We start from the raw sequence: 57671 nt of genomic DNA on the forward strand, positions 1-57671 counted from the left end.
CAGCGTCCAGGCGTCCTTGCCCTTGGCGTTGACCCACGACGCGAACTTGGCGATCTGGTTCTGGTTGGCGAAGTAGGCCGCGGTCGCCTGCCCGCCCCGCAGGGCACCCGCGAGGGTGCCCTGCATCTCCGTGGTGAGTGCGATCCCCTGGGCCGACGCCGGGATGACGAAGGAGAGCGCCGACGGAGCGCTCGCCTCGTCGACCACGGCGCCGGAGTCTCCGACCGCTGCCTGCGCGTGGCTCACGACGACGTCGGGATCGAGAACACGGCCACCGAGTTGTAGGTGAAGGACTCCTGACCGCTCGGCGTGGCGTGCTTGCCGGAGAGGTAGTCGAACGTGACCGAGAGGTCGATCGCGGAGGCCGTCGCGGTCGCCGCCTGCGAGACCGCCATCTGGGTCACCTCGTTGACGTTCTGGTTGTTGTCGTAGATCGACTGGTAGTCGGTGCCCGGATTGAAGGCCGCGTACAGCGAGTTCTGGCCCGAGAACGGGATGTCCCACATGCCCGCCGCGGTCGCGACCACGTCGCCGGTCTTGGGGTCGGACAGCGTGTAGGCCATCACGTAGCCGAGTCCCTCGTACTGGCTGGTGCTGGCGAAGCTGAAGCTGCCCTCGTACGCGATGTCGACCGGCTTCAAGCCGGGGGGAGCCCCGTTCGACTCGGCGGGGATCAGCGGGTTCAGCGTCGTCGAGCCACTGCCCATCACCGGAGCGGCGTTCATGACCCCTTCGTTCTGGTAGCCGATCGTCCACTTGAGGTCGTACGGCGTGAGGTTGTAGACGGTCAGCGTGTGGAAGCTGGGGTGGGCGATGATGTCGAGGATGATCGGGATCGCGACCAGGATCGCGATCCCGCAGAACGCGGTCGCGCCGGAGACGACGTCGACGGCGACGTTCTCCCCGACCTCCGCCCCCTCGGTGGCCGCTGCGTCGACCGCGTCGCCGGTGGCGGCCTCGACCCCTTCGAGGTCGGTCGCCTCGGATCCGCTGCTGAGCGCCTTCTTGACCCCGCTCCAGAACGAGGTGATCAGCGGCGAGACGAACGCCGACCAGCCGAGCTTGGCGAGGATCCCGATGCCGACCGTATCGGCGAGCCCGACCGGGACCTCGATGTACCAGGTGGGCTGCTGGTTGTAGCTGAAGGTGCCGGTGATCGTGCCGACCATGTTGTAGCTCTGGCCGTCCCAAGTGAACCCGGGCGCCGACTGCGTGCCGCTGATGACGTTCGCGTCGGGGTTGGTCTGGAGGACCACGTAGATCGAGTTCTGCTCGTCGAGCTCCATCAGCTCGCGGTAGCTCGTGACCGGCTTCGCGGGGTCCCGCATCTCGTTGTTCGAGCCCCCGACCTGGACCGCGAAGTAGACGGGATTGCCGTTGTCGTCGGTGTCGGCGATCCAGGCCTGGCTCCCCTGCCCCGCAAGCCAGACCGAGAAGTTGTCGAGGACGACCTGGTCCTGGTAGTAGGTCTGGGTACCCGCGCCGCTGGCGGCGGCGTTCGTGATCGCGCTCAGCTGCGGCGGGTAGAGCGGGGTTCCCGGGGCGCCCGGCCCGAGGCAGGTGGGGAGGGTCGTGGTGGTGGTCGGCGTGCTCATGTCGTATGTCCTTCGGATTGGTGCGGCCAGCGCCGTGCGGGCGCACCCCGTCGCACGGTTCCCCGCCGACCGGACACACCTCATTACGGCGTACGCACCCTCTCACGAGAGACCCGACTTGGCAATGTCTTTTTCATATATTCGTCTAATTTCCTTGACTCCCGACCGAACGTCAGGTTGAGGCCGGTTGCAGCACATGGGTTGGGGTCGGCGGAGACGGCGCGACGGGCGGCGTGGCGGGGGTGCCTGCTCGCGTGTTGCTGGCGTGTTGTCGAGGCCGCGGTGACGGCGGAGGCCGTGGAGACGTCGGTGCGCCGATGAGCGTGGCGGCGGACTGCCGCGACGGTGGTCGCGGGTCGGCGCGGCGGTGATGGCGGGTCGGCGCGGCGGTGGCGGCGGGTCGGCGCGGCGATGGTGGCGGGTCGGCGGCGCGGCGGGCCGGAACGTCACGCTCGGCCGACGGAGGTTGGCGAGCGCACCGTCGTGGGGAATGAGCCAACAGAACGTCACGTTCGCCCGGCGAGCGTTGGCGAGCGCACCGAAACGACGAGACGGCCCTCGCGCCACCCGGCCCGCGCGGCACAACGCCACCAACCGCGCGACCGGCACCACGACCGCGGCCGGCAACTACCGGCCGCGACCCACGCCTCAGCTACGCGATCCCCTCGGCTACTCGATCCGCTCGACGACCAGGTGGGAGGCCACAGGGCGGGCGCCACCAGCCAGCGGGGTGATGGTGAGCGCCGTCGGGCTGCCCGCCGGGTTGCGGACGGTCAGGACGCTGTCGGTCACCGTCGTGGCGACGAGGAACGTCCCGCCGATCGTCGAGGTGCCGGTCGCACGCCCGGTCACCGTGTAGGCCAGATCCGCGCCGTTGAGGGTCAGGATCAGCTGACCCGCTTCGCTGACCGGCACGCAGTACGAGACGCGGTAGGTCCCGACCGCGCCCAGGCCTATCGTGGACGGTCCGCTCCGCGCGATCGCGCCGCCGCTGCTGCTCGGACCGTCCTGCGGGAACGAGACGTCGCTCCCGGGCGCGACGGTCGCGGCGTTGTCCGGCGGCGCGAGCGAGAAGAAGTCGGCGAACGCAAGCACGCTCCCCCGCGGTCCGACGGGACCCTGCGCGCCATCGGCCCCACTCGGCCCGGTCGCCCCCTGGGGCCCCGCCGGCCCCTGCGGCCCCGTGCTGCCGTCCGCGCCCCGCGGACCGGTGGCCCCCTGGGCTCCGGTGGCCCCGTCCTTCCCGGCCGCACCGGCCTTGCCCGCGGATCCGCTCCTGCCGGTCACACCGCGGGGCCCGGCCGCCCCCTGCGGCCCCGCCGGGCCGATCGCTCCCGCGGGCAGCTGGCCGGCGCCGAAGTCCTTCGCCAGCAGCGATCCGTCCCGCACCTTCGCGCTGGTGATCGCGTTGGCCTTGACCTTGTTGCCCGTGACCGCCCGCGAGGCGAGCTTCGAGTTGCCGACCGCCGCCGGCGCGATGTTGCGCCCCTTGACCTCGTGGGTCCCGAGCTGGGTGGCGGCGTAGCTGGTGCCGCCGAGGGCGACGAACATCGCCCCGCTGGCCATGACGTTGGCGTAGGTGAGGCGCGGTCGCGGGCGACGGCGTGGTTCGGAATTCACGCACGAGACCCTCGCACTCGGGTCGGCGTCGACCAAGCCAGCGGACGGACCCACCACGGGAGGGCCACGCCCTCACCCCCAGGTCAGCAGCGCAGCGGCGACCACCATCGCGACCGCCGTCGCTCCGTGGATCCAGATCGCCGCCCTGCGGTTGCCCTTGTTGCCGACGATGATCGCCGCGTCGCCGAACGGGATCAGCGCGAGCACGAGCATCACCAACCCGAGCGCGGAGGACGACGCCAGGCTCACCGCGATCACGAGCAGGCCGGTGGTCACGTCGCGGATCCCCTTCACCTGCCACCAGCCCCGAGCATCCGCGGCGGGTAGGACCGGCAGGCCGAAGCCGGCGGCATTGGCCTCCGACCGCAGCAGGTAGGCGATCCCGATCCCGATGATCCCGAGCGCGCCGATCCAGGCGAGAACGGTTCCGATGGTGTGCAGCATGGCGATCTCCTCGATGCGGTCGATGATCTTCTAGCAACGCTAGCAGAACGATCGACGCTAGATTTCCTAGCACTGTAGAGTCCTCGGCATGGCCACGCAGCAACGTCGGGAGCGCGAGCGCGCCAAGCGCGAGCGGAAGATCGTCAGCGTCGCGCGCCGGATCGCCGAGGCCGACGGCTGGACCGGCGTCACGATGCGCCGGCTCTCCGACGAGATCGAATACAGCCAGCCGGTCCTCTACGGCCACTTCGAGGACGGCCGCAGCGGGATCGTCCGCGCCGTCGCGATGCAGGGCTTCGAGGAGCTCTCCGCCCAGACGGAGGACGCCGCCGCGGCGGCCACGTCAGAGACGGACGCCCTCCGCCGCGTCGTGCTCGCCTACCTGGCGTTCGCGGACGCCAACCCCGCGACCTACGAGGCGATGTTCTCGATGCCGATCGGGGTGCCGTTCGCGGTCGAGGCCACCCCCGCCCTGCTGGTGCGGGGGTTCGTCGCGCTCCAGGCCGCGCTGGAGCGGGCCACCGGACCGGACCCGTCCGGCGTGCGGACCGAGCTGCTGTGGAGCACCCTCCACGGCATGAGCGTCCTCACCCGCGACGGCCGGGTCCCGCGCGAGAACCAGGACGAGCGGGTCGCGGTGCTGCTGGAGACGCTGTTGCCGGACGGTCAGGGCTGATCGGGTCGGGTCGGCGGCGCCGCGAGGCTGGCAGGCGGCCCTCTGCGCGTCCGACGCGAGCGGTGAGGTGGTGCCGAAAATCCCGGGGACCGCTCGCGTCATGTTCTTCCTGCAAACGGACGGGTTCGACGTGAAACCACGTCAGGAGCGCTGTTTGTCGGGCGCCGTTTGCCGCACCTCTCGCGTGAGCCTGCGAATCTCCTGCATATCGTGGCCGTATTCGGCGAGCCATCGAACAGGTCTCGTGGAGACCTCTCCGTAGAAGCATGAAGGCGCTGGAGAAGGAGGGTCGCGTCATTCCCATCGAACAGGTCTCGTGGAGACCTCTCCGTAGAAGCAACATGGAGCAGCCGATCCTTCCGGAGGTCGAGGAGTGCCGAACAGGTCTCGTGGAGACCTCTCCGTAGAAGGCTGCCGGACGACCAGCCAGAATGATCGCGGGCAGTCGAACAGGTCTCGTGGAGACCTCTCCGTAGAAGGCAGCCGCTGGAGTCCCTGCATGTGCTGGCGGGCAACGGTCGAACAGGTCTCGTGGAGACCTCTCCGTAGAAGCTCCAGGTAGGTCTGGCCGGTGGTGATGGTGCGCTGCAGATCGAACAGGTCTCGTGGAGACCTCTCCGTAGAAGCCCGGCCCAGTGATCCGAGACGTTGCCGCTGGACGAATCGAACAGGTCTCGTGGAGACCTCTCCGTAGAAGCCAGATTCCGGGCGTCGTGCCGCTTTGCACCGGAGCCCATCGAACAGGTCTCGCAGAGACCTCTCGCAGAAGCCCAAGAAATCACCCCATCGTCGGCGCGATCCGTGACGAGCCACCAGGTCGAAACACGACCTCGTCGTAAGCACGGCGGTGGCGAGCCACCGCCCGCCACCCGAGGACCTCGTCCCCCAGGCAACGGGCGGCAACCCGCCCACGTCCACCCGCCCCTACGCCACCCGCCGCGGCCCCGCCGGCCGCACCGCTTCCCGCATCCCCGCCGCCTCGGCGTCCCGGCGCGCCGCCCGCAGGGTCCCGGCCGACAGCGCGCGGTGGTAGCCCTCGGCGAGGCGGCCGAGGGCGGCGTCCCAGGTGCGACTCTTGACGCTCTGGAGGCCGCCGTCGGCGAGTCGGCGGCGGCGGGCCGGGTCGGCGGCGAGGGCGACGACCGCGTCGGCGAGCGCGAGCGGGTCGGCGGGGCGCAGCAGGCCGCTGACGTCGTCGACGACGATCGAGCACGGTCCGCCCTCGGCGACGGCGACGACCGGCAGGCCCGAGGCTTGGGCCTCGAGCAGCACCTGGCCGAAGGTGTCGGTCTGGCTCGCGAAGAGGAAGAGGTCGGCGTTGGCGTAGGCGTCAGCCAGCGCGTCGCCGGACAGCCAGCCGAGGAACGTCGCGTGCTCGCCCAGCCGCTCGCGCAGGACGTGCTCCTCGGGCCCACCGCCCGCCAGCAGCAGGTGCAGTCGCGGGTCACGCTCGCGGGCGGCGAGGAAGGCGTCGCAGAGCAGGCCGACGCCCTTCTCCTCGCTCTGCCGGCCCGCGTAGAGGACGTTGACCCGGCCCCGCCGGCCACGCCGGTCGCGCCCGCCGCCCCCGGCCCGGGCGCCGTCACCCCGACCGCTCGTCAACTCTTCGGATGTCCCGAACGATCCGCGATCGCCCCGACCGCTCGTCGACTCTTCGGACGTCCCGAACGGTCCGCAATCGCTCCCGCCGCTCGTCGACTCTTCGGGAACTCCGAACAATCCGCAATCGACGTCTGGAGCGCGGCGGTCGGGACGGAACCGGCCCAGGTCGACGCCGCGGTCCCAGCGGCCGATCCGGTCGGCCGAGATCCCCAGGGCAAGCAGGGCCTCGTCGCTCTGCGGACTCGGCGTCAGGACCACGTCGGCCTGCTGGTAGAAGAGCGAGATCGCCAGGTTGACGTAGCTCTCGAGCCCGGCGTCATCCGCGCGCAGCCCGGTGTAGGCGCCGAGCTCGGTGTGGTAGCTGCCGAGGATCGGCAGGTCGAGCAGCTTCGCCAGCGCCGCCCCGATCACCCCGGACGGCCCGGGCGCGCAGAGGTGGACCACGTCGTAGCGGCCCTCGGCGATCTCCTCGACCAGCGAGAGCAGGCTCGGCACGCCGACCTGGAGCCCCGCGTAGAAGGGGATGTCGACCTCGGCCACCGCCGGCAGCCGGCGATCGACGTTGCGGTCGGTGCCGATCACCTCGACCTCGAACCCCGGCACGCCGCGCTCGCGGATCGTGTCGAGGGTGTGCGTGACCCCGTGCATGCCGCCGATCCCGTCGGCGATCAGTGCGACGCGCGGCAGCTCGCCGTCGCGGCGGCGCTTGAGCTTGCGGCGCTCGCGGCCGAGGAACGCCGCCGAGGGCGCGTAGGGCAGGACCGGGATCAGGGCGTCGAGCAGCTCGCCGCCGAGCGCGCCGAGGTCGGGGGCCGTCCCGTCGCCGATCCGGCCGGCGGCGGCGATCACCCGCTCGATCGCGGCGGCCAGCTTGCGCTCGTGGGCGCGGAGGGCGCGGCGGTGCAGGTCGCGGTGGTCGAAGTGCTCCTCCTGGAGCATCGCCAGCAGCTCCGGTGCGCTGAGCCGTTCCAGCCCGACGCCGTCGAGCCAGGCCCGCAGCAGCGCGCGGGCGTCGTCGGGCGTGATCGACTCGGCCTCCGGCGATCCGTCCTCACCGCGCCGGACCTCGCCCTCGCCCATCACGCGGCAGACGATCTCGACGATCGCTGCAGGACGCGGGCGGGGCGGGACCCCGCGGTCGTCCGCGTCCGTCTTCACGCCGCCGGCCCGGTCCACCCCGCCGGCCCGGTCCACCCCGCCGGCCGCTTCCGGCCCGTCGACCCGGTCCGCGTCCGTCTTCGCTCCGTCGACCCCGTCGACCCCGAGCGAACGGATCGCGATCCCCATCGCCGCGTGCGCCCACTTGGCCGCGCCGCCCTGCGTGCCCTTGGCGACCGCGCGCCCGGCCCGGAGGTGGGCCAGGTACTCCTCCGTCGTGTAGGCGAGCGGCGTCTCCGTGAAGGTCCGGCCGACGTCGACTCCGGCGTGGTCGTCGCTACCACCGACGCCGGTCCCGCCGCTGGTCTCGATGTAGGTCGCCGCCGGCGCGTTCAGCTCCCGCGCCCGCGAGCCGTTGCGGACCTCCCAGATCGGGAACAGCTCGGCGAGCTGCCGGCGGTGGCGCGCCGTCAGCGGCGCCTCGACGTCGTAGAACGGGTGTGCGAGGGCGGTCGCGATCTCGTTCTGGTGCAGGTACTCGGCGCAGCGCACCACGTCGTGGTTGTGGGCCTGCAGCCAGTCGTGGTCGTCCTGGTCGAGGCCGAGGACGAGCACGTGGACGGCCTGCGGCTCGCCGCGGAACCAGGCGGTCAGCTCCTCCCCGACGAAGACGTCGGGACGGTCCGCGATCTGGAGCGCGCCGGCGATCGTGTCGTGGTCGGTGATCGTCACGAAGTCCATCCCGCGGCGCTTGGCCAGCGCGTAGACCTCCTCCGGCGGCGTCGCGCACTCGGGCATGCCGACCGAGCGCTGGATCCCGAGCTTGCTCAGCTCGGAGGCCGTCGAGTGGACGTGTAGGTCGCACCGGGACAGGGCCGGCGGAACGTGGACGGAGCTGCCTGCGATAGGGCTCATGGCCCCGCAAGCGTCCGCCGACCGCGCTTCCGCCAAGTGACGACTTCGTGGCCGACCGGTGACGATGGCGTGAAAAGCCCGGCGGGATCGTGCGCAGGGAAATGTCCCTGCAAGCGAGCCCGAGCCGCCACCCACCCCATCGCACACCGGGACGAGCGTCGGGCGCTTACCATGGAGGGTCGCCCATGGCCGTCCTCATCGCCTCCGACCTGAAGAAAGACATCAACGGCAACCCGTTGTGGAAGGGGCTGTCGTTCAAGCTCGAGCGCAAGGACCGGATGACGCTCTCCGGGCGCAACGGAGCGGGCAAGACGACGCTGCTGCGGATCCTCGCCGGGCAGTCCAACAAGGACGGCGGCGACCTCAGCTTCGAGAAGAACGCGCGCGTCATCCTCCACGACCAGCGACCCCCGCGCGAGCAGGGGATCACGCTCCGTGAGTACGTCACCTCCGGCCGCCAGGACCTGATCGACCTCGAGCTCCGGCTGCGCGGCTACGAGCAGAAGATGGCCGACGGCGACCTCGAGGTCTTCGACGCCTACGCCCGCGCCCAGTCCGAGCTGGAAGCGCTCGGCGGCTACCGCTGGCGTGACGAGGCGGCCGACATCGTCCGCGGCCTCGGCTTCACCGACGAGGACCTCGACCGGCACCTGGAGACCTTCTCCGGCGGTCAGCTGACCCGTGCCTCGCTCGCCCGCGCGCTGAGCGCCAAGCCCGACCTGCTGCTGCTCGACGAGCCGACCAACCACCTCGACCTCGAGTCGCTCGAGTGGCTCGAGAAGACGCTGATCAACTACGAGTCGGCGATCGTGCTGGTCGCCCACGACCGCTGGTTCCTGGAGGCCGTCGGCACCTCGGTGCTGGAGATCGAGGCCGGCCGCGCCCGCTTCTTCGCCGGCACCTGGCACAACTGGCGCAAGGAGCAGGCTGCGCGCGAGATGGCGCTCGGCAAGTCGATCGCCAAGCAGGAGGCGGAGATCGCGCGGATGGAGGACTTCGTCCGCCGCTTCGCCGCCAAGGCGACCAAGGCCAAGCAGGCCCAGTCGCGGGTCAAGGCGCTGGACAAGATCGAGCGGATCACCCGCGATCCGACCGACACCCGCACGATGGGCTTCCAGTTCAAGAAGCCCGAGCGCGCCGGCAAGATCATCTACGAGCTGGAGCACGGCCGGATCGAGGTCCCGCCGCCGACGGTCCACAAGGACATCAACACCGGGGCCACGTCGATGGTCAGCGATCCCGACGCGAGGATCCTCCTGGGCGACGCCGAGCTGTGGCTCGAGCGCGGCGAGCACGTCTGCCTCGTCGGCCCCAACGGCGTCGGCAAGACGACCCTGATCGAGACGCTCGCCGGCCGCCGGCCGCTCGCCGACGGCGTGATCCGGACCGGGCACAACGTGCAGGTCGGCTACCTCAGCCAGCACGGCGAGGAGCTGCACTTCCCGGGCGCCCGCACGATCATCGAGGCGTGCATCAAGGCAACGGGCCTGAAGCCGAACGAGGCGCGGTCGCTGCTGGGCAAGTTCCTGTTCTCCGGCCAGGACGCCGAGAAGGAGCTCGACGGGCTCTCCGGCGGCGAGCACAAGCGCCTCGGGCTCGCGGTCCTGGTGGCGTCCGGCGCGAACGTCCTGATCCTCGACGAGCCGACCAACCACCTCGACATCGAGTCACGCGAGGCGCTCGAGGACGCGTTGAAGGACTTCCCCGGCTCGATGATCATGATCAGCCACGACCGCGCGCTGCTCGAGGTCGTCGGCACCCGCACGGTCGCCGTCGAGGACGGCGAGCTGCACAGCTACCTCGGTGGCTGGCAGGAGTACGTCGAGGTTCGCGAGGACCGGCTCGCCGCCGAGCGGGCCGCGCGCAAGGACGCGCCGGCCGAGCCGAAGTCCAGCAGCGGGCCGCTGTCGGGCAACGGGACCAAGGACTCCGGGAGCAACGGCGCCGCCAGCAGCAGCGGCGGTAGCGGCAAGGCCGCAGGTGGCAAGAGCGGCGGCGGTGGCGGTGGCGGTACGGCCGTCAAGACCAAGCCGGCCGCGCCCGCGCTGTCGAAGAACCGCCAGCGCGAGATCACCAAGCTCGAGGACCGGATCGAGAAGGCCGAGGTCGCGCTCGCCGAGCTCGAGGTGGAGCTGGCCGGCCCCGACGCCTGGTCGACGCCGGAGAACACCGAGCGCAACACGGCCCGTCACGAGCAGGCGAAGGCGAAGGTCGCCGAGCTCTACGACCAGCTCGAGCAGCTGACGGCCTGAGCGGCGACGGGCGCGGCACGTGCCAGCGAGGACGTCGAGCGGACGACGGATCGGCGGCCCCACGCTGCCGGTGCCCCCGTCCCCTGCCCGTCGTGAGCGGACGCCGTTCCGTGGTCGCCCGACCGGGAGGCAGGCGTGACCCGTCCGGCCCAGGCGATCGTCGCCGGGCAGCGGGCGAGCGGCCTGGTCGAGGTCACCGCCGATCCGGCCGTGCTGGACGGCGGCGGCCGCTGGGCGGTCGTGGTCGACTTCGAGGGTCGGATGACCGCGGCCCGGTTCACGGAGTGGGAGGCATTGGAGGCCGAGCCGCCCACCGCCTGGCCCCCGGTTCCCGCCGAGGCCTGGACGAGCAGCCTCGACCGCGACCAGTTCCGCGCGCGGGTGGTCGACATCCGCGAGCGGATCGCGGCCGGCGACGTCTACCAGGTGAACCTGTGCCGGGTGCTTCGCGCGTCGTTGGAGGACGGCGTCACGCTCCACGGCCTCCACGAGCGGCTGGCCGCGCGCCACCCCGCCCACTACGCCGCCCACGTCTTCCTGCCCGAGCACGACGTCGACGTCGCCTGCGCGTCGCCGGAGCTGTTCGTGCGACGCGACGGCGACCGCGTCGTCTCGCAGCCGATCAAGGGCACCGCGCCGACGGTCGACGAGCTGCTGCCGAAGGACCGGGCGGAGAACGTGATGATCGTCGACCTGGTCCGCAACGACCTCGGGCGGGTCTGCCGTCCGGGCTCGGTCCGGGCGACGGCGATCTGCGAGCCGGAGACGTTCCCGGGCCTCGTCCACCTGGTCTCGACCGTCGAGGGCCGGCTGCGCCCCGACGTCGGCTGGACCGACCTGCTCGACGCGACCTTCCCGGCGGGCTCGATCGTCGGCGCCCCCAAGCTGGCCGCCCTCGACGTGATCGCGGAGCTGGAGCCCGTCCCCCGCGGCCCCTACTGCGGCGCGATCGGCTGGGTCGACGCCGACGCCGGCACCGCCGAGCTCGCCGTCGGCATCCGCACCTTCTGGCGCCAGGGCCCGACCCTCCGCTTCGGCACTGGCGGCGGGATCACCTGGGACAGCGACCCCGACGGCGAGTGGCGGGAGACGGAGCTGAAGGCGCGGCGGTTGCTGGCCGTGGCGGCGGCCGGGTAGGTGCGGGGCGAGGGCGACTCACCCATCTCGAGGGTCTCGGTCCGGTGGTCCGGCCGGTTGGCCAGTGGTCGGCCCTGACGTTGAGCACGTGGTGGGCGCCTAGGGTCAACCGGTCATCGTTGTGGCCGCGGAGCAGGCGAACGGCCAGCGAATCGATGAAATCGATGAGCCCCGACGCGAGCGGTGAGGTGGTGCCCGAAATCCCGGGGACCGCTCGCGCCTCGTTCTTCCTGCAAACGGACGGGTTCGAAGAGGAAGCGCCCCGACGAGGCGATCTGACGGCCGCCGTTTGCCGCACCTCTCGCGCGAGCGTGCGAATCTCCTGCATATCGCGGCCGTATCTTGCGAGCCGTCGAACAGGTCTCGTTGAGGCCTCTCCGTAGAAGCCTGCTCGTCGAGGAGGGCTGGAAGATCACCGCTTCGTCGAACAGGTCTCGTTGAGGCCTCTCCGTAGAAGCCAGAAGTGGCGCGGCGTCTTCGCCCGGGAGCAAGAGCGTCGAACAGGTCTCGGTGAGACCTCTCAGTAGAAGCTATCTCGACGCCGTCGGCCAGCCCACCTCAAGCACGGCCGAACAGGTCTCGCTGAGACTTCTCAGTAGAAGCTCTTTGGCGCGTTTGCGGTCGACGTCGGCGCGCGAGATCGAACAGGTCTCTTTGAGGCCTCTCCGTATAAGCGCTCCGCCGGAGGCCACCCGGAGTTCGACCCACGAGTCGAACAGGTCTCGTCGAGACCTCTCCGTAGAAGCGGGCAGAACGCCGCGATCCGCGCGCTGCAGGTCGCCGCGCCGAACAGGTCTCGTCGAGACCTCTCCGTAGAAGCCGCGGCGATGTGCCCAACTTGGGCGCGAGCTCGGCGGCGAGCAGAACAGGTCGCCTAGAGACTTCTCCGTAGAAGCCGGTTGAGGAAGACGCGCTCGGCGCGCGCCGCGTCGTCACGTCGAACAGGTCCCTAGAGACCTCTGCGTAGAAGCCCGTAGTCGTGCGAGCGGTGCGACGCCGGCACGTGGTCGAACAGGTCTCGTTGAGACCTCTCAGTAGAGAAGCCGGATGATGTTCGACACCATGGGAGCCTGTCGGGGCGCCGACCTGCGCGTTCTTCGCAACCTCTCCGTAGAAGCACTTCGCCGTTCACCATGCCCCGACCGCCCGCTACCCAAGCCCTCGACGACTTCCACGATCTTCCCGGCAACGATCTTGTCCTCGCCGGAATCACAGATCTGGCTGCCGAAAACGACACGGTCGAGGCGGCGCTGGTCCTGATGGCTACCACCAAGTTGCGCGCCGCCGGCTTCGACGTTCCCGCCCGCAGCCTCGACGCCCCCGCCGGACACCGGCTCTACGATCTGCTTTCCGACGTGGATCGCGCCACCGCCCACGATCGCTACAACGGGCTCGTCGGCCGCCTGAGCAGCTTCCTCGACGCGGTGGATCATACGTCCGCCCGTTGATCTCGCACAAATTCGGGAGCTCGCGGCCGCCTTCCCGATCTCCCGCTGGCCGGCGATCGACCCGACGCACCTGAGCGGGCCATCGATCGCCTACTCGCCCGGGTGAGTTCCGCTCGGTCGGCGGCAGTCACGGGCCGCAATGGTGAGCCATAGCCCAGGTCGCGAGGTCAAGCCCAGAATCGGATCAGCCAAGCTCAATGGGGAGCGGTGCGGTGGCGGAGCTCCGCCACCACTCGCGCCGGGGTCTCTCTGAATTCGGTAGCGATCGGCGCCGCACAGGCGATCCCGAATCGCCGTTCGCGGCGCCTCCGACGTGAACGTGCAAACCTCCTGCATATCATCGTCGTATCCGGCGAGCCGCCGAACAGGTCTCGTTGAGACCTCTCAGTAGAAGCGGGCCCTCGACGAGGCCCGCCAAACAGCCTGACTCGAACGGGTCCCGTCGGGGCCTCTCCGTAGAAGATTGGCGTCGGCGATCGACCGCTGGACGGGCCCGCCGAACAGGTCTCACTGAGGGCTCTCCCTAGCGCGGGAACGCGCAGTGTCCATCAGGCGAGTACCTGCCTTCTAGGCCTTCACGGCCTCTCCGTAGAAGCGAATTGGACGTCGTCTAGCGGCTGAGACGTTGCGGTCCAGCAGGCCTCAAAGGGCCTCCCCCTATAGCCGTGGTCCGTCTTTGGCACCGCGGTCGCCCTCACAGTCCCCCAATGGTCCCGATCGGACAGCGTGCGCGCAGCCAACTAGCGAGTTCCGGATCAAAGTCTCGCTTCTGGCCCTGGTATAGGCCACTTGGAATTAGGCGTCGTTTACAGCGATTTATAGCCAACGATTTTGAACGGGCCAAGCACCGTTTGCGTTCGTCGACGGCCCCTTGACGGGCCGCTTCGAACATGAGAAAGTCTCCCGGTCGGACACGAGGTCGCCCATCCGACAACGAAGCGGGGCGCCCGCCTCAACAGCAAGAGCGCCCCGCCGCACCAGCCCGCGGCCAGCCTCGAACGAAGGAGCCTAGGCCCCTATGCAAGTCCGAGGCCGCATTTAGCGGCCAGCAGCGCGGAAGATATCGCCTGGACGGCGCGCCCGTCCAGGCGATCCGCAGCTCCCCTTGGCGACGCCGCAAGACGACGTCGTTTGCATTGACGCGCCCAGAGGATCCCCGGACCGCGCGTCACCGCCAGCCCATCCGTACAGGGACATAGATTCATGTCAACGCTCCTCTCCGCCCTCCGCGAAGGCCTTGCCTCCGCCCCAGCACCCAACCGACCCGCGGGTATCGAGATCCGCCTCGATCTTCGCCCGGCCGGAGACCTGACCGCCGCTCCGCCGTCGTACGAAGGCCCCCTCGAGATCCACCCGCGGTTGATCGATGGCGAAACGCGGAACGTCTTGGAGCTCGATTCGGTGGGATCGGCCGCCAACAGAGTCGAGGAGGCGCTGCTAGCGCTGTACCGTGCCGAGAGTTACCCACTGCCGGTCGCCAAAACCACCATCACCACCGGAGACCATTCGTCGATTGCGGTCAGCACCCTAGAAATGCCCCATCGCACCTTCGATGCCTGGCTGCGGTTGTCGGAGAACGAAGCGGGCGTTAAGTTCGAGGACACGCCGCAGGGCCAGGACCTGACGACGGCTCATACCGGCGAGCTCGATGCACTGCTGGAGACCTCGACCCACGACCTGTTGCTGGGCGTCTGGGACTCCCACCGGAAGGGCCCCCACGGACAGCTACGGATCGCTCGGAGCCTGACCACCTCACTGATCGGGATCGACCCGATCGTCCAGCAGCCGATCGCAGCCCGGCGGGATCCCCTCAACCTCGGCTCGGCCAGCGAGCTGCCCAAGGGCGAAAAGCTCTCCGAGCTCGGCCTCAGTTCGATTCCCCCGCAGCGCACCAAGCAAACGGTGTCGATCGAGCGGGCCCGCTACATCGGCTACCTCTCCTTTCCCGCCCTGCGGAGGCTCGACTTCAAGCGCTACGACCCAACCGACGTGCGGGCCTTGCTCGCTCTGCTTGCCCTCTACGGGCTCCTCTTGCGTGACGATCAAGGTTGGGATCTGCGGTCCGGCGCCGTATTCGTTCCCAGCGGACCGATGCGGTTCTCGATCGCTCGCCCCGGCAGCGATCCTCAGCCGTTCGACCTCGACGTCGTCGAAGCACGCCGTTTGCTGGATGAAGCGGTCACGACCGTCGGCATCAAGGACCGCAAGATCGACCTTCAGGCCGGAAGCACCCTCAACGGCCTGGTGGCCGCTTCGATCACCAACGCGAAGAAGCAAGGCTAGCCGTGTTGCGGGTCGAGGTCCGCTTTCCGCTCGGCGTCTACTACGCGCTCTCGGCGCCGTCATTTGGGCGGCCCGAATGGCCGCCGAGCCCCGTCCGACTGGTGGGCGCGCTGCTCGGTGCCGCCCATGAGACGAGCGTCGTCGATATCGACGCGGCGCGGGCTTTGCTCCAGCGTCTCTGCACCGAGGCTCCACCACTGATCATCGCCCCGGAGATGGCCGACGTCTCAGAGATCTCCGCCCTCCCCGATGCAGGGCGAACCATCGTCGCCGGGCTCCGTGGGCCATCGCGTTGGGCCCCACGCAATCCTGGCGACAGCGAGATCAAGAAAGGTGGTCTTTCGACCCGAAATCTGGGCCGCGAACGCACAGAGGTCCACAAGGGTGGGGTCGCAGTCGGTGACCAGTCGATCGAGTTGCGCTGGCCTAGCTTCGTCCTCAGCGACACCGAGCTGGTCCTCCTCCGTTCCCTCGCCGACGAGGTCACGTTCCTCGGGACCTCCCGTTCGCCGGTGGTCGTGTGCGTGGCGACCGATCCGCTGACCGACGACGATGGCGACCTGTGGGAGCCCGCCGGCTCAGGGCATCGGGGCGACCTCGGCGTTCGTGTCCTCGACGAGGACGTCCTCCGTGCGTTCGACGCTCGCCACGAAGCCCGAAATGGCGGCAGGCAGGCAGCCGAGAACGCAGCAATCGCAGTCGCCAAAGCTGACGAGACGCCGTCGATCGCGGTCGGCCGCACCCGATCGTACGTGCGCCTGTCCCGTCGACGGGCGGCACTCGCTCGAACGCCGTTCGACCCCGCCCACTGGGGCGACATGATCGTCGTCGAACTGGACTCGACCGCGAGCGAACTGCGACCGAAGGCCGCCGCCACCTTCCTGTTGGCCCGCGCCTTCCGGGAAGCACTACTCGGCGCCTACGCGCCGATCGGCGCTCCAGGAGAGGCTCCCCCTGTCCTCCGCGGGCACGGCGACGAACCCCACGCGGCGATCGTCCCGTTGCCGTTCGTCGGCACGATCCCAGTCCGCACGAAACGGTCGCGCGACGCCGTCGGAGAGCGCACCGTCGCCGCAGACGGCATCGTTCGCGGGATAGCAGTGCTGCTCCCGCACGAGGCTCGTCTGCCCGACGTCGCCGAGCAGCGACTCCACGTAGAAGCTGGCCTTCGTCGGTTCGTTCTCGGCGACGACCGCCGTTGGGTCGATCTCCCCGGTGCCGGGCGACTCTTTCTGCGGCTCTCGAACCCGAACCGTCCCGTGTTGATGACCCTGCGCGAAGCGCGCTACCGCGAGCCTTCCAGGGTGTGGCAGACGGTCGTGCCGGTAGTTCACGCACGTCGGCGCACGTCGACCGGTGAGCGCGGTGTCTTCCGCCAGGTTGCGGCCGACTGTCGCCACGTCGGACTTCCGGAACCACTCTCCGTGGAGGTCCTGCGCAACGCGCCGCTAGGCGGAGCACCGGATCGCCTTCTCGCCGACACCGCAATTCCGGCCGCCTGGCGTGGGCCGCTCCAAGGCCCGCGCAGCCATCTGCGGATCACCTTCGACCGCCCAGTCGTCGGCCCTTTGATTCTCGGACGGGCTCGCCATTTCGGAGTCGGACTGTGCGTGCCCGATCACGCGGCGGACAGCGCCATCGATGGGCGCCCTAGCGCCCCGGGCGACGACGGTAGTCACTCGCGAGAGGCGGCGGCGTGATCGACTTCGAGCGGTTCGTCGTCACCGCCCGCGAAGGACGGATTCCCTACCCATGGCAGCTCAAGCTCGCCAAGCAGCTCGCGCGAGAGCAGCAGCCTTCAGCCCCTGAACGGACGACGCCGGAGACCAAAGGGCCAGGTCCCGCGGCACCCCTGACGATCGCCGTCCCCACCGGTAGCGGCAAGACGACCGTCGTCGACGCTCTCGTTTGGGCCTTGGCGACCCAGGCCGAGCGGCTCCCCCGAGATCGCACCATCGGTGTACGGATCGTCTGGGCGATCGACCGCCGTCTGCTCGTCGACGAGGTACACGCCCAGGCGACTGTGCTCGCCGACCAGCTCACCGAGGCGCTCGCAAAGCCGACTCATCCGCTGCACGAGCTAGCCGCCCGTCTCCAACGGCTCAAGACGCCAGTAGAGGCCGGTACGTCCAATCTCGACGCCATCGCCGGCCCGCCACTGGCGGTTACCCGCTGGCGCGGCGGCGTCGCGACCCCCGACCTGGCCAAGCATCCGATGCAGGCCGAGATCATCACCAGCACGGTCGCGCAGATCGGATCGCGACTGTTGTTCCGCGGTTTCGGTCTCGGCGAGCGCTCGCTCCCCCTCGGGGCTGCGCTCGCCGCATGCGACACGACGATCTGCCTCGACGAGGCGCACATCGTCGAGCCGTTTCGACAGACCGCGGCGGCGGTGGTCGCTCGCCAACGCCTCGGACACCCTGCGACGGTCCCGCCGGCGCGTCTGATCGTGCTTTCCGCAACGCCCCGTGTCACGCCCGAAGCCGAAGCTCCAATCACCCTGACGAACGCGGACGGCGTCGCGCTCGGGTTGCGCCTGACTGGCCCCAAGACCGCCACTCTGGTCGAACCGACCGGCGCATCCGATGCTGCCCAGGAGACCGCGCTGCTGGCCGCCATCAGCGAGCATCGCGCACAGGGAGCGATGAGCATCGCCTGCGTCGTGAACAGCGTCCGCACGGCACGCCGGGTCTTCGACCGTCTCGAGGCGCAGACCGACGCCGATCGGATGCTGCTGATCGGCCCGCAACGTCCGGCCGACCGTACCGCGTTGATGAATGCGACCGGGCGGGGCGCGGGGCCGACCCATCGCAAGGTGCTGTTCGACGGTGTTGTACCCCACCGCCCGCTGATCGTGGTGGCCACCCAGGCCTTCGAAGTCGGTCTCGATGCCAGCGTCGAAGCACTGGTGACGCAATCCGCGTCGGCCTCCGCCCTCACCCAGCGGTTCGGGAGGCTCAACCGCGGAGGCGATAGACACGGCAGGGCGACGGTCATCCGCCATCAGGACTTTCCGCTGTACCGCGATGAGGAACCAGACGCGTGGAGCTGGCTGCAAGGCCTCGAGCAGACCGAGGCGGGGATCGACGTCTCCGTAGCGGCACTTCTGCGCAGTTCGCCCCCGGCACCGGATCCCGTTCGAGCGTCTCGCGCTCCTGAGCTGACCGACGCCACCATCGACCTGCTCATCCAGACCTCACCGCGTCCTCATCACCTGGCCGACCCCGACGTTGACGTGTTCCTGCGCGGGATCGATGCAGACCCGGTCAGCGATGTGACGCTCTGCTGGCGGAGCGATCTCTGCCCTGAGGACGAGAGCGAAGGTGCCGATATCTACCGTGATGCGTTGCTGCGGCTCGCGCCGCCGACTCCCGAAGAGCAGCTATCGCTGAGCATCTCAGCCGCACGCAACCTCCTCCGAATCCGACTGGGTGACCTTCCTGCTTCAGCGGCGAGCAGGACGAAACTCGTGTTGGGCGGTAGCGATGTCGAAGGCGATGCGCCGCCGGAACCTCAAGCGCGCGACAACCCGATGGCACCACGGTTCGACGGCATTCCGTTCTTCGTGAGGCGTACCGGGGAGGAGGAACTGCTCCGAGCGCCGCACGCCCGGAGCGGAGCGGGGGGAACGATCACGATCGCTCAGATCCGCCCCGGAGACTTGCTCGTACTGCCGACCACCTTGGGCTGCGTCGATTCGTTCGGGTTGGCCCCCGAGTCGTCGGAAGGAAACGACGTCGCCGCAGACCTCCAGGCCGCTCCAGCCGCCGACGGTCTTTCCGGACCCGTACCGGTCCGCCTCACCCGCGAGGCGCTCGACGGCGCCCTGGCGTCCGTTACCCCGATGCCTGGTCCCCGCGCCCAGCGAATCAGCCGCGTACTTCGGCGAGCGGCGGAGAGCGAAAGCCGGATCGAACGGGCCCAGACCGCAAACGGCCGGCGTGCGGCGATCGACGCCCTGCTGACCGCCTTGGACGGTCATCCAGCCGTCGCTTTGCTCGACGCCCGTGCGGTCGAACTGCGCCGGTTGACCCCCCCGCCGCCGCCCGAGCTGGCTGATCCTATCGACGACCTGGCCGGGTATTTCCTCGACACCGAAGACCAGCGTGTCTCCGTCGATGCCTCCCCCGGCCAGTTGGCGCGTGTTCCCCTGATGTCCGGCGAGGACCGGCCGATGGTCAGCGACGGCTGGGTCCTCATACCCGTCAACCGCGACTCTGGTAGCCGCCGCTTCCGCACCTACCGAGACCGAGTTCGACCCCGAGGGGCTTTGCCCCCGAGCCTGACGGCCCACACCCAAGCGGTCGCGGTCCGCGCCGAATCGTTCGCCCGGGCCGCCGGCCTCTCGGAAGAACTGGTCCGAACGGTGGTCCTCGCCGCCCGCGCCCACGACCACGGCAAAGCCAATCCGCTGATGCAGGCGTACTACCACGGCGGGGCGGCACCGCCACTCGCCGAGCCGATCGCCAAGAGCGTGTTCGGCACCGACGATCGCCGTGCCGACCGAACGGCCCGCAAAGCCTCCGGTCTGCCGGTCGGCTGGCGGCACGAACGCTCATCGGCCGCGATTCTCATTCACGCCCTGGAGCATGGGCGCGTGACCGGTCTGCTCGAAGCTCCGGGAGGCGGAATCGACGTGGAGCTGGTGCTGCATCTGGTGACGTCTCATCACGGCTTCGGCCGCCCGTTCCCCCGGGTTCCTCGTGGGGGAGCCCCACCGCGTCCGTTCCATGTCGATATCGCCGGAGTGGCCGGAACCGCCCGCGGCGACGATCAAGAAGCGTGGGATGACGGTGCGTCGATGCGCCGCTTCGCATGCCTGATCGCGCGCTACGGCGCGTGGACACTCGCCTATCTGGAATCCCTTCTGGTGCTTGCCGACCGGACCGTCTCCGCGGAGGGGCACTGATGAGCTTCGACCTGACGTGGATGCGGCCAGAAGCGCCGTATATGCCGATCGCCACCGTTGGCCTGCTTGCCGCATTGGAGGATGCGGGCGTGCCTGGATCGGCTCTCTGGCGCGACACGAAGCATGGAGAGCGGCTTCACTTGGAAACCGATCGGACGCCCGAGCAGATTGCCGAGGCGATCATCACCGCACCGTGGCCTCGCCCAGACCTGATTCCGTGGCGTGGCCCGCTTGGACAGGCGATCAAGCCGATACTCGCAGCGGCGACGAAACGCGCAGAATCCGGCAACCCGGTTGCCGATCTCCAGCAGCTCCGGCGGGACGTCGATGATCCGACCACCACCGACCCCTCCGGCCAACCGATCAACGCTTCCACACGCGTGGCCAACGGCCGGCTGCTGCGTGCTCTGGTGACGGATGCTGCGCTCGACAACGCCGGAGTGCCGAGCCGTAGCCGGCTACTGCGCGGGGTGAAGGCCGATCTTTCCGGTGTAACCGAGAAGGTCCCGCTAAAGGTGCCTGCGCTCGCCACCGAGTTGACGAAGGGACCCGTTTGGCGCAACGGCAAGTCCGGCCGCGGCCTTGGCCTCGTCCCTGAAGTCCAGACCTTCGGTGGGACCACCGGGCGTACCCCCTCCGATGTCGGAAGTCATTCCGTACTGCTCTACCGCCTGCTCTGGCTCGGGATTCTCGCTCTGCCGCCGGTGGCGGTCGTGCGTCGAGGGCACCGGGTCGTCGGCGGGCCGCTGGTCACCGACCTGGAGGTGCTGTCGTGGCCGACGTGGTCATTCCGCGCAGACCTCACGTGCTTGCGGCAGCTGCTCAGCCTGGCTCAGATCCACGCAGAGGAGCCGGACACCGAGACGCTCGCCGCCCGCGGGATCACCGGCGTGTACCGCGCGCCATCGGTTCCGATCAACAACATGGTCGCCGTCTTCCGGTGGGGAGAGCGCGTCGCGTAACCACATGCGCGGAGCAATCGGCGGCGCGCTCCACGACTGTGACTGCCGGCGAGCCGCTGAGCTGGCTGAGCGGATTCGCTTCCTCGTGACCTACGACATCCGGAACCCGCGGCGCTTGAAGCGGGTGCACGATGTCGTGGGCGATCACGGCGAGCGAATCCAGGACTCCGTCTACGTCTGCGATCTGACGCTCCAGGAGTTGGTCCGCCTGCGCGCCGCCCTCCGCAAGGAGATGCAGCTCGACGAGGATCACGTGGCGATCTTCGACCTCGGCCCGCCGCAGGGTCGTGCGAGCCGACGCGTCGAGTATCTGGGGCGTGCGCCCAAGATCCCGGACGCGGACGAGCCCGCGATCTGGTGATCTGGCGCGGCTCGCGAGGTAGCTCGCACGCGAGCGGTGAGGTCGTGCTCGAACCCCCGGGACCGATCGCGTCGTGTTGTCCCTGCCAATAGCCGCCTTACGCGTCGGCGGCCCCGTCACGTGCCTCGGAGAAGCTCTCCGGACGACGACCCCTCGCGTCGGCGTGCGAATCTCCTGCATATCGGGGCCGTTTTTCGCGAGCCGTCGAACAGGTCTCGGAGAGACCTCTACGTAGAAGCCTGGGCTCGATGAACCAGCTGCGCGCGTCGAGTGAGGTCGAACAGGTCTGAGAGACCTCTGCGTAGAAGCATCCACCCGAGGTCCATCGTGATCCACACGGTCTCGTCGAACAGGTCTCTGAGAGACCTCTGCCGGCGCCGGTAGCCGCCAGTCGAACGGGTCTCTGAGAGAGACCTCTGCGTCGAAGCACCGAGCTGATGTCCGGGACCGAGTGCCGGTCGCTGGTCGAACACGTCCCTCTGCGTGGAAGCGACTTCTCGGCCGCGGACGACGAATCGGACGGACGTACCGAACCGGTTTGAGACCTCGACGTAGAAGCTATGCCTGGGGCCGTGTACATCCGTCGGGCGAGCTTCGTAGCCGAAACCCGGGTTCGCCCCGAACGCGGATGTAGGGTCTGACGAAGCAGACGACCGACTGGGCATGGGCTTTCTGGTGACCTCGACGGAGCGTCTCGTCCGGCGCTCAGCTCGCCGACACTGCTTCTTCGGCACCTCCGCCGGGATGGCACCACGCTCGCCACCTCGAACATGACTCCCCGGCGCATCGCAATGCGAGCGGTGAGGTGGTGCCCGAAACCCCGGGGACCGCTCGCATCGCGAACTCCCTGCAAATCATCAAGTTGTTCGCCGACAGGGCCGCCAGACTGCCCCGAAGCGCCTCGTCGGGCGACGACCTCTCGCGTCTGCGTGCAAACTTCCTGCGTACGGCGGCCGTTCCGAGCGAGCCGTCGAACAGGTCCCATCGGGACCTCTCCGTAGAAGGGCGCAGGCAGTACTTGTCGACGAGGTAGGCGAGCTGTCGAACAGGTCCCATCGGGACCTCTCCGTAGAAGGTCGGTCCGTCCAAGGTGCCCAAGTGGCCGGAGACGGCGTCGAACAGGTCCCATCGGGACCTCTCCGTAGAAGGGACTACACCGACAGCGCCGCCGTCCGCCGGATCTGGTCGAACAGGTCCCATCGGAACCTCTCCGTAGAAGGCGCGTGCCTTCCAGTCCATGCGAATCGGCGAGGTGTCGAACAGGTCCCATCGGGACCTCTCCGTAGAAGGTGGTTCGACGCGATCGACTTCAAGGTGCGGCACTTGTCGAACAGGTCCCATCGGGACCTCTCCGTAGAAGGAGCTTGTTGCCGTCCTCGTCGACCGGCGACTGCGAGTCGAACAGGTCCCATCGGGACCTCTCCGTAGAAGGGAGCAGCAGACCACGCCTCAGCGTCGTGGCGCGGACTGTCGAACAGGTCCCATCGGGACCTCTCCGTAGAAGGCGTTCGCTTTGGCTGGGCACGGATGCATCCGCGTGTGTCGAACAGGTCCCATCGGGACCTCTCCGTAGAAGGCGAACCCGGACGAAGGGGGGCGGCCGTGGGTTCTCGTCGAACAGGTCCCATCGGGACCTCTCCGTAGAAGGATCGAGGCAGGTGCCGGCGAGGACCAGATTCGGCGGGTCGAACAGGTCCCATCGGGACCTCTCCGTAGAAGGATCTGGAACTGCGGCACGGGTGCCGTCAGCACAGCGTCGAACAGGTCCCACCGGGACCTCTCCGTAGAAGGCTCGCCAGGCTGACGGCGCTGTCCACCGCCACCCGCGCGTCAAACAGGTCCCATCGGGACCTCTCCGTAGAAGGTGTTGCGCGGGTGGTGCCGCCGCCGGCTATGCCGCCGTCGAACAGGTCCCATCGGGACCTCTCCGTAGAAGGGCGCTCGGCTCCAAGGTGCCGCTCTCGAACCTCGGGCGTCGAACAGGTCCCATCGGGACCTCTCCGTAGAAGGAGCTCGGGTTCGTCGCTCAGGCTGAGCGTGGCGCGGTCGAACAGGTCCCATCGGGACCTCTCCGCAGAAGAAGGACCAATTCCGCGGCAATAGCAACGTCACCCAGTTCCCCGTCCGCGTTCTGTTCGAGGTTGACCACCGCCTAGGTGGCAAACCTCAACGAGAACGCAGTGCCTGGGCCCCGCCCCGGACTTGGCCTGCCCGGCACCGTCTCCCAGCCCGCCCCGCCCAGCTCGTTCCGGCGGCCGCACTAGCCCGCGCCCCGCTGCGTCCACGCCCGACCGCCGGCCCGCCCACCGTTCGACCCCGGCTCGCGACCCCGGTCCTCCTCGCCCAACCGACCCTGCGCCCCGCCTTTCCGGAGTCATTTCGCGTCGCGCCACGATTCTGGGGTCATCTCGCGTCGCCTATCGACGCGAAATGACCCCGGTCGCCGAAGCCCGACGCGAAATGACTCCGCCGCGTACGGCCTTGCCGCCCCCGCCCCTCTCCGCCGCTCCCGGCCCTCTCCGCCGCACCCGCCCCGGCTCCCCGGCCTCGCCCACGTCGAGCCCCCCCCCGCCCGACCACCTGCCCGCCAGACCTCCGGCGCGTACCGCCTTGCCGCCGCACCCGCCCGCCGCACCCGCCCGGGTCGCCCGACCAGCCGCCCGGCCCCCGCACCCCGACCCCTTCGACGCCAGCCCCGACGCCAGCCTGGCCAGCCCGCCGCCCTCCCGACCCGCCCAGCCCGCCCAGCCGCCCGCCGCACCCCGACGCCAGCTCTCCCCGCCACCCCTCCACCCCGACCTGAAATCCTCAACCCATGCCCTCCCCCTCGCCCCGCCTGCTCGCCGTCGCCCGCGGAGCGGCGACGCCGGATCTGGTGATCCGGGGGGCCAAGGTCTTCGGCTCGTTCACGAAGGAGTGGCTCGAGCTGGACGTGGCGGTCGTCGAGGGCGTGATCGCCGGGTTCGAACCGCTGGTCGACGACGCGACGCCGGTGATCGATGGCCGCGGGAAGTTCTTGATCCCCGGGCTGATCGACGCGCACATGCACATCGAATCCTCGAAGCTGCTGCCGGTCGAGCTGGCGCGGGTGGTGGTGCCGCTGGGGACCACCACGATCGTCGTCGACCCCCACGAGATCGCCGGCGTGCTCGGCGCCGACGGGGTCCGCTGGCTGCTCGACGCCTGTGACGGGCTCCCGCTCTCGGTCCACGCGATGGCGCCCTCGACCGTCCCCGCCAGCCCGCTCGAGTCCCCGCGCGAGGCCCTCGACGCCGAGGCCCTCCGCGGGCTGCTCCAGCACCCGCGCGTGCGGGGGATCGGCGAGATGATGAACGCGCCCGGCGTCGCCCACGGCGACGCGCACTCGCTCGCCACGCTCGCGCTGGTCGACGAGGCCGCGAAGGTCGACGGGCACGCTCCGGGCGTCACCGGCGCGATGCTCGACGCCTACCTCGCCGCCGGCGTCTCCACCGACCACGAGGCCACCACCCTTGCCGAGGCCCTGGAGAAGCGCCGCAAGGGCGCGTGGGTCCTGCTGCGCGAGGCGACCAACGCCCGCAACCTCCGTGACCTGCTGCCGCTCGTCCGCGAGCACGGCCCCGAGCACTGCGCCTTCTGCACCGACGACCGCGAGCCGGGCACCCTGCTGGACGAGGGCCACATCGACCAGATGTGCCGGATCGCCGTCGAGGAGGGGATCAGCCCCGAAGACACGATCCTGCTCGCGACCCTCCACGCCGCCCGCTGCCACGGCCTCGACCGGGTCGGCGCGATCGCTCCCGGCTGGGCCGCCGACCTGCTGCTGCTCGACGACCTGACGAGCTTCCGCCCCTCGACCGTGATCCAGGCCGGACGGGTCGTCGCCCGCGACGGCCGCCCGGTCGCGGAGGGCGATCACGCCGCCGCGTCCCCGTCCGCCATCGCCTCCCCCGCCCCGCCGTCGTCAACCGCCACGAGCACGGCCGGCTCTTCGGCCTCCACCGCGCCCCCGTCCACCACGCCTCCCGGGACGCCTACCGGGTCCGGTGCGATCTGGCCCCGCACGCCGTTCGCCACCAACGCCAACCCGACGCCGGCCTGGGTCCGCGACACGGTCAACGTCGCGCCCGTCACCGCAAGCAGCTTCGCGCTCGCCGCGCCGGGCGGCCGGGTCCGCGTGATCCGCGCGATCCCCGACCAGCTGCTGACCTCCGAGGAGGTCGTCGAGCCGCGCGTCGCGGGCGGCCTGGTCCTCGCCGACCCCGACCGCGACCTGGCCAAGATCGCCGTGATCGAGCGCCATCACGCGACCGGCCGGATCGGGCTCGGGCTGGTGACCGGCTTCGGGCTGCGCTCGGGCGCGTTCGCGGGGACGGTCTCCCACGACGCCCACAACGTGATCGCCGTCGGCACCCGCGACGAGGACCTGCTGGCCTGCGTCGAGCGCCTGCGCGAGCTCGGCGGCGGGCTGGTCGTCTGCGACGAGGGCCGCGTGATCGCCGAGCTGCCGCTGCCCGTCGCCGGGCTGCTCTCCGACCGCTCCGCCCGTGACGTCCACATCGAGCAGGAGCGGCTCGACGCGTCGCTGGTCGCCCGCGGCGTCCACCTGCCGTCGCCGTTCATGGCCCTCAGCTTCCTCGGCCTCTCGGTGATCCCGGACCTCAAGATCACCGACCACGGGCTGGTCGACGCCGCGCGGCTCCAGCCGGTCAGCTTCGGCGTCGACGGCTGAGGCGCCGCGGTCCGTGGCAGACTGCTCGCGTGCTCGTCCTACGCCGCGTCGGAATGGTCGTGATCGGTGCCTACTTCGGCGCGTTCCTGGCCGCGACGATCGCCCGCATCGCCGGACTCGACAACCCCTGGGTCCCACTGGTCGCCCTGATCGGCCTCGGGATCGGCGGGATGCTGAGCGTCGACGGCACCCGCGAGTTGCAGGAGTGGGCCCCGGACGACCGGCGCCGGATCACCCTCACCCTCGGCGTCCTCGCCGCGGTGATCCTGATGCTGTTCGGGCTGCTACTGCCCGATCCGTGGCGGACGATCGTCCCGCTGCTGGTGCTCGGCGGCGCGGTCCTCGCGCTCCGCCGGATCTGAGCCGATCGGTCCCACCCCGCCCCTCGCTTGTCTAGGGTCGGCGCCATGGAGCACGGCTTCCGCCCGGCCCCCGGCCGCACCCCGTTCTCGATCGGAATCGAGGAGGAGCTGATGATCGTCGACGCCGAGAGCTACGACCTCGTCAGCGCGATCGAGTCCCTGGTCGGTGATGCGCCCGTCGGGGAGGTGAAGCCGGAGCTGATGGAGTCGGTGCTGGAGATCGCCACCGAGCCGACCCCGAACACCCGGGTCGTCGGCGACCAGCTGCGGCAGTTGCGGGCGCACGTCGCCGCCCGCGCCGCCGAGCACGGGCTGGCGATCGGCTCGGCCGGCACCCACCCGTTCGGGCTCTGGGAGGACCAGCGGATCGCCCCGCACGACCGCTACCGCGATCTCGTCCGCGAGCTGCGGTTCGTCGCCCGCCAGGAGCTGCTGTTCGGCCTCCACGTGCACGTCGGGATCGACGATCCCGACCAGGCGATCCACGTCGCCGACGGACTCCGGGTGCACCTGCCGATCCTGCTCGCGCTGAGCGCCAACTCACCGTTCTGGCGCGGCGACCGCACCGGGCTGATGTCGACCCGGACGTCGATCTTCCGCGCCTTCCCGCGCGTCGGCGTGCCGTTCGCCTACGGCAGCTGGGACCGCTACGAGCGCGAGATCGAGTTCATGATGCGCTCGGGCGTGATGAGCGACCCGACCTACGTCTGGCACGACGTCCGCCCGCAGCCGAAGTTCGGCACCGTCGAGGTCCGCGTCTGCGACGGCCAGACCCGGCTCGACCACACCCTCGCGCTCGCGGCCCTGATCCAGGCGATGGCCCACGAGCTGGCCGCCCACTACGACGCCGGCGAGCCGCTCGGCGACTACCCGTGGCAGATGCTCGACGAGAACAAGTACCTCGCCGCGATCCACGGCCTTGACGGCGAGCTGGTCGACCTGCCCTCCAGCGACCGCGTCAGCACCCGCAAGCTGGCCGAGCGGCTGGTCGAGCGGCTCCGCCCCCACGCCGAGCAGCTCGGCTCCGCGGACGCGCTCGAGGGGATCTCCGACATCCTCGCCCGCGGCACCGGCGGCGACCGTCAGGTGCTGGTCTACGACACCAACCACGACGTCCGCGAGGTCACCGCCGAGATCGTCGCCAACACCACCACCGAGTGACGGTCGGCGGGCCTTCGCCGACGGCCACCGAGGCCGATCGTCCGGTGGGATGGCGCGCCGCCGCTCGATGCGCGATCGTTCAGGCATGAGCACGCAAGAGGGTTCTCGTCGGCGGATCGTCCTCCAGGGTGCGCAACGCGACCAACGGGCCGCCGGCGTGATGCTCGTCGCCGCGATGGTCGCGGTGATGTGGGTCGTCGAGATCATCAACGCGCTGAGCAGCGACAGCCTCGAGCAGTTCGGGATCATCCCGCGGCAGGTCAGCGGGCTCGACGGGGTCGTCTTCAGCCCGTTCCTGCACGCCAACTTCAGCCACCTGCTCTCCAACACCGTCCCGTTCCTGCTCCTCGGAGCGGTGATCGCCCTCAACGGCGCCAAGCGGGTGCTCTGGGTGACGTTGATCGTCGGTCTGATCGGCGGCCTCGGGACCTGGCTGACGGCGCCGAGCCACAGCCTCACCGTCGGTGCCAGCGGCCTCGTCTTCGGCTACGCCGCGTACCTGCTCGCCCGCGGCATCTTCAGCCGGCGCCTGCTCGAGCTGGCCGTCGGGATCGCGGTCGGCGTGATCTGGGGCGGCGCGCTGCTCTGGAGCCTGATCCCGCGCGACGGCGTCTCCTGGCAGGCGCACCTGTTCGGCGCGATCGGCGGCATCGTCGCGGCCTGGCTGCTCACGCCCGACCGCAACAAGCAGGCGGAGAAGACCGCCACCCCCGCCGGCTTCTAGCCGCTGCGGTGGCCGCCCGCCTCGGCGCGGAGGCGGCCACCACCCGGCCCGGGCGCGGCGTCCGGGTCAGCCCGCCTGCTCGTCGCGCGGGTCGGCGGTCAGGGCCGCCTCCAGCGCCTGCTCGAGCGGCGGCCCATCGCCGAGCACGGCCAGGATCCGGCCCGCCGCCCGGTGGTCGTGGAGGACCGCGGCGAGCACCGCCGCGACGTCCCCGCGGGTGACCTCCTCGTGCGGCAGCCGCCGCGCGATCCGGACCCGGCCGGTCGCGGGCGCGTCGGTCAGGAGGCCGGGCCGCACCACCGTCCACTGGCGGTCGCTGTCGACCACCGCGCGGTCGGCGTCGGCCTTGGCCCGCAGGTAGACGCTGAAGTCGTCGTCGCCCGCGGGCGGGTCGTCGGTCCCCATCGAGCTGACGATCACGAAGCCCGGGACCCCCGCCGCGACCGCCGCGTCGAGCAGCAGGATCGCGCCGTCGCGGTCCATCGTCGCCTTGCGGGTCGGGCCGCTGCCCGGCCCCGCCCCGGCCGCGAAGACGACCGCGTCGGCGCCCTCGATCGCGAGTGAGACGTCGGTCAGGGCCGCCTGCTCGAGGTCGCAGAGAACCGGGTCGACCCCGTCGGCGCGCAGGTCCTCGACGTGGTCGGGGTTGCGGACCAGGCCCCGGACGGTGTCCCCGCGGGCGACGAGCAGTCGCGACAGCATCCGGGCGATCTGACCGTGGGCCCCGGCGATGGCGATGTCCATGGCTCCACGCTAGCGCGGGGCCGTACGCGGTCTGGCTCGACTAGCGTCTACGGGGTGCAGCCCGGCGGCCCCCGTAGCGACGAGTGGTGGTGCGAGCTGACCGTCGGCCACGCCGCAGGGGCGGCCCGCAAGCGTGCCACCGAGCACCGCCGGACCGCCTTCGGCTGGATGCTGACGACTCCCGCCGCGGCGCTGGTCTGGGCGGTCAACCGCGCGCAGGTGGTGCCCGGCGCCGGGGGCCTCGACCAGATCGAGGTCGTGACGGCGATCGAGGCCGCCCACGACGCCGCCGGCCTGACCCACCGCGCGGTCGACATCCGCTCGCGCGGGGACGCCAAGCGCCTCGCCCCCGCGCTCCGCGCCGCCGGCTACGCGGTCGCCGAGCTCGAGGTGCTGGCCGTCGATCCGCAGCAGCTGCTCGACCGGACCGCCGACGCGGCCGACACGGGCATCGGCGTGACGACGACCGCGACCGCCAGCGACTGCGTCGCCGTCGAGCGCACCGCGAGCGGCAACGGCCCGCCCGCCGAGCAGGAGCAGATCGCCCACCAGTGGGTGCTCGCACCCGGCGTCGACGTCGCCCACGTGCTCGCGCGTGACGCGGCCGGCACGCCGGTCGGGACCGCCGCCGTCCACCTCGCCAACCTGCACCTGGAGATCGACGACCTGCTGACGGTCGAGGACCGGCGGCGAGCCGGCGTCGGGACCGCGGTCCTGCGGGCCGTCGCCGAGCTGGCCATCGCCCGCGACGTCGGCCGGATCACGCTGCTCACCGACCCGCGCGGTGCCGCGGCCCAGTGGTACCGCCGCCGCGGATTCACGCCGATCGGCCGGACCACCCAGGCGATCCGGCCGCAGGCGCTCTAGGTCCGCGCGGCCCGACGTCGAGGTTCCGCCCCGCCCGGCGCCCGCCGTCTGGGGCGGCTCCCGCACCCGGAGCAGGCTCCGGGCCCGCCTCAGCGCTCGCGCATCCCGCCCTGGGGCAGCCCCTGCCCGTACCGCTGCCAGTCCAGCAGCGTGACGTTCTCGCGCGCCGTGCGGCCCGCCAGGTCCTCGTAGTCCCGGAACATCGACTTCAGCCGCCGCATGCCCTCGCCCGGACGGCCGGCCAGCTCGACGGCCAGCTCGATCGCCGCGGCCTCGGCCTCGTCGGTGCCGACGACCCGCTCGGCGAGCCCGATCCGGCCCGCCTCCTCGGCGCCGACGACCCGGCCGCTGTAGATCAGGTCCTTGGCCCGCGAGAGCCCGACCAGCGGGACCAGCCGCGCCGGCCCGACCGGGACGCCGAGCTTGGCGCCGGCCCAGGCCAGCTTCAGGTTCTCCCCCGCGACCCGCAGGTCGCAGGCCGCCGCCAGCTCGGCCCCGGCGCCGACGACGTTGCCGACGCAGACCGCGATCGTCGGCACCGGCAGGTCGACGACCGCCTGGTACATCCGGGCGAACCGCTCCATCCGCGCGATCCCGCCGGCCGCGTCGAGCTCCTCGGCGACGTCGGCGCCGGCGCACAGCGCGCGGGTCGAGGTGGTCGAGAAGACCACCGTCCGCAGGCCTGGATCGGCGGCTAGCTCGGCCAGCGCGACGAGCAGCTCGTCGAGGGTCGTGGTGTCCATCGCGTTGCGCCGTTCGGGGCGGTCGAGACGCACGACCTCGACCCCTTCGGCGGCGCGCGTTCGTTCGAGTCCGGTCATCGCCGCCAGGTTCTATACGATCCAGGCCTATGCGCCGCCTGTTCGTCCTGCTCGCGACCACGTTCGCGATGCTCTCGGTCACCGCTGCAACCGCCTCGGCCAAGATCGACAGCGGTCAAGGCACCCTCGGGGAGAACAACGACCTCATGGTCACGTTGTTCGGTTTTGCCGTGATCATCTGCATCCCCGCCTTCGCGCTGCTGATGTCGCTGCTCCAGTGGCGCCTCGACAAGCGCAAGTACGCCAAGCAGGCCGCCGTCAAGGCCCGCGCCGCGACGAGCGATCGTCGCCTCGGCTGGTAGCACCCGCCCCGCCCGGGGAACGGCGGCCGGTTCGTCCCGGCCCCTTCCCCCACCCTCCTCCGTCGAGTACGCTCGGCCCGATCGCGTGTGGACACGCACGTTCTTCGATGGAGGAAGCACATGGCCTACCTGGTCACCGGGGCAACGGGGTTCATCGGTCGGCATCTCGTCGCGACGCTGCTCGAAGAGCGCGAGGGCGACATCCACATCATCGTCCGTGACGGTTCGCTGCCAAAGCTCGAGCGACTCATCGCCGGTTGGCCAGACGGTGCCGCCGAACGGGTGAAGGTCGTCGTCGGCGACCTCGAGGCCCCGGCGCTCGGCGTCGACCCCCGTTGGATCGACCAGCAGCGCGGGCAGATCGACCACCTCTTCCACCTCGCGGCGATCTACGACATGACCGCCGACGAGGAGCGCAACCAGACGCTCAACGTCGAGGGCACCCGTCACGCCGTCGAGCTGGCCAACGTGCTCGAGGCCGGCTGCCTCCACCACGTCTCCTCGGTCGCGGTCGCCGGCAACTTCGAGGGCGTCTTCCGCGAGGACATGTTCGACGAGGGCCAGCCGCTGCCGTCCCCGTACCACCGGACCAAGTTCGAGTCGGAGCGGATCGCCCGCGGCGAGACGCTCGTCCCGTGGCGGATCTACCGGCCCTCGATCGTCGTCGGCCACTCCGAGACCGGGGTGATGGACAAGATCGACGGCCCGTACTACACGTTCGGCCTGATCAAGCAGATGCGGAAGCTCCCCTCGTGGATCCCGCTGATGGCCCCCGACCTCGGCTCGACCAACATGGTCCCGGTCGACTACGTCGTCCGGGCGATGGACCACATCGCCCACCAGCCGGACCTCAACCAGCAGGCGTTCCACCTGACCGCGCCGCGCCCGCAGCCGCTGGTCGACGTGATCAACGCCGTCGCCCGCGCCGCCCGCGCCCCGCGGCTGTCGCTGCGCCCGCCGGGGATGCCCGCGGTCAACATCCACAAGGGCCCGCTGGCGAAGCTGCTCAACGCGGACGGGCTCGCGCCGCTGCGCCGGATCCTGCTCTCCCCGACCGGGATCCCGGACGAGGTCCTCCCGCACATGTCGTTCGCGCCGGTCTTCGACGCGCGCCGCGCCGAGCAGGCGCTGGTCGGCAGCCCGATCGTCGTCCCCCGCGTGCGCGACTACGCCGCGACGCTCTGGGACTTCTGGGAGCGCAACCTCGACCCCGCGCTCCACAACGACACCCGTCTGCGCGAGGCGGTCGTCGGCCGCACCGTCCTGATCACCGGCGCCTCGTCGGGGATCGGCGAGGCGACCGCGTTGAAGGTCGCGCTCTCCGGCGGGACCCCGCTGCTGGTCGCCCGGACCCGCTCGAAGCTCGAGGCGCTGAAGCGCCAGATCGAGGCCCACGGCGGGACGGCCTACGTCTACCCGTGCGACCTCAACGACCTCGAGGCGATCGACGAGCTGGCCAAGACGGTCACCCGCGAGCACCGGGTCGACGTCGTGATCAACAACGCCGGCCGCTCGATCCGCCGCTCGCTGAAGCTCAGCCTCAACCGCTTCCACGACTTCGAGCGGACGATGCAGCTCAACTACTACGGCGCGATCCGCCTGGTGATGGGCGTCGTGCCGCACATGGTCGAGCACGGCGGCGGCCACGTCGTGAACATCAGCTCGATCGGGGCCCAGACCTGGCCGCCGCGGTTCAGCGCCTACGTCGCCAGCAAGTCGGCGCTCGACGCCTGGACGCGGATCGTCGCCTCCGAGCTGCTCGGGGCCAAGGTCACGTTCACGACGATCCACATGCCGCTGGTGCGGACGCCGATGATCGCGCCGACCAAGCTCTACGACAAGATGCCGACGATCACCCCGGTCGAGGCCGCGGACCTGATCGCCGACGCGATCGTCGACCACCCGAAGCAGATCAACACCCTGCTCGGCACCAGCGGCGAGGTCCTCTACGCCGTCGCGCCGCGGATCAGCGACGTGATCCTGAACATGGGCTACCGGGTCTTCCCGGACTCGGCCGCGGCCCGCGGAACCGAGAACCCCGACGAGCGCGCCGGGGTCGAGATGCGGGTGCTCGCCGCCCTCACCCGCGGGATGCACTGGTAGCAGCACGGGACGCGGCGTCCGTCGGTCGACGGACGCTGCGGGCACGGCTTCGAGGGACAGGACGCGGGAGCTCGGCTCCGACCGCGTCCTGGTGCGGGCCCGACGTCGCGCGTCAGGGCCCGGGTGCGGGATCCGCCCTCGTCGAGGCCCGGGTCCCGCAGGTTCCGGGGGCCGCTAGCCGACCCCCGAGACCGACCGCCGCTCAGGCCTGGTCGGCGGCGTGGCTCTCGAGGCCGCTGATCAGGAGCTGGATGCTCCCGCGCAGCAGGTCCTCGGCCTCGCGGTCGCCGAGGTCCTCACGGCCGCTGCGCATGCTCGGCGGCGCCTCGTCGCCGTCCGCGGCGACCTCGTCGAGCGCGCGCATCGTCTCGGACCACTCGGCCGACAGCCGGGTCGCGCCGTGCAGCAGCCAGACCACCGACGGGGCGAAGCTGGCGCGCAGGTCGTACTCGATGCCGGCCGCGACCAGCGGCGCGCTGAGCGCGTCGATCCAGCGGGCGATGCCCGGGCGGCTGAGCGCGCGACCGTGGAGGTTGTCGGCCAGGCCGGGAACCTCGAGGAAGATCTGGTAGCTGCGGATCGTCAGGGCTTCGACCTGCTCGCCCCAGGTCTCGCCGACGGTGTCGAGCGGGATCGAGGAGACGACCTCCTCCAGCACGTCGTCGACGAGAGTTTCCTTGCCCGCGACGTGACGGTAGGCCGCCATCGTCGAGACGCCGAGCTCGTCGGCGAGCCGCCGCATCGAGAGCGCGTCGAGGCCATCACGGCGCGCGATAGTCATCGCAGCCTCGACGACGACCGGGCGACTCAGTCGCTCGTCACGAGGCGCGCGCCCGGCCTGCGGACGCTGCGCGGTGGAGGAAGACTGATGTCCCGAAGCGTCGTGCACGACTCCTAGACTAACGATCTAGCGTCGGTATTTCGCCGTGCCCTGAGACAAAGTCGACATTCGTCCTATTGGCAGACAGCTGTCGACCTACTCTTCGAGATCAGCGTCGCGCGCCCGCTGGGCGTGCAGCTCCATCAGACCCCGCTGCAACCCGAAAGGACGATCCGGATTGGCCGGTTCAACGCGGATCCACGCACCATCCGCCGCCAGCTCCCAGGATCCCTCCTCGTCGCGGAAGGCGCGATCCAACGCGTCGAGCAGCTCGTCCTTCGCCGCGGCGTCGTCGACGGGCACCACGAGCTCGACGCGGTTGTCGAGATTCCGTTCCATGATGTCGGCCGAGCCCATCAAGACGGTCGTCTCGATTCCACGCTCGAACGCGTAGATCCGCGAATGTTCTAGGAACCGTCCGAGCACCGAGCGGACACGGATCGTCTCCGACAGCCCGGGAATGCCAGCTCGGAGGCAGCAGATACCACGTACATTGAGGTCGATCGCGACCCCCGCCTGCGACGCCCGGTAGAGCGCCTGGATCGACTGGCGGTCGACCAACGAGTTCATCTTCAGGCGGATCCGGGCCGGTTGGCCGGCGAGGTGGGCCTCGATCGTCCGCTCGATCTGGGCCAGCAGCCCGTCACGGAGCCCGTTCGGGGCGGCCAGCGCCTTGCGGAAGCGACCGGGCTTGGCGAAGCCGGTCAGCTGGTTGAAGAGGTCGGCGACGTCGGCGCCGATCTGCTGGTCGCAGGTGAAGAGGCCGAAGTCGGTGTAGAGGTTGGCCGTCTTCGCGTGGTAGTTGCCGGTCCCGATGTGGAGGTAGTGGCGGACCCGGTCGCCCTCGCGGCGGACCACGAGGATGCACTTGGCGTGGGTCTTCAGGGCCGGGTGGCCGTAGACCACGTGCACGCCGGTGTCCTCCAGCACCTGCGACCAGCGGATGTTGGCCTGCTCGTCGAAGCGCGCCTTCAGCTCGACCAGCGCGACGGTCTGCTTGCCCTGCTCCGACGCGCGGACGAGGGCCGGCAGCAGCGTGCTGTCGGCGTTGGTCCGGTACACGGTCATCTTGATCGCGAGCACGTCGCGATCGGCGACCGCCTGCTCGACGAACCGCTCGACCGAGGTGTGGAAGCTGTCGTAGGGGTGATGGACGAGCACGTCGCCGCGTCGCATCGCCGCGAAGACGTCGGCCTGCTTGTCGTCGCCCTCGCGCAGCCGCGGCCGGGTGACCGGGCGCCACGGCCTGTCGAGCAGGTCGTTGTGGCCGGGGGCCTTGACCAGCTGCCAGAGCGCGGTCAGGTCCAGCAGACCGTGGAGGTCGTAGACCTGGCGCTCCTCCACCCCCAGCTGCTCGACGATCTCCGTCCGCAGCGGGCCGCTGACGTTGGCGTCGATCTCGACCCGTACGATCTCGCCGAAGCGGCGGTTGCGGAGCTCGGCCTCGAGCGCCCGCTTGACGTCGTCGGCCTCGTCGGAGATCTCGAAGTCGGCGTCGCGGGTGACGCGGAACATCCCGCGGTCGAGGATCTCCATGCCGGGGAAGAGCTGGTCGAGGTGGGCCTCGACGACCTCCTCCAGCGGGACGAAGACCTGCTCCGGCTCGTCGTCCGGACCGCCGGCGCCGCGCACCTGCTCGAGCCGGTCGAGGACCTCGGTCGGCAGCTTGATCCGGGCGAAGACCGTCTGGCGGGTGTCCGGGTCGCGGACCAGCACCCCGAGGTTCAGCGAGAGGTTCGAGATGTACGGGAACGGTCGGCCGAGCCCGACGGCCAGCGGCGTCAGGACGGGGTAGATCCGGTTCTCGAAGCGCTCGGCGAGCGTCGCCTTCTGGACCTCGTCGAGGTCCTCGTGGCGGGCCAGCCGGATCCCGAACTCGGTCAGCTTCGGCAGCAGGTCGGCGGCGACGGTCCGCGCGTGGTCGGCGACCAGCGGCTCGACCTTCGCCCGCAGCGCGTCGAGGACCTGGTCGGCGGTCCGCCCGTCCGCGCCGCGGCGGCGGTTCTCCGCCCAGACCTTGGCGTGCAGCCCGGCGACCCGGATCATGAAGAACTCGTCGAGGTTCGAGGCGAAGATCGCCGCGAACTTGACCCGCTCCAGCAGCCGCTGGCGCTCGTCCTGGGCCAGCTCCAGGACCCGCCGGTCGAAGTCGATCCACGACAGCTCGCGGTTGACGAACCAGCGCGGATCGGTCGGGTCGGGCCGCGCCGGGTCGGTGGTCTCCGACGAGGCCAGGGAGGGATCGGAAGCGAGGGCGTCGTCGTGCATCGGGGAGACCGAGCCTACGCCGACGACGTGACCCCGAGGTTGCCATCCGGTGAACGCGACGTGAACGGCTCGGGCCGCTCGCGGAGGGCGAACTCGAGCCGGGCCCGGAAGCCCTCGCGCTGGAGCTGCTCCCAGAGCTCGAGGAAGCGAGCGAACAGCAGCTGCCGGCGGGCCCGGAGGTAGACCTCCAGCGTCACCAGGCCGCGGTGCTCGTCGGCCGAGGGCAGGCCCGCGGTCAGCTCCGGATCGAGGTCGGGCACCTCGCCGGCCCGCGCCAGCAGCGCGTCGACGTCGGCCTGGCGCAGCTGCTCGGCCTCGTGCCGGACCCGCGGGAGCGCGACGTCGCAGTCGTGGATCTCGCCGATCATGTCCTGGAGGTCGCGCGCTCGCTTGCCCGCCGTGCGCGCGTACGGGCCGAAGCAGTCGACGGCGGTCACGTCGAGCACGTAGCGGAGCCGCTTGGCGGCGATCCGCATGTCGTGCAGCGCCTCGACCTGGTCGGGGTCGAGCGCGGACGGGACGAACGCGCAGAGCTCGTCGAGCCGCAGCCGCACGATCCGCTCGGCGTTGTCGGCCAGCGGTGCGGCGACGTCGAGGTCCTTCAGGCGCTTGGCCTTCATGCCGTCGCTCCGTCGGTGGGCACGAGCGTCGCGGCCGCGTCGACGAGCGCGTCGAGCCGTTCCCGCAGGCCGTCGTGGTCGAGGTGCTCGATCCCCTCGGCGAGCCGCTCGTTGGCCTCCTGCTGCCGCTCCCGGATCGTCCCCATGAACCGCTCGAGGCCCGGCTGGTCGGCGGCCGGCAGGACCGCCGCGAACCGCGCCAGGCCCTCGAGCTGGACGTCGGGATCGCGGCGAGCCCCGAGCGCGTCGGCGAGCTGCTTGACCTCGCGCAGGACCCCGCGCAGCTCGCCCCGCGGGAAGCACGGCGCGTAGATCTCGAGCACCGCCCGCAGCCGCCGGGTCGCCACGCGCATCGCGTGGACCCGCTCGATCTCGTCGGTGTCGAGCACCCCCGTGGCGTGCTCGAACAGCTCGTCCGCGCGCACCCGCACGGTCACGGCCGCGGCTTGCGCGAACGGGAGGTCGGCCCGCAGGCCAGGGATCGACTTGGCCTTCGCCACGCCCCCAGCGTAGCCGGCGCGTCCGGCCAGATGCGACCGCCCGGTGAAGATCGGACGGACGCCCCGGCCGGGAACCGGCGGTCTCAGCCGCCGGTCGTCCCGTTCGGCGAGACGGCACCGGGGATCGGCTCGCCGCGGGCGGCGCAGCCGAGCCCCGACTCGACGTCGCCCTCCAGCGGCCGGCCGGCCCAGCGTCCGTCGCCCCGGAGCGCGTCGGCGTAGCCCCAGAGCACCTCCGGGTAGTCGCCCTGCTCGGCCATCTCGCGGAGGATCGGCCAGTCGCGAGAGGTCGCCATCGCCCGCTCCGCCTGCCGCTCGGCGCCGGAATCGTGCTTGGCGCGAGCCTGCGACCACTGCCGGACCCACGCGCAGGCGACCGCTCCGGAGACCTCGGCGGCGAGCTGGTACCGGTCCTTCAGGAGGCGGCCGTCCTCCAACCGAGCGGCGTCGAATCCGGTCGGCAGCGGTATCCCGACCAGCATCCGGCGGACGGTCTCGGGCCGTCCGGAGACCTGCACGACGCTGGCGGGCATCGCCGTCAGCCAGCGGTCGACGTTCACGCGTCGCAGGCTCCCCACCAAGCGCAGGAACTCCTGCTTGTCGTCGGTCGCCGCCGTGCGGAACTCCAGCACCCGGCCGTCCTCGGCCCAGATCGCGGCGAAGTCGTTGACGCCCCGGTACTTGGTGACCTGCGCGCGGGCGCCCAGGATCGTGTGGGTCTCCACCAGCGGCGAGTCGTGCGCGCGGTCCCGCTGCCACAGCGTCAGAGACCCACGACGCCAGTGCAGGTCGGCCGAGGCCTCTCCGCGCCCGAAGCGCATCTCTCCCTCGACCCGGCTCTGCTCGTCGGCGCGGGTGACGATCCAGCCCGGCTCGTCGAGCAGCAGCAGCGGCGAGGACTCGGCGAAGCGGACCAGCGGCGCCGCCCAGGCCGTGCCGGTGGTGGCCGAGCCACCGCCGAGGACCCCGGTCAACGCGACCGCCACCACGGCGACCGCGGTGGTGAGGCCGACGAGGATCGCCACACGACGGCGGGGAGCGCGGCGGCGGCTCCGGCTTCCGCCGGGATCGGGGTCTGCGCCGTTCGGCTCGGGATCGGCAGGGGAACGTTCGACGGACATCAGCGCCTCGCGGAGGTCGGCCTCACCCGCCACCAGCGGCAGGACGGCGACGGCGACATCGTCGATCGGGGCGGCAGCAGCCACCAGGGCGTCGAGCTCTCGGTCGGTCATCGTGCCTGCTTCGGGGTCGGGTTCAGCGGTGGGGTGTCGACCAGTACATGTCCGCCTCGTGGCGAGCGTTCCCGGTCCGGCGGCGATCGGTGCTCCGCCGCGGGCTCCGTCGGCGCTCCCCACCCGTCGGCCTCGAGCTCGGCCCGCAGACGTCGTCGCGCGCGGTGCAACCGCGTCCGGACCGTTGCCGCCGGCGTCCCGGTGACCTGCGCGATCGCGGTCGGCTCCAGCCCCTCCCAGCTGGTCAGCAGCAGCAGCTCCCGATCGGCCTCCGGCAGCCGGCCCAGGGCCTCCCGGACGGCCTCCGCCGCCGACGTCGGGTCAGCGGGACCGATGGCGGTCGGCAGCGCGAGGCGGAGGTCGTCACGCAGGCGGTCGCCCAGCTGCCGGCGCCGGCTCTCGCCCCGCCGTTGGTTGGCCAGCACCCTCCGCGCGACCCCGTACAGCCAGAGCCGCGCCTCTCCGCCGGTCGGCACCTCGTCGATCCGGCGCCAGGCCACGAGGAACGTGTCGGCGACGACATCGGCGGCGTCCTCCGCCCGCGCGGTCCGGCGCAGCGCGTAGCCGAGCACGGCCCGCGACTCGGCGTCGAACAGGGCCCGGAAGCGGCGCTGCCGCGGATCGTCCGGCGGTGGAGCCGCTCGGGGCAGGAAGGAGCGCATCACCCAGGCACATGTCCGGCAACCCGCCCAGCGTTTCAGACCACCGCCGAGCGGGCCTGCCCGGACCGCCGCCCGGCGGTTGCTAGACCGCCGTCGGCGTCCCCGCGGCGGCCGTCACCCGGTACGCGTCGGGATCGAACCGCCCGAGCCGCCGCTTCATCTCGCCCGTCGACCACGGCCAGCTGAACGAGTTCCGGCCGTTGACGTCCATGTAGTAGCTCTGGCAGCCCCCGGCGTTGTAGACGGTGCCGCCGAGCGCCCCCTGGACGTCCCCGTTGTACGCCTCCTGGACCTCGGCGCGGACGTCGATCGCCGCCCAGCCACGGTCGCGCATCGCGGTGATCGCCGCGATCGCGTAGCCGACCTGCGCCTCGAGGATGTCGAAGGCCGAGGAGTGGCCGGTGCCGAGGTTCGGGCCGAGCACGAGGAACAGGTTCGGGAAGCCGCTGATCGTCGTCCCCAGGTAGGCCTTCATGCTGCCGCCCCAGTGGTCGTCGAGGCTGCGGCCGTCGGCGTCGAAGACCAGCCCCGCGACGGGGGCGTCGGTGATGTGGAAGCCGGTCCCGAAGACGAGCACGTCGGCGGGGACGCGGGTCCCGTCGCGACCGACGATCGTCTCCCCCTCGATCCGCTCGACCGCGGTCGGGTGGACCGTGACGTTCTCGCGGGCCAGCGCCGGGTACCAGCGGTTGGACATCAGCAGCCGCTTGCAGCCGAGCGTGTAGTCCGGCCGCAGCGTCCGCCGCAGCCGGCGGTCCTCGACCCGCAGCCGCAGGTGCAGCACGCCGACCTGCTGGACGATCCGCAGCAGCTGCGGGTGCCGGAAGCCGACCCCGAGCCCCTCCATCGCCAGGTAGCTGACCGCGCGCGACGCCCGCTGGAGCCCGGGGACCCGCCCCATCAGCCAGCGGACCGGGGCCGGCAGCGCCGCGTCCGGCTTCGGCAGCACCCACTGGGCGGTCCGCTGGAACAGCTCCAGCCGGCCGACCCGCGGCTGGATCTCGGGCACGAACTGGACCGCCGAGGCGCCGGTGCCGACGACCGCGACCCGCTTGCCGTCGAGGTCGAGGTCGTGGTCCCAGCGAGCGGAGTGGAAGACCGTCCCGGGGAAGCTCTCGATCCCGGGGATCTCCGGGATCAGCGGCTCGTGCCATGGCCCGGCCGCGGCGATCAGGATCGGTGCGGAGTAGGTCCCCTGCGTGGTCTGCAGCGTCCAGCGGCTCGCCTCCGCGTCCCACTGCGCGCGGGTGACCTCGACGCCCAGGTGCAGGTGCTCGGGGATCCCGAAGCGCTCGGCGGTCGCCGTCACGTAGGCGCGGATCTCCGGCTGGCGGGCGAACGTCCGCGCCCAGTCCGGGTTCGGCGCGAACGAGTACTGGTACATCACCGACGGCACGTCGCAGGCGCAGCCGGGATAGGTGTTGTCGCGCCAGGTGCCGCCGAGGTCGGTGGCCTTCTCGAGCACCGCGAAGTCGTGGATCCCGGCCTCCCGCAGCCGGATCGCCGCGCCGATCCCGGACGGTCCGGCGCCGACGATCAGGGCGGCGAAGCGCTGCTCGGCGGCCCCGCTCCGCTGGGGCTCGCCGTCGGTGGTGGTGGCGGTGGTCGTCGCCGGCTGGCTGCTCATCGTGCGTCCCGGGTGGTGGTCGTGGTCGTGGCGGAGCGCGCGTCGCGGACGGTCTGGCGACTGTGCCGGAGGGCGCTCTCGAGGGTCCGCAGACGGCGGCGGCCGTCCATGAAGTTCGGGCCGGCCGCGGCCAGCTCGGCCGGTCCGGGGTCGATCCGCAGCACCCGGACGCCGGCCCACTCGAGCGTGGTGACCTCGTCCGCGAGCCGCCGGCTCATCTGGGTGCGCAGCAGCCGTTCGATCCGGGCGGCGCCGCGGGCGCGGCCGGCGTCGACCGAGGCCATCGGCGCGAGCACCACCACCTCGTCGAGCCCGAGCCCCGCGACGAGGTCGGCCGAGGTCGGCGAGACGATCCCGCCGTCGGCGTAGCGACGACCGGCGATCGTCACCGGCGGGTACCAGCCGGGCACGCCCCACGAGGCCAGCAGCGCCTGCTGGAGGGTCGCGTCCGGGGCGTCCGGGCTGCCGAACGCGATCCGCTCGCCGCGGTCGTAGTCGACCGCGACCAGCCAGGTCTGCGGGTGCTGCGGCCAGCCCGAGCGGTCGCCGCAGTGGGCGGCCAGGCGGGCGAGCCGCTCGGGATCGCCGGCGCCGAGCGGCAGCAGCCCGGCGAGCCCGCTGACGGTCGGCACCTGCCCGCGGAGGCCGGCCAGCGCCAGCCGCGGCGAGCCGAGCCGCGGGCGCGGCAGCGGCGGGAGCCGACGCGGCGGGGTCGCGAAGTGCTCGGCCAGCCACGGCGAGGCCTCCGGCCGCCCGAGCTGCGCCGCCAGCAGGTCGTCGACGCCGAACCCGGCCCCGAGCAGGCAGGCCAGCTCGGCCCCGGTCGACGTCCCGACGATCACCTCCGCCGTGCGCGGGTCCCAGTCGAGCGTGGCCGCGACCGCGTCGAGTGCGCCGACGGTCCAGGCCGCGCCGAGCGTCCCGCCGCAGCCGAGCACCAGGCCGCGCCGGACCCTGGAGCCGCTGGTCCCGGGGGCCACGACCGGGTCGGTGCCGAGCGTCGTGCTCATGCGCGCTCCGCCGTCGTCGGGGCGGTCGCTTCCGGAGGGTCCGTCGCGCGGCCGTCCGTCGCCGCACCGGCACGGGCCTCCCCCGTCTCCGGCTCCGTGGCCCCCGCCGTGCGCTCGGCCGACTGCCGCGCCACCCGGTCGGCGTAGCCCGCACGGCCCGCGGGGTCGACCGCGGTCAGGGCCTTGTCGTCCCCGATCAGGCGCCGGATCAGGGCCTCGACCCGGTCCGGCACGAACGGGCGCAGGACGGGATAGAGGCCGATCCAGCGCGGGATCGCGACCTCATGCCGCGGGCGGGCGCAGCTCGCCACGATCGCCGCGGCGATCTCCTCCGGCTCGACCCGGATCAGGCGCCCGAACGGGATCGGGATCCCGGACGACAGCTCGGTCGCGACGACCGACGGCAGCACGGTCGTGAGCGTCACGCCGGTGCCGTCGAGCTCGGCCCGGACGGCGGCGCTGAGGCCAACGACCGCGTACTTGCTGGCGGTGTAGGTCGCCAGTCCCGGCAGCTCGAGCTTGCCGAGCATCGAGGCGACGTTGACGACGTGCCCGCGCCCGCGCGCGGTCATCAGCGGCAGGACCTCGCGCATCCCGTTGACCGGGCCGAGCACGTTGACGTCGAGGATCGCGGCGGTGGTCGCGTCCGCCTCGTCGAGGAAGCCGCCGGCGGGCATGATCCCGGCGTTGTTGACGAGCACGTCGATCGGCCCGACGGTCTCCTCGATCGCGGCCACGAAGGCGGCGAACGACTCGCGCGAGGCGACGTCGAGCGGGAACGCCCGGGCCGACGAACCGATCGCGGCGGCCGTCTCCCGCGCGGCGTCGCCGTCGAGGTCGCCGAGGCAGACGGTCGCGCCCTGCCGCGCGAACCGCTCGGCGGTCGCGCGGCCGATCCCGCGGGCGCCGCCGGTGATCACCACCACCGCGCCGCCGAGGTCGATCCGCGGGGCGGTCGCGCGGCTCATGCGGACGCTCCGTCGGCGTTCACGTCCGCCAGCGCGGTGCGGAACGACTTGTCAGAAACGGAACGGTCCATCATTGACGGAACGTAATATCACATACGGAACCGCGCTACCATCGCTTTCGTGGTCACCGGACAGACGCGCGCCGAACGCAAGCGCCAGGAGCTGCGGGAGGAGATCACCGACGCCGCCTTCGAGGTCTTCAGCGAGCGCGGCTACCACGACGCCGGGATCGCCGAGATCGCCCGCCGCGTCGGGATCGGCCACGGGACCTTCTACCGCTACTTCAAGAACAAGCGGGAGATCCTCGACCAGGTGATCGACGACGTGCTCGCCCGGATCCTCGCGATCCTCGCCGCCGAGAACGCCCCCAAGGCCACCACCAGCCTGGCCGAGTACCGCGCCCAGACCGAGCGGATCGGCGATGCCCTGCTCGCCGTGCTCGCCGACGACCCGCGAGCCGTGCGGCTGCTGGTGCTCCAGGCGGGGACCGTCGACGCCGAGCTCGAGGCGCGGCTGATGCAGCTGGCCGAGGCGGCCACCGGGCTGACCGCGGCCTACCTCGTCAACGGCCGCGAGCGCGGCTTCCTGCACCCCGAGCTCGACGTCGAGGCGACCGCCCAGGCGATCATCGGCCTGATCCTCGGCGGCGCGCTAACCGCCCTGCGGGTCGCCGACGCGGCCGCCCAGCAGCGCTACAAGCGGGCCGCGATCGCGCTGATGTTCGGCGGGATCGCCGCCGCCCCGTAGCTACTCCCAGCGGAAGGTCGCGGCGGCGACGGTCAACGTCACCACCGACCAGAGCCCGAGCACGATCAGGTGCTTGAACGGCGCCGCGTGGCCGTGCTGGAGGACGTCGCGCAGGCCGGTCGAGAGCGCCGCACTCGGCAGCAGCTCGAAGACCCCCTGCGCGCCACCGAGCTCCGAGAGCGGGAAGACGATCCCGCCGCAGATCAGCAGCACGAACCAGAGGATGTTGGCCGCCGCGAGCGTCGTCATCGCCCGCAGCACCCCGGCCATCGCGAAGGCCAGGCCGCAGAACGCGGCGGTCCCGAAGACGAGGAACAGCAGCACCGAGATCGGGTCGCCCTTCGGCGACCAGCCGAGCGCGACCCCGACCGAGAACAGCAGCACGATCTGGATCAGCTGGACGACGAGGACCGCACCGGTCTTGCCCAGCAGCAGGATCGAGCGCGGCAGGGCCGTCGCCCCCAGCCGCTTGAGGACCCCGTACTGGCGGTCGAAGCCGGTCGCGATCGCCTGCCCGGTGAAGGCGGTCGACATGATCCCGAGCGCGAGGATCCCGGGCACGAAGAAGTCCGCCCGCTCGCCGTTGACGGTGATGAAGGGGATCGTGGTGCAGACGACCAGCAGGCCCAGCGGCACGATCAGGCTCAGCAGCACCTGCTCGCCGTTGCGGAGCATCAGCTTGAGCTCCATCCAGGTCTGGGCGATCGCCATCTGCCGCAGCGGGGCGCGACCCGGCCGCGGGGCGAACTCGCCGACGTCGGCGTCGCGGATCGGCGTGACGCTGCTCATGCGCGGAGCTCCCGGCCGGTCAGCTCGAGGAACACGTCCTCGAGCGTCCGCTGCTTGACCTGCAGGCCCTCGATCAGGACGCCGCGCTCGGCGCACCAGCTCGTGACCGTGGCGACCATCCGCGGGTCGACGTCGCCGACCACGAGGTAGGTGCCCGGCGCCGGCTCGTGGACCAGCGTGCCGGCGTCGAGCCGCGCGACCAGCGACGCGGTGTCGAGCCCCGGGGTCGCCTGGAAGCGGACCTCGCGCTCGGCGGCCCCGCGGATCAGCTCGTCGCAGGTGCCGGTCGCGATCACGGTCCCGTGGTCCACGATCACGACGTCGTCGGCGAGCCGCTCGGCCTCCTCCATGTCGTGCGTGGTCAGCACGACCGTGACGCCGTCGCGGCGGAGCGCCTCGATGATCCGCCAGGTCTCGTGCCGGGCCTGCGGGTCGAGCCCGGTCGTCGGCTCGTCGAGGAAGACCATCTCCGGGCGACCGACCAGCGCCATCGCCAGCGACAGCCGCTGCTGCTGCCCACCGGACAGCCGCCGGTAGGGGGTGCTCTGGACCTCGCTCAAGCCGAGCCGGTCGAGCAGCGCGTCGGGATCGAGCGGCTCGGCGGCGTACGACGCCACCAGCCGCAGCATCTCGCCGCAGCGGGCCGCCTGGTAGACCCCGCCGTTCTGCAGCATCACGCCGATCCGCGGCCGCAGCTCGTCGTTCTCGGCGACCGGATCCAGCCCGAGCACGCGGACCGTGCCCCCGTCCGGCTTGCGGAAGCCGATGCAGGTCTCGATCGTGGTCGTCTTGCCGGCGCCGTTGGGCCCCAGCAGCGCCAGCACCCGCGCCCGCTCGACGCGTAGCGAGACGCCGTCGACCGCGGTGCGATCGCCGTAGCGCTTGACCAGCCCGTCGATCACGAGGGCTGGCTCGGGGCGTTCGTGCGACGCGAGGGTCGGCTTCGCGGTCAGGGTGGCCACCGAGCGTTCAGACGGGGGGTCGTACTGAGACAGGCGCAACCCGACCATGATGGCGGATCCAGCCGTCGTCGCGACGCGCGACCGCGAACGACCGCACCGCCCGCGAGACCACCTGGCGCGCCCCCGCTCGCCGCCCGTCACCCGGCAGACGCCGACGCTCAACCGACTAGCGGTGGATCCAGGCTCAGGCGTCGGCGACGAACGTGTCCGGCGGCTCCCCGGTCACGCTGATCCGGCCCGCGAACTCCTCCCGCAGCGGCGAGCGCTCCCAGTCGTCCCGCAGCAGCCCGAAGATGTTGACGTCGAGGAACCGGTCGCCGTGGCGGTGGTAGCCCCGGAGCACCCCTTCGCGGTGCAGGCCGACGCCCTCGAGCGCCTTCGTCGAGCGCTCGTTGGCCGGATTCGAGTAGCTGCCGAAGCGGTGCATCCCGAGCGTCTCGAAGGCCAGGTGCTGGAGCAGCGCCTTCGACTCGCGGTTGGCGCCGGTGCCCCAGAAGTCGCGGCCGAACCAGGTCCCGCAGACGCAGCGGCGATCGCGGAGCGCGAACTCGTAGAGCCCGGTGATCCCCGCCGGGCCGTGCTCGTGGTGGACGGCCAGCAGGTCGAGCTTGATCCCCCGCCGCCGTTCCTCGGCCAGCCCGGCCACGAACCGCCGCGGCTGGGCGGCGTCGGTGTAGGGCCCCCACGAGAACCAGCGGGTGACCTCGGGATCAGACGCCAGCCGGAGCAGCGCCTCCGCGTCGTCCTCCGTCGGGTAGCGCAGGGTCAGGGTCGGTCCACGCACTTCCAGAGACATGCCTGCGCGAGCCTACCGACGGCGGATCCGGGACGACCCCGACCGCCGTGGACGGCCCGTCGCGGCCCGGCCGCAGGACCAGCACCTCGCCGTTGACGTGGGCCAGCAGCCAACCGACGTCGTCGGCGCTGAAGCCGTCGTCGCCCTCGAAGTCGGCGGCGGGAACGACCAGTCGGTCGAACCGCTCCTGCTCCGTCAGCCGTCGCAGCGCGTGGCGCAGCGTTCGCCCCTGGACCATCCGCGGATCGACCTCGACGCCGGCCCGGCGGAGCCGCTGCTCGACCGCCTCCAGCAGATCGAGCGCCCCCGACGCCGCCTCCGGCAGCGGGCAGTCGAGCGGCAGGTGGTAGGGCGTCGCGACCAGCGCGGCGGGGACGACGATCGCGTCGTCGGCGCGGCCGATCCGGGCGGCTGCGTCGATCGCCGCGCAGGAGACGCCGTTGCCGGCGAGCGCGAGCAGGACCCGGCCCGACGGGGCCCGACGGCGGGCGCGGTGGCGCTGCCAGAGGACCACCGTGACGCCGCAGATCGCCCCGAGCGCGAGCGTCGCGACCGTGACGATGGTGTCGGCCAGCGCCGGCAGCGTGGCCAGGTTGGTGGTGATCATGTCCCTCGCTCCTCCGTGTCGTTGCGGCCACCGCGGTCCCCGCGGTCGCTCCGGCCCTCACGGTCGTGCCGGCCCTCGCGGTCCGGGCGCTCCCCGCGGTCGCTGACGATCCGCACGTCGACGCCCGGCATCCGCCGGATCAGCCGCAGCGGCAGCCGCTCGCGCACGTCCCACAGCCGCGCCAGCCCGTGCCGCGGGCCGGGCGCGCCGACGAAGACGTAGGTCGTCCCCCGCGCCCGCGCGACCCGCGCGGCGGCGACGTCGACCTCGTCGTCCTCCTCGATCAGCAGCTCCGCCCCGAGCAGGCCCGCCAGCCGGCGGATCCCGTCGAGCCGCTCGGCGTCGTTGGCCGCGAGCCGCTTGCCCGGCTGCTGGACGTAGAGCACGTCCAGCTGCGCGCGCAGGCGGCGGGCCGAGCGCCACGCCCGCCGCAGCACCCGCTGGCCGCCGGGACCGGCAGAGACCAGCACCAGGATCCGTTCCTTGACCGCGTCGGGCACGTCGTCGGCGACCCGCGAACCGCCCCCGACCGCCTGGTGCTCGCCGGTCGCGCGGCGCGGACGCACCCGCGGCTCGTGGGAGCGGCGGGCGCCGACCTCCTCGGCGGCCTGCAGCAGCGCCGTCTCGCGCAGGGCGGTCAGCTGCTCGATCCGGAAGAAGTTGTTGAGCGCGGCGGCGATCCGCTCCTCGGGGTAGATCTGCCCCTCCCGCAGCCGCCGCAGCAGCGCCTCCGGCGGCAGGTCGACGAGCAGCACGTCCTCGGCGTCGATCAGGACCTGATCGGGCAGGGTCTCGCGGACCCGGACGCCGGTCAGCTCGGCGACCTGGTCGTTGAGCGACTCGAGGTGCTGGACGTTGACGGTGCTGAGAACGTCGATCCCCGCCGCCAGCGCGACGTCGACGTCCTGCCAGCGCTTCTCGTGCTCGACGCCCGGCGCGTTGGTGTGGGCGAGCTCGTCGATCAGCGCCAGCAGCGGGCCGCCCGCCGGCGCCGCGACCCCGCTGCTCGGACCGCGGGCGGCCCGCTCCAGCAGGCCGGGCAGGTCGAGCTCGTGCTGGACGATCCCGCGGTACTCGACCGGCCGCCGCGGCAACAGCTCGAGGTCGCCGATCTGGGCGGCGGTGTCCGCCCGGCCGTGGGTCTCGACGACCGCGACGATCGCGTCGCGGCCGGCATCACGCTCCCGGCGCAGGTCCTGGAGGGCGCGGAAGGTCTTCCCCACCCCCGGAGCCATGCCCAGCAGGACCGTATGCCGGCCGCGGGTCGTCACCGCCACCGCACCTCCGGCGGCGGGCCGTGCGCCCCGCGGTGCCTGGTCGTGCCGATCACCGTGCTCACGCCCCCAGCAGGTTGTGGACGACCAGATCGATCAGCTTGATCCCGACGAACGGGGCGATCACGCCGCCGAGCCCGTAGACCAGCATGTTCCGCCGCAGCAGGGCCGTCGCGCCGACCGGCCGGTAGCGGACGCCGCGGAGGGCGATCGGCACCAGCAGCGGGATCACGATCGCGTTGAACACGATCGCCGAGATGATCGCCGACTCGGGGGTGCCCAGGTCCATGATGTTGAGCTTGGCCAACGGCCCCTCGGACCCGGCCCCACCGGTCGCCCAGACGGTGGCGAAGATCGCCGGCAGGATCGCGAAGTACTTGGCGATGTCGTTGGCGATCGAGAACGTCGTCAGGGCCCCGCGGGTGATCAGGAGCTGCTTGCCGACCTCGACGATCTCGATCAGCTTCGTCGGGTTGGAGTCGAGGTCGACCATGTTCCCGGCCTCGCGGGCGGCCTGGGTGCCCGTGTTCATCGCCACGCCGACGTCGGCCTGGGCCAGCGCCGGAGCGTCGTTGGTGCCGTCCCCGGTCATCGCGACCATCCGGCCGCCCGCCTGCTGCTCCTTGATCAGGGTCAGCTTGCGCTCCGGCGTCGCCTCCGCGAGGAAGTCGTCGACCCCCGCCTCGTCGGCGATCTTGGCCGCGGTCAGCGGGTTGTCGCCGGTCACCATCACCGTGCGGATGCCCATCGCCCGCAGCCGGTCGAAGCGCTCGCGCATCCCCGGCTTGACGACGTCCTTGAGGTAGACCACCCCGAGCACGCGGCCGTCCTCGGCGACCGCCAGCGGCGTGCCGCCCTCGCGGCCGACGTGGTCGAGCGTCTCGCGCAGCGCGGCCGGGACCGCACCCGCCCGACCGGCGGCGGCGCCGGCCTCGACCCAGCGCACGATCGCGTCGCCGGCGCCCTTGCGGAGGGCCCGCACGTTGCCCTCGATGTCCTCGATGTCGACCCCACTCATCCGCGTCTGGGCGGTGAACGGGACGAACGCCATCCGCGCGTCGTGGACCAGGTCGCCGTCGTCGTCCCCGCGACCGAGCAGGTCGCGGGCGAGGACCACGATCGAGCGGCCCTCCGGGGTCTCGTCGGCGAGCGAGGCGAGCAGCGCGGCCTCGGCCAGCTCGTCGGCCGCGACCCCGGGCATCGGCAGCAGCTCGGTCGCCTGGCGGTTGCCGAGCGTGATCGTCCCGGTCTTGTCCAGCAGCAGCACGTCGACGTCGCCCGACGCCTCGACCGCGCGTCCCGACAGCGCCAGCACGTTGCGCCGGACCAGCCGGTCCATGCCCGCGATCCCGATCGCCGAGAGCAGCGCGCCGATCGTGGTCGGGATCAGCGCGACCAGCAGCGCGATCAGGGTCACCATCGAGACCTCCGAGCCCGCGAAGTCGACGAACGAGCCGAGCGTCGTGACCACGACCAGGAAGACCAGCGAGAGCCCCGCGAGCAGGATCCCGAGCGCGACCTCGTTCGGGGTCTTGCGGCGGGCCGCGCCCTCGACGAGCGCGATCATCCGGTCGAGGAACGAGTGGCCGGGCTCCTGCGTGATCTCGACCAGGATCCGGTCGGAGAGCACGCGGGTGCCGCCGGTGACCGCGCTGCGGTCGCCGCCGGCCTCGCGAATCACCGGGGCCGACTCGCCGGTGATCGCCGACTCGTCGACCGAGGCGATCCCCTCGACCACGGTGCCGTCGCCCGGGATCACCTCGCCCGCCTCGACGACGACCACGTCACCGCGGTGCAGCTCGCCGGCCGCACGAGTCGTCCCGTCCGCGAGCCGGGCGGTGGTCTCCGAGCGCATCGCCCGGAGCGTGTCCGCCTGGGCCTTGCCGCGGCCCTCGGCGAGCGCCTCGGCGAGGTTGGCGAAGACGACGGTCAGCCACAGCCAGAGCGCGACCACGAAGGCGAACCAGGCCGGCTGGCCGTCGACGCCGATGCTCTCCCCCGCGCCCAGCGCCTGGACGAGCCAGATGATCGTGGTGACGAGCGCGCCGAGCTCGACGACGAACATCACCGGGTTGCGCAGCTGCACCCGGGGGTCGAGCTTGCGCAGGCTGTCGAGCAGCGCGGGCCGCAGGATCTGCGGGTCCAGCAGCGAACGATCGGAACGTTCGGTCATCGGGAGGCTCCGGTGGGGTTGGTCGTCGCCGCCCGGCCCGAGGCGGTGGCCTCGTGGTCGAGGGCGAGGTTGAGGGAGAGGACGTCGACGCCGGGTTCCCCGAGGACCCCGAGGTCGCGGCCGCCCGTGTGCTCGTCGATCAGGGCCCGGACGCGAGCGAGCGGGAGCCCCCGGACCTTCGCGACCCGGTGGGCCTGGATCCGGGCGTTGGCGACCGAGATCCGGGGGTCGACCCCGGACGCCGAGTAGGTCGCCGCGTCGACCGGCACCCGCTCCGCGACGAGCGACCGGTCGAACGGCCGCTCGAGCGCGAGGTAGGCGTCGAGGTTGGCCCGGGTCGCGTCACGGGTGTCGACGCTGTTGGGACCGAGGTTGCTGAACGCGGTCGCGTTGGCCGCGTAGCCCGTGACCGACGGCCGCGGCTGGAAGTACCGCTTGTCGGCGACGAGCACCGGCTCGCCGTCGGCGTCGAGCTTCGGCTTGCCGTCGGCGCCCAGCAGCGGCCGACGGAAGTCCTGGGCGATCAGCTTGGAGCCGACGAGCTTGCCGTTCTGGCTGACCAGCGAGCCGTTGGCCTTGTGCTCCATCAGGACCTGGCTGAGGCCGGTGACCACCAGCGGGTAGGCGATGCCGAGCAGGACCGTGAAGGTCACGACGGCGAGCAGTGAGGTGATGACGTCCTTGCGCATGTGCGTGTCTTTCTCTGGCCCTGGGGCTAGTAGAGGTGCCCGGTCAGGGACTGGACGACGGGGCCGAGCAGCAGCGCGGGGAAGAACGTCAGGGCGCCGATCAGGACGATCACGCCGATCAGCAGGACGACGAACGTCGGGCTGTCGGTGCGCAACGTCCCGGCGCTGAGGCCGTCACCGTTGCCGCGCGCCTGCTTGCGGGCCAGCGAGCCCGCGATCGCCAGCACGATCACGATCGGGAAGAACCGGACGAACAGCATCGAGAGCCCGCCGAGCAGGTCGGCGAAGGTGATCCCGAAGGCGCCGTCGTTGTTCCCGTTGGGCTGGACGAAGCCGGTGTATCCGGCGAACGCCGAGCCGTTGTTGTTGCCCTGCGAGAGGTACGCGTAGAGCGTCTCGGAGAAGCCCTGTGGCCCGCTCGCGAAGTTCGAGACCTTGCCGTAGCTGGTCCCGACCCCGAGCGCGGTCGTGATCAGGACCGTCGCCGGCATGTACAGGGCGCCGAGCATCGCCAGCTTGATCTCGCGCGCCTCGATCTTCTTGCCGTGCAGCTCCGGGGTCCGGCCGACCATCAGGCCGCCGATGAAGACCGCCAGCAGGATGAAGACGAACATCCCGTAGAGGCCCGAGCCGACGCCACCGAAGATGACCTCGCCGGCGCCCATGCCGACCATCGGCACCAACGATCCGAGCCCGGTCAGCGACTCCATCGCGGAGTTGACGCCGCCGGTCGAGGTGACCGTCGTGACCGTGTTGAAGAGCCCGCTGGCGGCGGTCCCGAAGCGCTGCTCCTTGCCCTCGAGGTTGCCGCCGTCGAAGAGCGCGGTGTTGACGCCCGCGGCGTGCTGGGCGGGGGTGCCGGCGTGCTCGGCGAGCGTGATCACGACGACCAGCGCCAGGAACATCGCGGCCATCGCGGCGAAGATCGCCCAACCCTGTCGGCGGCTGCCGACCATCCGGCCGTAGGTCGCCGTCAGCGCCGCCGGGATCGAGAGCACCAGCAGCATCTCGAAGAGGTTGGAGAGCCCGGTCGGGTTCTCGAACGGCATCGCCGAGTTGACGTTGAAGAAGCCGCCACCGTTCGTGCCGAGCATCTTGATCACCTCCTGCGAGGCGACCGGCCCGCGGGCCAGCGTCTGGCTGCCGCCGACGAGCGTCTGCAGGTCGACCGGGCCGCCGAGGGTCTGGAGCACGCCCTGGGTGACCAGGAACAGCGCGCCGACGATCGCGATCGGGAGCAGCACGTAGAGCAGCGCACGGGTCAGGTCGACCCAGAAGTTGCCGAGCGTCGCGGGGCCGTCGTCGCTCGGCGAGCGGCGGGCGGCGATCCCGCGGATGACGGCGATCGCGACCGCGAGGCCGACGGCGGCGGAGACGAAGTTCTGGACCGCCAGCCCGGTCATCTGGGCGACGTAGCTCAGCGTCGTCTCGCCCGCGTAGTACTGCCAGTTGGTGTTGGCGACGAACGACGAGACGGTGTTGAAGGTCACGTCCCAGGGCGCGGCCGAGAGGTCGGTCGGGTTGCCGGGGAGGCTCGCCTGGAGCCGCAGCAGCGCGTAGAGCAGCAGCCACGACCCGAACGAGAACAGCAGCACGCTGCGGGCGTACTGCTTCCAGTCCTGCCCGACGCCGAGCTCGCTGCCCGTCGCGGGGCGCCGTACGCGCATCAGGCGCAGCAGCAGTCGTTCGAACGGCCCGACCACGGGCGACATGAAGGTCCGCTCACCGGCGAAGACCCGCGCCATGTAGCCGCCGAGTAGAGGCGTCACGGCGAGGACGAGGGCGAAGAGCAGGGCGACCTGCAACCAGGAGGCCAGCATCAGAGCTCCTCCCCCCGCAGCAGGGCGTAGAGCAGGTAGGCCGCGACGACGAGCGAGGCGACCAGACCGAAGAGGGCGATGCCGCTCATGCGCGGTCCACCGCCTCGATGAGGAGCAGCATCGTGCCGAAGAAGACGGCGGCGATGCCGAGGGCGAGGAGGTCCATACGACCAGCCTGGGACCGCGCCCGTCAAGTCGGTATGGAGAGATCTCGACCGGCGTCAAGATCGTATGAAGACGCCGGAAGTGCCGCCGTACACTGACGATCCGCGGCCCGGCGGGCCAGCGGGCCCCTACCGCGTGCTGCGGGCGACCAGGCCCGCGACGAAGGTGTCGATCGCGAACGCGAAGCGGACGTCGCCGTCGTCCCGGACCAGCTCCGGGGCGAGCTCGGTCATGTGCGGGAAGCGCCGAGCCGAGAGCCCCCCGACGACCTCGGCGAAGGTCGGTGCTGCTCCCGCCGTGCCCTGCATCCGCTCGTGCTCCTGGACGGCGGCCACCTCGATCGCCCGCACCGTGACCATCGTCGGCAGCACGTCGCAGGCCCAGACCGCTGCTTGCCCGTCGATCCCGCCGGCCCGCAGGGTCCCCAGGATCGCCTCCGTCAGCAGCAGCGCGTTCTCCCCGGTCGGGACGCCGTCCAACGACGCGCGGGCGATTCCGGGGTAGGCCTCGAACGCGGCCAGCAGCCCGCTCAGCAACCCGTTCAGCTGCTCGCGCCAACGCTGCGGATCGGGGGTCTCGAGCGGTACCATCCCGATGACCCGGTCGAGCATCGCGCGGCAGAGCCCCTCGCGGCCCTTGACGTAGACGTAGAGCGAGGCCGGGCCGGTGTCGAGGTCGGTCGCGACCCGCCGCATCGTGACCGCGTCGAGGCCGTCCTGCCGGAGGATCCGGAGTCCGGCGTCGATCACGACGCCCTCGCTCAACGGGGCCTTCGCCGGGCGGTCACGGGTGCTGCGGGAACGGGCTTCGGGGGACACGGCCCCAGCCTAGCGGCTACACGAACATCGTTCGTACCGTACCTTGATCGAAGCGAGCGTCGTTCGTGACAAACGGTGTTCTTCCAGAACGCCGTTCTCCGGCGGTCTCCGGGCCCGTGCACGGTCGTTGCCGTGAGGTCGCCCGGCCCGTTCTCCGCCCACCACCCTTCGTCTCCGCGGCGAGCCCTTCCTGCCCGATGCCCTCCCCCTCCGTCGCCCTCTCCCCCGAGCACCCAGCGGACCCAGCCGCCGACGAACCGCCCTACCGCTGGCGTTGGGCGGTGCTCGCGGTCGTGCTCGTCGCCGATGTCATGGACCTCGTCGACGCGACGATCGTCAACGTCGCCGGCCCGGCGATCCGCGACGACCTCGGTGGCGGTGCCGCCACCCTCCAGTGGCTCGGGGCCGCCTACACCCTCACCTTCGCGATCTTCCTGATCACCGGCGCCCGGCTCGGCGACATCTTCGGGCGCCGGCGTCTGTTCCTGATCGGCGCCAGCGGCTTCCTCTGTTCCTCGCTGGCCTGCGCGCTCGCGCCGACCCCCGAGGTGCTCCTCGCCACCCGCGCCCTCCAGGGCGGCTTCGGAGCGCTCCTGCTCCCCCAGGGCTTCGGCATGCTCAAGGAGGTCTTCGCGCAGGAGGAGATCAGCAAGGTCTTCGGCTTCTTCGGCCCGGTGCTGGGGATCTCGACGATCGCCGGCCCGATCCTCGCCGGGCTGCTGGTCGACGCGGACCTCTTCGGGACCGGCTGGCGGATGGTCTTCCTGATCAACCTGCCGGTCGGCCTGCTCGCCCTGGTCGCCGCGATCAAGGTGCTGCCGCGACGCGATCCGACGCCGGGCATCCGGCTCGACCTCGGCGGCATGCTGCTCGTCGGGCTGGCCGCGGTCTGCGTGATCTACCCGCTGATCGAGGGCCGCCAGCTCGGTTGGCCGGCGTGGAGCTTCGCGATGCTCGCCGCCGGCGTCGCCCTGACCGTCGCCTTCGTCCTCTACGAGCGCCGCCGCGAGCAGTCGCCGCTGATCGAGTTGAGCCTGATGCGCAACCGCTCGTACACCGTCGGGATCGCGACCGCGCTGGGCTTCTTCGCCACCCTCGGCGGGATCACGCTCGTGCTGTCGCTGTTCCTCCAGGTCGGCGAGGGCTTCTCGGCCGCCCGCACCGGGCTCGCCATCGCACCGATGTCGCTCGGGATGGTCGTGGCGATGCTCACCGCGTTCACCCCGATCGGCCGCCTCGGCCGCTCACTGCTGCCGATCGGGATCGCGATCACCGCGCTCGGGATGGTGACCCTGGCCCTGACCGCCGGTGGCGTCGACGCCGGCGACGTCGGCAGCTGGACCCTGACGCCCGGGATCTTCGTCACCGGCCTCGGCGTCGGCTACGTCTTCGGCCAGCTGTTCGACGTGATCCTGTCCGGCGTCGCCGAGCACGAGGTCGGCTCCGCCGCGGGCCTGCTCAACGCCGTGCAACAGCTCGCCGCGGCGCTCGGCGTGGCCGTCGTCGGAACGACCTTCTTCGCCCTGCTCGACGACCACCGCCCCTCGACCGAGGCGCTGGCGACGACCGCCTGGATCTGCCTGATCCCGCTCGCCGTCAGCTTCCTGCTCGCGTTCCGGCTGCCGCCGAAGGCCCGCGAGCAGGAGTAGCCGCTAGGCCGGGACCGCCCGGGCTAGCCGAGCCGCTCGACCAGGTCCGCGACCGAGTCGACGATCCGCGACGGCACGTACGGGAAGCGGGCGGCCGCCTCGCGGGTGGCGACCCCGGTCAGGACGAGGATCGTCTCCAGCCCGGCCTCGAGCCCGGAGACGACGTCCGTGTCCATCCGGTCGCCGATCATCGCCGTCGTCTCGGAGTGGGCGTCGAGCGCGTTCAGGGCCGAGCGCATCATCAGCGGGTTCGGCTTGCCCACGAAGTACGGCTCGACGCCGGTCGCGCGGCTGATCAGGGCCGCGACCGAGCCGGTCGCCGGCATCGGGCCCTCGACCGAGGGCCCGATGTTGTCCGGGTTGGTGGCGATGAACTTGGCGCCGTTGGCGATCAGCCGGATCGCCTGCGTGATCCGCTCGAAGCTGTAGGTGCGGGTCTCCCCCAGCACCACGTAGTCGGGATCGCGGTCGGTCTGGGTGTAGCCGCACTCGTGGAGCGCGGTCGTCAGGCCGGCCTCCCCGATCACGAACGCCGAGCCCTCCGGCCGCTGGTCGGCGAGGAACCGGGCGGTGGCCAGCGCCGAGGTCCAGATCGCCCGCTCGGGCACCTCGAGGCCGCTGGCCCGCAGCCGCGCCGAGAGGTCGCGGCGGGTGTAGATCGAGTTGTTCGTCAGGACCAGGAACGGCAGGCTCAGCTCCGCCAGCCGCGCGAGGAAGCGATCCGCGCCGGGCACCATCCGGTCCTCGTGGACGAGCACCCCGTCCATGTCCATGAGCCAGGAGGAGATCGTCCGATCGTGCACGCTCCGAAGCCTAGTCTGCCCCCGCCCGCAACCACCGCGATCGGGCCGGCGCGCCCGCCATCCGGGGGACCCGCCGTCCACGGCCCGAGGGCCCGCAACACGCGAGGCCGCACGACCCGTACCATTCCCGAGGATGAGCCCCCGTCCTGGCGACGATCCGTCCGACAGTCCCGGGCGTGCCGTTGCGCACGCTGACGACGATCCGCCCCGAGGTGCGGAGCGTGCCCTAGCGCGCGCTTCCCACCCCCACCAGGTCCGCGCCGACGAGAGCGGGGCCCGGTGACCGAGCTGTTGCTGCTGCTGGTCGCGATCGTCCTGGTCGTCGCCTGCGGAGCCTTCGTGGCCGCCGAGTTCTCGCTCCTGACCGTCGACCGACAGACCGTCGACCGACTCGCCGACGACGGCGACCGCCGCGCGCTCGGGGTCAGCAAGGCCCTGCGCACGCTCTCGACCCAGCTCTCCGGCGCCCAGCTGGGGATCACCATCACCAACCTCGCGATCGGCTTCCTCGCCGAGCCCGCGATCGCCCGTCTCGTCGACGGCCCGCTCGCGGAGATCGGCGTCTCCGGCGCGGCCGTCCACGGCGTCGCGGTCGTGATCGCCCTGGTCCTGGCGACCTCCTTCACGATGGTCTTCGGCGAGCTGGTCCCCAAGAACCTGGCGATCGCCCGGCCGATCCAGACCGCCCGCGCCGTCGCCGGCTTCCAGCGCGGGTTCACGCGCACGATGTCCTACCCGCTGCGGCTGCTCAACGGCTCCGCCAACGCGATCCTGCTCCGGATCGGGATCGAGCCCCAGGAGGAGCTGGCGTCCGCGCGCTCGGCCGAGGAGCTCAGCTCGCTCGTGCAGCGCTCGGCCGAGAAGGGCACGCTCGAGACCAACACCGCGACCCTGCTCCAGCGCTCGCTGGCCTTCGGCGAGCGGCGGGCCGACGACGTGATGACCCCGCGTACCCGGGTCCACACGATCGAGGACGACGAGCCGGTCGCCGCCGTCCTGCGGCTCGCCCGCGAGACCGGCCACTCGCGGTTCCCGGTCGAGACCGACGGCTCCGAGGAGATCGCCGGCGTCGTCCACATCCGCCAGGCGGTCGCCGTCCCCTACGAGGAGCGGGACCAGGTGCTCGTCCGCGACGTGATGGTCGACCCGGTCGTCGTGCCCTCGACCCTGGAGCTCGACCCGTTGCTCGGCGTGCTCCGCCAGGGCGGGCTGCAGATGGCCGTGGTCGTCGACGAGTTCGGCGGCGTCGACGGGATCGTCACGCTCGAGGACCTGATCGAGGAGATCGTCGGCGAGGTCCTCGACGAGCACGACGACCGCTCGTCCGAGGCCCACCAGGACCCGGACGGCAGCTGGCTGCTCTCCGCCCTGCTGCGGCCGGACGAGGCCTCCGAGATCGTCGGCGTCGAGATCCCCGAGGACGAGGAGTACGAGACCCTCGGCGGCCTCGTCGCGCTCCACCTCGAGCGGATCCCCGAGGTCGGCGACGCGGTCGAGCTCGACCTGCCGCTCGGC

The 57671-nt window shown here is 71.5% G+C and carries 45 protein-coding genes and 2 CRISPR repeat arrays (2 of these 47 only partly in view); of the genes, 19 read left to right on the top strand and 26 right to left on the bottom strand.

Annotated features, from left to right (window positions below; translation table 11 throughout):
• From ACVUH9_RS10635 to ACVUH9_RS10650, 4 genes are all read right to left on the bottom strand, one after another.
• Window positions 1–246, bottom strand: partial view of a hypothetical protein gene (locus tag ACVUH9_RS10635; RefSeq protein ID WP_475756667.1) — the 5' end (the start) only. 1080 nt of this gene lie to the left of the window's left edge; 246 of the gene's 1326 nt are visible here — the first part of the coding sequence; the start codon lies at window positions 244–246; its stop codon lies beyond the left edge, outside the window.
• Entirely contained in the window at window positions 243–1595 is a 1353-nt protein-coding gene (locus ACVUH9_RS10640) for a hypothetical protein (protein WP_475756669.1), read from the bottom strand. Before ACVUH9_RS10640 ends, ACVUH9_RS10635 begins: the two co-directional genes overlap by 4 nt.
• Before the next feature lie 669 nt (window positions 1596–2264).
• A complete protein-coding gene (locus ACVUH9_RS10645) occupies window positions 2265–3215 on the bottom strand; it encodes a collagen-like protein (protein WP_475756671.1) in 951 nt (316 codons plus the stop codon).
• A 72-nt stretch (window positions 3216–3287) separates the two neighbouring features.
• Window positions 3288–3659 (bottom strand): DUF4267 domain-containing protein, encoded by a 372-nt coding sequence (locus ACVUH9_RS10650; protein ID WP_475756673.1) that lies wholly within the window; start codon window positions 3657–3659, stop codon window positions 3288–3290.
• Between the two features lie 88 nt (window positions 3660–3747).
• Here ACVUH9_RS10650 and ACVUH9_RS10655 point away from each other — a divergent pair, with 88 nt between their 5' ends.
• Window positions 3748–4335, top strand: coding sequence for a TetR/AcrR family transcriptional regulator (locus tag ACVUH9_RS10655; protein WP_475756674.1), 588 nt, complete (start codon window positions 3748–3750; stop codon window positions 4333–4335).
• Window positions 4336–4567: 232 nt separating this feature from the next.
• Window positions 4568–5032: direct repeats of the CRISPR family, unit length 33 nt; unit sequence CGAACAGGTCTCGTGGAGACCTCTCCGTAGAAG.
• Between the two features lie 227 nt (window positions 5033–5259).
• On the opposite strand, the gene ACVUH9_RS10660 is transcribed toward ACVUH9_RS10655, so the two are convergent.
• Window positions 5260–7950 carry a glycosyltransferase gene (locus ACVUH9_RS10660; protein ID WP_475756676.1) on the bottom strand — a complete coding sequence of 897 codons (2691 nt, stop codon included), beginning with the start codon at window positions 7948–7950 and terminating at the stop codon, window positions 5260–5262.
• A gap of 185 nt (window positions 7951–8135) precedes the next feature.
• On the opposite strand from ACVUH9_RS10660, the gene abc-f reads away from it, so the two are divergent.
• The 12 genes from abc-f to ACVUH9_RS10720 all read left to right on the top strand — a co-directional run bounded on the left by abc-f (window position 8136) and on the right by ACVUH9_RS10720 (window position 28260).
• The gene (abc-f, locus tag ACVUH9_RS10665; RefSeq protein ID WP_475756678.1) at window positions 8136–10202 is read left to right on the top strand and encodes a ribosomal protection-like ABC-F family protein; all 2067 of its coding nucleotides are present in this window, start codon (window positions 8136–8138) and stop codon (window positions 10200–10202) included.
• Window positions 10203–10337: 135 nt separating this feature from the next.
• Window positions 10338–11339, top strand: coding sequence for a chorismate-binding protein (locus tag ACVUH9_RS10670; RefSeq protein WP_475756680.1), 1002 nt, complete (start codon window positions 10338–10340; stop codon window positions 11337–11339).
• Window positions 11340–12472: 1133 nt separating this feature from the next.
• Entirely contained in the window at window positions 12473–12787 is a 315-nt protein-coding gene (locus tag ACVUH9_RS10675) for a hypothetical protein (protein WP_475756681.1), read from the top strand.
• 1203 nt (window positions 12788–13990) lie between these two features.
• Window positions 13991–15070: a type I-G CRISPR-associated RAMP protein Csb1/Cas7g gene (cas7g, locus tag ACVUH9_RS10680; RefSeq protein ID WP_475756683.1), complete on the top strand. Its 1080-nt coding sequence runs from the start codon at window positions 13991–13993 to the stop codon at window positions 15068–15070.
• 2 nt (window positions 15071–15072) lie between these two features.
• Window positions 15073–16770 (top strand): type I-G CRISPR-associated protein Csb2, encoded by a 1698-nt coding sequence (gene csb2 / locus ACVUH9_RS10685; RefSeq protein ID WP_475756685.1) that lies wholly within the window; start codon window positions 15073–15075, stop codon window positions 16768–16770.
• Complete coding sequence (gene cas3g / locus ACVUH9_RS10690; protein ID WP_475756687.1) at window positions 16767–19979, top strand: type I-G CRISPR-associated helicase/endonuclease Cas3g; 3213 nt, start codon at window positions 16767–16769, stop codon at window positions 19977–19979. Before csb2 ends, cas3g begins: the two co-directional genes overlap by 4 nt.
• The gene (locus ACVUH9_RS10695; protein ID WP_475756689.1) at window positions 19979–20941 is read left to right on the top strand and encodes a hypothetical protein; all 963 of its coding nucleotides are present in this window, start codon (window positions 19979–19981) and stop codon (window positions 20939–20941) included. Before cas3g ends, ACVUH9_RS10695 begins: the two co-directional genes overlap by 1 nt.
• A gap of 4 nt (window positions 20942–20945) precedes the next feature.
• Complete coding sequence (gene cas2, locus ACVUH9_RS10700; protein WP_475756690.1) at window positions 20946–21302, top strand: CRISPR-associated endonuclease Cas2; 357 nt, start codon at window positions 20946–20948, stop codon at window positions 21300–21302.
• 969 nt (window positions 21303–22271) lie between these two features.
• Window positions 22272–23383: direct repeats of the CRISPR family, unit length 36 nt; unit sequence GTCGAACAGGTCCCATCGGGACCTCTCCGTAGAAGG.
• A 734-nt stretch (window positions 23384–24117) separates the two neighbouring features.
• Entirely contained in the window at window positions 24118–26013 is a 1896-nt protein-coding gene (locus ACVUH9_RS10705) for an adenine deaminase (RefSeq protein WP_475756692.1), read from the top strand.
• A 29-nt stretch (window positions 26014–26042) separates the two neighbouring features.
• Window positions 26043–26375: a hypothetical protein gene (locus ACVUH9_RS10710; RefSeq protein WP_475756694.1), complete on the top strand. Its 333-nt coding sequence runs from the start codon at window positions 26043–26045 to the stop codon at window positions 26373–26375.
• A gap of 45 nt (window positions 26376–26420) precedes the next feature.
• Window positions 26421–27536 (top strand): carboxylate-amine ligase, encoded by a 1116-nt coding sequence (locus tag ACVUH9_RS10715; RefSeq protein WP_475756696.1) that lies wholly within the window; start codon window positions 26421–26423, stop codon window positions 27534–27536.
• Between the two features lie 85 nt (window positions 27537–27621).
• Window positions 27622–28260, top strand: a complete 639-nt coding sequence (locus ACVUH9_RS10720) for a rhomboid family intramembrane serine protease (protein WP_475756698.1) — start codon at window positions 27622–27624, stop codon at window positions 28258–28260.
• A gap of 66 nt (window positions 28261–28326) precedes the next feature.
• On the opposite strand, the gene ACVUH9_RS10725 is transcribed toward ACVUH9_RS10720, so the two are convergent.
• On the bottom strand, window positions 28327–29004 hold the full coding sequence (locus tag ACVUH9_RS10725; protein ID WP_475756700.1) for an SDR family oxidoreductase: 678 nt from the start codon (window positions 29002–29004) through the stop codon (window positions 28327–28329).
• A 54-nt stretch (window positions 29005–29058) separates the two neighbouring features.
• Between ACVUH9_RS10725 and ACVUH9_RS10730 the strand changes: the two genes are divergently transcribed.
• Window positions 29059–29871 carry a GNAT family N-acetyltransferase gene (locus tag ACVUH9_RS10730; RefSeq protein WP_475756702.1) on the top strand — a complete coding sequence of 271 codons (813 nt, stop codon included), beginning with the start codon at window positions 29059–29061 and terminating at the stop codon, window positions 29869–29871.
• An 89-nt stretch (window positions 29872–29960) separates the two neighbouring features.
• Here the strand turns inward: ACVUH9_RS10730 and ACVUH9_RS10735 are convergent, their stop codons facing one another.
• Window positions 29961–30692, bottom strand: a complete 732-nt coding sequence (locus ACVUH9_RS10735; protein ID WP_475756704.1) for an enoyl-CoA hydratase/isomerase family protein — start codon at window positions 30690–30692, stop codon at window positions 29961–29963.
• Between the two features lie 29 nt (window positions 30693–30721).
• Here ACVUH9_RS10735 and ACVUH9_RS10740 point away from each other — a divergent pair, with 29 nt between their 5' ends.
• Both ACVUH9_RS10740 and ACVUH9_RS10745 read left to right on the top strand, forming a co-directional pair.
• A complete protein-coding gene (locus ACVUH9_RS10740) occupies window positions 30722–30994 on the top strand; it encodes a hypothetical protein (protein WP_475756706.1) in 273 nt (90 codons plus the stop codon).
• 120 nt (window positions 30995–31114) lie between these two features.
• Window positions 31115–33097, top strand: coding sequence for an SDR family oxidoreductase (locus ACVUH9_RS10745; RefSeq protein ID WP_475756708.1), 1983 nt, complete (start codon window positions 31115–31117; stop codon window positions 33095–33097).
• Between the two features lie 202 nt (window positions 33098–33299).
• Here ACVUH9_RS10745 and ACVUH9_RS10750 read toward each other — a convergent pair whose 3' ends face one another.
• The 9 genes from ACVUH9_RS10750 to ACVUH9_RS10790 form a co-directional block, all read right to left on the bottom strand.
• Window positions 33300–33878: a TetR/AcrR family transcriptional regulator gene (locus tag ACVUH9_RS10750; RefSeq protein WP_475756710.1), complete on the bottom strand. Its 579-nt coding sequence runs from the start codon at window positions 33876–33878 to the stop codon at window positions 33300–33302.
• A gap of 195 nt (window positions 33879–34073) precedes the next feature.
• Complete coding sequence (ppk1, locus tag ACVUH9_RS10755) at window positions 34074–36245, bottom strand: polyphosphate kinase 1 (protein ID WP_475756712.1); 2172 nt, start codon at window positions 36243–36245, stop codon at window positions 34074–34076.
• Window positions 36246–36259: 14 nt separating this feature from the next.
• The gene (locus ACVUH9_RS10760; protein ID WP_475756715.1) at window positions 36260–36865 is read right to left on the bottom strand and encodes a CHAD domain-containing protein; all 606 of its coding nucleotides are present in this window, start codon (window positions 36863–36865) and stop codon (window positions 36260–36262) included.
• Window positions 36862–37365: a CHAD domain-containing protein gene (locus tag ACVUH9_RS10765; RefSeq protein WP_475756716.1), complete on the bottom strand. Its 504-nt coding sequence runs from the start codon at window positions 37363–37365 to the stop codon at window positions 36862–36864. Before ACVUH9_RS10765 ends, ACVUH9_RS10760 begins: the two co-directional genes overlap by 4 nt.
• Window positions 37366–37448: 83 nt before the next feature.
• The gene (locus tag ACVUH9_RS10770; RefSeq protein WP_475756718.1) at window positions 37449–38597 is read right to left on the bottom strand and encodes a hypothetical protein; all 1149 of its coding nucleotides are present in this window, start codon (window positions 38595–38597) and stop codon (window positions 37449–37451) included.
• Window positions 38594–39259: an RNA polymerase sigma factor gene (locus ACVUH9_RS10775; protein WP_475756720.1), complete on the bottom strand. Its 666-nt coding sequence runs from the start codon at window positions 39257–39259 to the stop codon at window positions 38594–38596. Before ACVUH9_RS10775 ends, ACVUH9_RS10770 begins: the two co-directional genes overlap by 4 nt.
• An 82-nt stretch (window positions 39260–39341) precedes the next feature.
• A complete protein-coding gene (locus ACVUH9_RS10780) occupies window positions 39342–40886 on the bottom strand; it encodes a flavin-containing monooxygenase (RefSeq protein WP_475756722.1) in 1545 nt (514 codons plus the stop codon).
• Entirely contained in the window at window positions 40883–41896 is a 1014-nt protein-coding gene (locus ACVUH9_RS10785; RefSeq protein ID WP_475756724.1) for a patatin-like phospholipase family protein, read from the bottom strand. Before ACVUH9_RS10785 ends, ACVUH9_RS10780 begins: the two co-directional genes overlap by 4 nt.
• Window positions 41893–42864 carry an SDR family oxidoreductase gene (locus ACVUH9_RS10790; RefSeq protein ID WP_475756726.1) on the bottom strand — a complete coding sequence of 324 codons (972 nt, stop codon included), beginning with the start codon at window positions 42862–42864 and terminating at the stop codon, window positions 41893–41895. The genes ACVUH9_RS10785 and ACVUH9_RS10790 overlap by 4 nt, the downstream gene beginning before the upstream one ends.
• Before the next feature lie 120 nt (window positions 42865–42984).
• On the opposite strand from ACVUH9_RS10790, the gene ACVUH9_RS10795 reads away from it, so the two are divergent.
• Window positions 42985–43611, top strand: coding sequence for a TetR/AcrR family transcriptional regulator (locus tag ACVUH9_RS10795; RefSeq protein WP_475756728.1), 627 nt, complete (start codon window positions 42985–42987; stop codon window positions 43609–43611).
• Here ACVUH9_RS10795 and ACVUH9_RS10800 read toward each other — a convergent pair whose 3' ends face one another.
• The 9 genes from ACVUH9_RS10800 to ACVUH9_RS10840 all read right to left on the bottom strand — a co-directional run bounded on the left by ACVUH9_RS10800 (window position 43612) and on the right by ACVUH9_RS10840 (window position 53704).
• Complete coding sequence (locus ACVUH9_RS10800) at window positions 43612–44400, bottom strand: ABC transporter permease (RefSeq protein ID WP_475756730.1); 789 nt, start codon at window positions 44398–44400, stop codon at window positions 43612–43614.
• Window positions 44397–45353 carry an ABC transporter ATP-binding protein gene (locus ACVUH9_RS10805; protein WP_475756960.1) on the bottom strand — a complete coding sequence of 319 codons (957 nt, stop codon included), beginning with the start codon at window positions 45351–45353 and terminating at the stop codon, window positions 44397–44399. The genes ACVUH9_RS10800 and ACVUH9_RS10805 overlap by 4 nt, the downstream gene beginning before the upstream one ends.
• Before the next feature lie 193 nt (window positions 45354–45546).
• Entirely contained in the window at window positions 45547–46158 is a 612-nt protein-coding gene (locus ACVUH9_RS10810; protein ID WP_475756732.1) for a GNAT family N-acetyltransferase, read from the bottom strand.
• Complete coding sequence (locus ACVUH9_RS10815; protein ID WP_475756733.1) at window positions 46073–46765, bottom strand: hypothetical protein; 693 nt, start codon at window positions 46763–46765, stop codon at window positions 46073–46075. Before ACVUH9_RS10815 ends, ACVUH9_RS10810 begins: the two co-directional genes overlap by 86 nt.
• Window positions 46762–48042: a histidine kinase gene (locus tag ACVUH9_RS10820; RefSeq protein ID WP_475756735.1), complete on the bottom strand. Its 1281-nt coding sequence runs from the start codon at window positions 48040–48042 to the stop codon at window positions 46762–46764. Before ACVUH9_RS10820 ends, ACVUH9_RS10815 begins: the two co-directional genes overlap by 4 nt.
• Window positions 48043–48100: 58 nt before the next feature.
• Window positions 48101–50212: a potassium-transporting ATPase subunit KdpB gene (gene kdpB / locus ACVUH9_RS10825; protein ID WP_475756737.1), complete on the bottom strand. Its 2112-nt coding sequence runs from the start codon at window positions 50210–50212 to the stop codon at window positions 48101–48103.
• Window positions 50209–50901, bottom strand: coding sequence for a potassium-transporting ATPase subunit C (locus ACVUH9_RS10830; protein WP_475756738.1), 693 nt, complete (start codon window positions 50899–50901; stop codon window positions 50209–50211). The genes kdpB and ACVUH9_RS10830 overlap by 4 nt, the downstream gene beginning before the upstream one ends.
• Before the next feature lie 26 nt (window positions 50902–50927).
• On the bottom strand, window positions 50928–52721 hold the full coding sequence (kdpA, locus tag ACVUH9_RS10835; protein ID WP_475756740.1) for a potassium-transporting ATPase subunit KdpA: 1794 nt from the start codon (window positions 52719–52721) through the stop codon (window positions 50928–50930).
• Between the two features lie 293 nt (window positions 52722–53014).
• Window positions 53015–53704, bottom strand: coding sequence for a TetR/AcrR family transcriptional regulator (locus ACVUH9_RS10840; protein ID WP_475756742.1), 690 nt, complete (start codon window positions 53702–53704; stop codon window positions 53015–53017).
• Between the two features lie 197 nt (window positions 53705–53901).
• On the opposite strand from ACVUH9_RS10840, the gene ACVUH9_RS10845 reads away from it, so the two are divergent.
• A complete protein-coding gene (locus ACVUH9_RS10845; protein WP_475756744.1) occupies window positions 53902–55353 on the top strand; it encodes an MFS transporter in 1452 nt (483 codons plus the stop codon).
• A gap of 23 nt (window positions 55354–55376) precedes the next feature.
• On the opposite strand, the gene ACVUH9_RS10850 is transcribed toward ACVUH9_RS10845, so the two are convergent.
• Complete coding sequence (locus tag ACVUH9_RS10850) at window positions 55377–56126, bottom strand: HAD-IIA family hydrolase (protein ID WP_475756962.1); 750 nt, start codon at window positions 56124–56126, stop codon at window positions 55377–55379.
• A gap of 309 nt (window positions 56127–56435) precedes the next feature.
• Here ACVUH9_RS10850 and ACVUH9_RS10855 point away from each other — a divergent pair, with 309 nt between their 5' ends.
• A protein-coding gene (locus ACVUH9_RS10855) for a hemolysin family protein (RefSeq protein ID WP_475756746.1) crosses the window boundary here: on the top strand, window positions 56436–57671 show its 5' portion. 129 nt of this gene lie beyond the right edge of the window; 1236 of the gene's 1365 nt are visible here — the first part of the coding sequence; the start codon lies at window positions 56436–56438; its stop codon lies beyond the right edge, outside the window.

The organism is Patulibacter ginsengiterrae (assembly GCF_056269115.1).

Bases quoted from the DNA above. Each gene is read 5' to 3' on its own strand.
- ACVUH9_RS10745 (WP_475756708.1), top strand. From the start codon at position 31,115: ATGGCCTACCTGGTCACCGGGGCAACGGGGTTCATCGGTCGGCATCTC.
- ACVUH9_RS10695 (WP_475756689.1), top strand. From the start codon at position 19,979: ATGAGCTTCGACCTGACGTGGATGCGGCCAGAAGCGCCGTATATGCCG.
- ACVUH9_RS10810 (WP_475756732.1), bottom strand. From the start codon at position 46,158: ATGTCTCTGGAAGTGCGTGGACCGACCCTGACCCTGCGCTACCCGACG.
- ACVUH9_RS10780 (WP_475756722.1), bottom strand. From the start codon at position 40,886: ATGAGCAGCCAGCCGGCGACGACCACCGCCACCACCACCGACGGCGAG.
- ACVUH9_RS10750 (WP_475756710.1), bottom strand. From the start codon at position 33,878: ATGACTATCGCGCGCCGTGATGGCCTCGACGCGCTCTCGATGCGGCGG.
- ACVUH9_RS10845 (WP_475756744.1), top strand. From the start codon at position 53,902: ATGCCCTCCCCCTCCGTCGCCCTCTCCCCCGAGCACCCAGCGGACCCA.
- ACVUH9_RS10725 (WP_475756700.1), bottom strand. From the start codon at position 29,004: ATGGACATCGCCATCGCCGGGGCCCACGGTCAGATCGCCCGGATGCTG.
- ACVUH9_RS10830 (WP_475756738.1), bottom strand. From the start codon at position 50,901: ATGCGCAAGGACGTCATCACCTCACTGCTCGCCGTCGTGACCTTCACG.
- cas2 (WP_475756690.1), top strand. From the start codon at position 20,946: ATGCGCGGAGCAATCGGCGGCGCGCTCCACGACTGTGACTGCCGGCGA.
- ACVUH9_RS10760 (WP_475756715.1), bottom strand. From the start codon at position 36,865: ATGAAGGCCAAGCGCCTGAAGGACCTCGACGTCGCCGCACCGCTGGCC.
- ACVUH9_RS10720 (WP_475756698.1), top strand. From the start codon at position 27,622: ATGAGCACGCAAGAGGGTTCTCGTCGGCGGATCGTCCTCCAGGGTGCG.
- ACVUH9_RS10675 (WP_475756681.1), top strand. From the start codon at position 12,473: ATGCCCCGACCGCCCGCTACCCAAGCCCTCGACGACTTCCACGATCTT.
- ACVUH9_RS10850 (WP_475756962.1), bottom strand. From the start codon at position 56,126: ATGGACATGGACGGGGTGCTCGTCCACGAGGACCGGATGGTGCCCGGC.
- ACVUH9_RS10715 (WP_475756696.1), top strand. From the start codon at position 26,421: ATGGAGCACGGCTTCCGCCCGGCCCCCGGCCGCACCCCGTTCTCGATC.
- ACVUH9_RS10640 (WP_475756669.1), bottom strand. From the start codon at position 1,595: ATGAGCACGCCGACCACCACCACGACCCTCCCCACCTGCCTCGGGCCG.
- ACVUH9_RS10655 (WP_475756674.1), top strand. From the start codon at position 3,748: ATGGCCACGCAGCAACGTCGGGAGCGCGAGCGCGCCAAGCGCGAGCGG.
- ACVUH9_RS10650 (WP_475756673.1), bottom strand. From the start codon at position 3,659: ATGCTGCACACCATCGGAACCGTTCTCGCCTGGATCGGCGCGCTCGGG.
- kdpB (WP_475756737.1), bottom strand. From the start codon at position 50,212: ATGACCGAACGTTCCGATCGTTCGCTGCTGGACCCGCAGATCCTGCGG.
- ACVUH9_RS10740 (WP_475756706.1), top strand. From the start codon at position 30,722: ATGCGCCGCCTGTTCGTCCTGCTCGCGACCACGTTCGCGATGCTCTCG.
- ACVUH9_RS10790 (WP_475756726.1), bottom strand. From the start codon at position 42,864: ATGAGCCGCGCGACCGCCCCGCGGATCGACCTCGGCGGCGCGGTGGTG.
- kdpA (WP_475756740.1), bottom strand. From the start codon at position 52,721: ATGCTGGCCTCCTGGTTGCAGGTCGCCCTGCTCTTCGCCCTCGTCCTC.
- ACVUH9_RS10705 (WP_475756692.1), top strand. From the start codon at position 24,118: ATGCCCTCCCCCTCGCCCCGCCTGCTCGCCGTCGCCCGCGGAGCGGCG.
- ACVUH9_RS10800 (WP_475756730.1), bottom strand. From the start codon at position 44,400: ATGAGCAGCGTCACGCCGATCCGCGACGCCGACGTCGGCGAGTTCGCC.
- ACVUH9_RS10735 (WP_475756704.1), bottom strand. From the start codon at position 30,692: ATGACCGGACTCGAACGAACGCGCGCCGCCGAAGGGGTCGAGGTCGTG.
- ACVUH9_RS10775 (WP_475756720.1), bottom strand. From the start codon at position 39,259: ATGCGCTCCTTCCTGCCCCGAGCGGCTCCACCGCCGGACGATCCGCGG.
- ACVUH9_RS10815 (WP_475756733.1), bottom strand. From the start codon at position 46,765: ATGATCACCACCAACCTGGCCACGCTGCCGGCGCTGGCCGACACCATC.
- abc-f (WP_475756678.1), top strand. From the start codon at position 8,136: ATGGCCGTCCTCATCGCCTCCGACCTGAAGAAAGACATCAACGGCAAC.
- ppk1 (WP_475756712.1), bottom strand. From the start codon at position 36,245: ATGCACGACGACGCCCTCGCTTCCGATCCCTCCCTGGCCTCGTCGGAG.
- ACVUH9_RS10785 (WP_475756724.1), bottom strand. From the start codon at position 41,896: ATGAGCACGACGCTCGGCACCGACCCGGTCGTGGCCCCCGGGACCAGC.
- ACVUH9_RS10770 (WP_475756718.1), bottom strand. From the start codon at position 38,597: ATGACCGACCGAGAGCTCGACGCCCTGGTGGCTGCTGCCGCCCCGATC.
- cas7g (WP_475756683.1), top strand. From the start codon at position 13,991: ATGTCAACGCTCCTCTCCGCCCTCCGCGAAGGCCTTGCCTCCGCCCCA.
- ACVUH9_RS10660 (WP_475756676.1), bottom strand. From the start codon at position 7,950: ATGAGCCCTATCGCAGGCAGCTCCGTCCACGTTCCGCCGGCCCTGTCC.